At 58.5% G+C, this 57,671-nt stretch carries 52 protein-coding genes, 1 pseudogene and 1 other annotated feature (2 of these 54 cut by a window edge); of the genes and pseudogenes, 37 read left to right on the plus strand and 16 right to left on the minus strand.

What is annotated here, in order from left to right; all coding sequences use genetic code 11:
- From H8S34_RS12870 to H8S34_RS12935, 14 genes and pseudogenes are all read left to right on the plus strand, one after another.
- Positions 1 to 310 carry the end of a zinc ribbon domain-containing protein gene (locus H8S34_RS12870; RefSeq protein ID WP_186964191.1) on the plus strand. It extends 611 nt beyond the left edge of the window, so 310 of the gene's 921 nt are visible here — the last part of the coding sequence; its start codon lies beyond the left edge, outside the window; its stop codon occupies positions 308 to 310.
- A 3-nt stretch (positions 311 to 313) separates the two neighbouring features.
- Complete coding sequence (locus tag H8S34_RS12875; protein ID WP_186964192.1) at positions 314 to 1,552, plus strand: zinc ribbon domain-containing protein; 1,239 nt, start codon at positions 314 to 316, stop codon at positions 1,550 to 1,552.
- Between the two features lie 11 nt (positions 1,553 to 1,563).
- Complete coding sequence (locus H8S34_RS12880) at positions 1,564 to 2,826, plus strand: zinc ribbon domain-containing protein (protein WP_101692116.1); 1,263 nt, start codon at positions 1,564 to 1,566, stop codon at positions 2,824 to 2,826.
- 185 nt (positions 2,827 to 3,011) lie between these two features.
- Entirely contained in the window at positions 3,012 to 3,758 is a 747-nt protein-coding gene (locus tag H8S34_RS12885) for an ATP-binding cassette domain-containing protein (protein WP_186964193.1), read from the plus strand.
- Positions 3,755 to 4,711 carry an ABC transporter permease gene (locus tag H8S34_RS12890; protein WP_101692118.1) on the plus strand — a complete coding sequence of 319 codons (957 nt, stop codon included), beginning with the start codon at positions 3,755 to 3,757 and terminating at the stop codon, positions 4,709 to 4,711. The genes H8S34_RS12885 and H8S34_RS12890 overlap by 4 nt, the downstream gene beginning before the upstream one ends.
- A 61-nt stretch (positions 4,712 to 4,772) precedes the next feature.
- The gene (locus tag H8S34_RS12895; RefSeq protein WP_235964338.1) at positions 4,773 to 5,891 is read left to right on the plus strand and encodes a sugar ABC transporter substrate-binding protein; all 1,119 of its coding nucleotides are present in this window, start codon (positions 4,773 to 4,775) and stop codon (positions 5,889 to 5,891) included.
- Positions 5,891 to 6,676: a pseudouridine-5'-phosphate glycosidase gene (locus H8S34_RS12900; RefSeq protein ID WP_186964194.1), complete on the plus strand. Its 786-nt coding sequence runs from the start codon at positions 5,891 to 5,893 to the stop codon at positions 6,674 to 6,676. Before H8S34_RS12895 ends, H8S34_RS12900 begins: the two co-directional genes overlap by 1 nt.
- A gap of 238 nt (positions 6,677 to 6,914) precedes the next feature.
- Complete coding sequence (locus H8S34_RS15220) at positions 6,915 to 7,559, plus strand: Crp/Fnr family transcriptional regulator (RefSeq protein ID WP_243208024.1); 645 nt, start codon at positions 6,915 to 6,917, stop codon at positions 7,557 to 7,559.
- A gap of 185 nt (positions 7,560 to 7,744) precedes the next feature.
- On the plus strand, positions 7,745 to 8,317 hold the full coding sequence (locus H8S34_RS12910; RefSeq protein ID WP_186964195.1) for a putative ABC transporter permease: 573 nt from the start codon (positions 7,745 to 7,747) through the stop codon (positions 8,315 to 8,317).
- 18 nt (positions 8,318 to 8,335) lie between these two features.
- A complete protein-coding gene (locus H8S34_RS12915; protein WP_186964196.1) occupies positions 8,336 to 8,959 on the plus strand; it encodes an HdeD family acid-resistance protein in 624 nt (207 codons plus the stop codon).
- A 19-nt stretch (positions 8,960 to 8,978) separates the two neighbouring features.
- Positions 8,979 to 9,443: pseudogene (locus tag H8S34_RS12920) on the plus strand (TspO/MBR family protein).
- A 76-nt stretch (positions 9,444 to 9,519) separates the two neighbouring features.
- Positions 9,520 to 10,095, plus strand: coding sequence for a DUF308 domain-containing protein (locus tag H8S34_RS12925; protein WP_101692124.1), 576 nt, complete (start codon positions 9,520 to 9,522; stop codon positions 10,093 to 10,095).
- 17 nt (positions 10,096 to 10,112) lie between these two features.
- Complete coding sequence (locus H8S34_RS12930; protein ID WP_186964197.1) at positions 10,113 to 10,511, plus strand: desulfoferrodoxin family protein; 399 nt, start codon at positions 10,113 to 10,115, stop codon at positions 10,509 to 10,511.
- A gap of 76 nt (positions 10,512 to 10,587) precedes the next feature.
- Positions 10,588 to 11,541 (plus strand): alpha/beta hydrolase, encoded by a 954-nt coding sequence (locus tag H8S34_RS12935; protein WP_101692126.1) that lies wholly within the window; start codon positions 10,588 to 10,590, stop codon positions 11,539 to 11,541.
- Positions 11,542 to 11,683: 142 nt separating this feature from the next.
- On the opposite strand, the gene nifJ is transcribed toward H8S34_RS12935, so the two are convergent.
- The gene (gene nifJ, locus H8S34_RS12940; protein ID WP_186964198.1) at positions 11,684 to 15,190 is read right to left on the minus strand and encodes a pyruvate:ferredoxin (flavodoxin) oxidoreductase; all 3,507 of its coding nucleotides are present in this window, start codon (positions 15,188 to 15,190) and stop codon (positions 11,684 to 11,686) included.
- A 373-nt stretch (positions 15,191 to 15,563) separates the two neighbouring features.
- Between nifJ and H8S34_RS12945 the strand changes: the two genes are divergently transcribed.
- The 11 genes from H8S34_RS12945 to pdxA all read left to right on the plus strand — a co-directional run bounded on the left by H8S34_RS12945 (position 15,564) and on the right by pdxA (position 26,964).
- Entirely contained in the window at positions 15,564 to 15,998 is a 435-nt protein-coding gene (locus H8S34_RS12945) for a 3-hydroxyacyl-ACP dehydratase FabZ family protein (protein WP_243208025.1), read from the plus strand.
- Between the two features lie 356 nt (positions 15,999 to 16,354).
- Entirely contained in the window at positions 16,355 to 17,146 is a 792-nt protein-coding gene (locus tag H8S34_RS12950; RefSeq protein WP_101692128.1) for an IclR family transcriptional regulator, read from the plus strand.
- 233 nt (positions 17,147 to 17,379) lie between these two features.
- The gene (locus tag H8S34_RS12955; RefSeq protein ID WP_243208026.1) at positions 17,380 to 18,897 is read left to right on the plus strand and encodes a sugar ABC transporter ATP-binding protein; all 1,518 of its coding nucleotides are present in this window, start codon (positions 17,380 to 17,382) and stop codon (positions 18,895 to 18,897) included.
- 149 nt (positions 18,898 to 19,046) lie between these two features.
- Complete coding sequence (locus H8S34_RS12960) at positions 19,047 to 19,889, plus strand: ABC transporter permease (RefSeq protein ID WP_207654883.1); 843 nt, start codon at positions 19,047 to 19,049, stop codon at positions 19,887 to 19,889.
- A gap of 100 nt (positions 19,890 to 19,989) precedes the next feature.
- Complete coding sequence (locus H8S34_RS12965; protein ID WP_101692130.1) at positions 19,990 to 21,012, plus strand: substrate-binding domain-containing protein; 1,023 nt, start codon at positions 19,990 to 19,992, stop codon at positions 21,010 to 21,012.
- A gap of 43 nt (positions 21,013 to 21,055) precedes the next feature.
- On the plus strand, positions 21,056 to 21,721 hold the full coding sequence (locus H8S34_RS12970; protein ID WP_101692131.1) for a cyclase family protein: 666 nt from the start codon (positions 21,056 to 21,058) through the stop codon (positions 21,719 to 21,721).
- Between the two features lie 173 nt (positions 21,722 to 21,894).
- Positions 21,895 to 23,136 carry a four-carbon acid sugar kinase family protein gene (locus H8S34_RS12975; RefSeq protein WP_186964200.1) on the plus strand — a complete coding sequence of 414 codons (1,242 nt, stop codon included), beginning with the start codon at positions 21,895 to 21,897 and terminating at the stop codon, positions 23,134 to 23,136.
- Entirely contained in the window at positions 23,137 to 24,411 is a 1,275-nt protein-coding gene (locus H8S34_RS12980) for a nickel pincer cofactor-dependent isomerase, group 22 (protein ID WP_101692133.1), read from the plus strand. It begins immediately after the preceding gene.
- Between the two features lie 12 nt (positions 24,412 to 24,423).
- Positions 24,424 to 24,711: a UxaA family hydrolase gene (locus H8S34_RS12985; RefSeq protein WP_186964201.1), complete on the plus strand. Its 288-nt coding sequence runs from the start codon at positions 24,424 to 24,426 to the stop codon at positions 24,709 to 24,711.
- Entirely contained in the window at positions 24,708 to 25,868 is a 1,161-nt protein-coding gene (locus H8S34_RS12990; RefSeq protein WP_101692135.1) for a UxaA family hydrolase, read from the plus strand. The genes H8S34_RS12985 and H8S34_RS12990 overlap by 4 nt, the downstream gene beginning before the upstream one ends.
- A gap of 55 nt (positions 25,869 to 25,923) precedes the next feature.
- Positions 25,924 to 26,964, plus strand: coding sequence for a 4-hydroxythreonine-4-phosphate dehydrogenase PdxA (pdxA, locus tag H8S34_RS12995; protein ID WP_101692136.1), 1,041 nt, complete (start codon positions 25,924 to 25,926; stop codon positions 26,962 to 26,964).
- A 93-nt stretch (positions 26,965 to 27,057) separates the two neighbouring features.
- On the opposite strand, the gene H8S34_RS13000 is transcribed toward pdxA, so the two are convergent.
- From H8S34_RS13000 to purF, 9 genes are all read right to left on the minus strand, one after another.
- Positions 27,058 to 27,849 (minus strand): creatininase family protein, encoded by a 792-nt coding sequence (locus H8S34_RS13000; protein ID WP_186964202.1) that lies wholly within the window; start codon positions 27,847 to 27,849, stop codon positions 27,058 to 27,060.
- A gap of 12 nt (positions 27,850 to 27,861) precedes the next feature.
- Positions 27,862 to 28,701, minus strand: coding sequence for an energy-coupling factor ABC transporter ATP-binding protein (locus H8S34_RS13005; RefSeq protein WP_186964203.1), 840 nt, complete (start codon positions 28,699 to 28,701; stop codon positions 27,862 to 27,864).
- Positions 28,698 to 29,567, minus strand: coding sequence for an ATP-binding cassette domain-containing protein (locus tag H8S34_RS13010; protein ID WP_101692139.1), 870 nt, complete (start codon positions 29,565 to 29,567; stop codon positions 28,698 to 28,700). Before H8S34_RS13010 ends, H8S34_RS13005 begins: the two co-directional genes overlap by 4 nt.
- A 12-nt stretch (positions 29,568 to 29,579) precedes the next feature.
- On the minus strand, positions 29,580 to 30,374 hold the full coding sequence (locus H8S34_RS13015) for an energy-coupling factor transporter transmembrane component T family protein (RefSeq protein WP_186964204.1): 795 nt from the start codon (positions 30,372 to 30,374) through the stop codon (positions 29,580 to 29,582).
- Positions 30,371 to 31,213, minus strand: coding sequence for an ECF transporter S component family protein (locus H8S34_RS13020; protein ID WP_101692141.1), 843 nt, complete (start codon positions 31,211 to 31,213; stop codon positions 30,371 to 30,373). Before H8S34_RS13020 ends, H8S34_RS13015 begins: the two co-directional genes overlap by 4 nt.
- Positions 31,214 to 31,243: 30 nt before the next feature.
- Positions 31,244 to 32,035, minus strand: a complete 792-nt coding sequence (locus tag H8S34_RS13025; protein ID WP_366485964.1) for a GntR family transcriptional regulator — start codon at positions 32,033 to 32,035, stop codon at positions 31,244 to 31,246.
- Positions 32,036 to 32,370: 335 nt separating this feature from the next.
- The gene (gene pyrG, locus H8S34_RS13030) at positions 32,371 to 34,002 is read right to left on the minus strand and encodes a CTP synthase (protein WP_186964205.1); all 1,632 of its coding nucleotides are present in this window, start codon (positions 34,000 to 34,002) and stop codon (positions 32,371 to 32,373) included.
- Between the two features lie 33 nt (positions 34,003 to 34,035).
- Positions 34,036 to 35,616, minus strand: coding sequence for an asparagine synthase B (gene asnB / locus H8S34_RS13035; protein WP_186964206.1), 1,581 nt, complete (start codon positions 35,614 to 35,616; stop codon positions 34,036 to 34,038).
- A gap of 41 nt (positions 35,617 to 35,657) precedes the next feature.
- Positions 35,658 to 35,899, minus strand: a binding site (T-box leader).
- 159 nt (positions 35,900 to 36,058) lie between these two features.
- Positions 36,059 to 37,441 carry an amidophosphoribosyltransferase gene (gene purF / locus H8S34_RS13040; RefSeq protein WP_101692145.1) on the minus strand — a complete coding sequence of 461 codons (1,383 nt, stop codon included), beginning with the start codon at positions 37,439 to 37,441 and terminating at the stop codon, positions 36,059 to 36,061.
- A 326-nt stretch (positions 37,442 to 37,767) separates the two neighbouring features.
- Here purF and glnA point away from each other — a divergent pair, with 326 nt between their 5' ends.
- From glnA to gltB, 3 genes are all read left to right on the plus strand, one after another.
- Positions 37,768 to 39,099, plus strand: coding sequence for a type I glutamate--ammonia ligase (gene glnA / locus H8S34_RS13045; RefSeq protein WP_186964207.1), 1,332 nt, complete (start codon positions 37,768 to 37,770; stop codon positions 39,097 to 39,099).
- 34 nt (positions 39,100 to 39,133) lie between these two features.
- On the plus strand, positions 39,134 to 39,676 hold the full coding sequence (locus tag H8S34_RS13050) for an ANTAR domain-containing response regulator (protein ID WP_186964208.1): 543 nt from the start codon (positions 39,134 to 39,136) through the stop codon (positions 39,674 to 39,676).
- Positions 39,677 to 39,761: 85 nt separating this feature from the next.
- Positions 39,762 to 44,285 carry a glutamate synthase large subunit gene (gltB, locus tag H8S34_RS13055; protein ID WP_186964209.1) on the plus strand — a complete coding sequence of 1,508 codons (4,524 nt, stop codon included), beginning with the start codon at positions 39,762 to 39,764 and terminating at the stop codon, positions 44,283 to 44,285.
- A 93-nt stretch (positions 44,286 to 44,378) separates the two neighbouring features.
- Here the strand turns inward: gltB and H8S34_RS13060 are convergent, their stop codons facing one another.
- The 5 genes from H8S34_RS13060 to H8S34_RS13080 all read right to left on the minus strand — a co-directional run bounded on the left by H8S34_RS13060 (position 44,379) and on the right by H8S34_RS13080 (position 47,653).
- The gene (locus H8S34_RS13060; RefSeq protein ID WP_186964210.1) at positions 44,379 to 45,131 is read right to left on the minus strand and encodes a flavodoxin family protein; all 753 of its coding nucleotides are present in this window, start codon (positions 45,129 to 45,131) and stop codon (positions 44,379 to 44,381) included.
- Between the two features lie 120 nt (positions 45,132 to 45,251).
- Complete coding sequence (locus tag H8S34_RS13065) at positions 45,252 to 45,692, minus strand: arsenate reductase ArsC (protein WP_186964226.1); 441 nt, start codon at positions 45,690 to 45,692, stop codon at positions 45,252 to 45,254.
- A gap of 20 nt (positions 45,693 to 45,712) precedes the next feature.
- The gene (locus H8S34_RS13070; protein ID WP_101692149.1) at positions 45,713 to 46,171 is read right to left on the minus strand and encodes a C-GCAxxG-C-C family (seleno)protein; all 459 of its coding nucleotides are present in this window, start codon (positions 46,169 to 46,171) and stop codon (positions 45,713 to 45,715) included.
- 72 nt (positions 46,172 to 46,243) lie between these two features.
- Positions 46,244 to 47,257: a permease gene (locus H8S34_RS13075; protein ID WP_186964211.1), complete on the minus strand. Its 1,014-nt coding sequence runs from the start codon at positions 47,255 to 47,257 to the stop codon at positions 46,244 to 46,246.
- A gap of 84 nt (positions 47,258 to 47,341) precedes the next feature.
- Entirely contained in the window at positions 47,342 to 47,653 is a 312-nt protein-coding gene (locus tag H8S34_RS13080) for an ArsR/SmtB family transcription factor (RefSeq protein ID WP_101692151.1), read from the minus strand.
- Positions 47,654 to 47,816: 163 nt separating this feature from the next.
- Between H8S34_RS13080 and H8S34_RS13085 the strand changes: the two genes are divergently transcribed.
- The 9 genes from H8S34_RS13085 (at position 47,817) to H8S34_RS13125 (ending at position 57,102) form a co-directional block, all read left to right on the plus strand.
- The gene (locus H8S34_RS13085; protein ID WP_186964212.1) at positions 47,817 to 48,746 is read left to right on the plus strand and encodes a sugar-binding transcriptional regulator; all 930 of its coding nucleotides are present in this window, start codon (positions 47,817 to 47,819) and stop codon (positions 48,744 to 48,746) included.
- Positions 48,747 to 48,988: 242 nt separating this feature from the next.
- A complete protein-coding gene (locus H8S34_RS13090; protein ID WP_186964213.1) occupies positions 48,989 to 49,597 on the plus strand; it encodes a DAK2 domain-containing protein in 609 nt (202 codons plus the stop codon).
- Positions 49,598 to 49,632: 35 nt separating this feature from the next.
- On the plus strand, positions 49,633 to 50,631 hold the full coding sequence (locus tag H8S34_RS13095) for a dihydroxyacetone kinase subunit DhaK (protein WP_101692154.1): 999 nt from the start codon (positions 49,633 to 49,635) through the stop codon (positions 50,629 to 50,631).
- 3 nt (positions 50,632 to 50,634) lie between these two features.
- Positions 50,635 to 51,522 carry a 3-hydroxy-5-phosphonooxypentane-2,4-dione thiolase gene (lsrF, locus tag H8S34_RS13100; protein WP_186964214.1) on the plus strand — a complete coding sequence of 296 codons (888 nt, stop codon included), beginning with the start codon at positions 50,635 to 50,637 and terminating at the stop codon, positions 51,520 to 51,522.
- Between the two features lie 26 nt (positions 51,523 to 51,548).
- A complete protein-coding gene (locus H8S34_RS13105; protein ID WP_101692156.1) occupies positions 51,549 to 51,869 on the plus strand; it encodes a hypothetical protein in 321 nt (106 codons plus the stop codon).
- Positions 51,870 to 52,298: 429 nt separating this feature from the next.
- Positions 52,299 to 53,828: a sugar ABC transporter ATP-binding protein gene (locus H8S34_RS13110; protein ID WP_186964215.1), complete on the plus strand. Its 1,530-nt coding sequence runs from the start codon at positions 52,299 to 52,301 to the stop codon at positions 53,826 to 53,828.
- Entirely contained in the window at positions 53,825 to 54,868 is a 1,044-nt protein-coding gene (locus H8S34_RS13115; RefSeq protein WP_186964216.1) for an ABC transporter permease subunit, read from the plus strand. The genes H8S34_RS13110 and H8S34_RS13115 overlap by 4 nt, the downstream gene beginning before the upstream one ends.
- A complete protein-coding gene (locus H8S34_RS13120) occupies positions 54,849 to 55,904 on the plus strand; it encodes an ABC transporter permease subunit (RefSeq protein WP_186964217.1) in 1,056 nt (351 codons plus the stop codon). Before H8S34_RS13115 ends, H8S34_RS13120 begins: the two co-directional genes overlap by 20 nt.
- 34 nt (positions 55,905 to 55,938) lie before the next feature.
- Entirely contained in the window at positions 55,939 to 57,102 is a 1,164-nt protein-coding gene (locus H8S34_RS13125; protein ID WP_101692160.1) for a DUF3798 domain-containing protein, read from the plus strand.
- Positions 57,103 to 57,192: 90 nt separating this feature from the next.
- On the opposite strand, the gene H8S34_RS13130 is transcribed toward H8S34_RS13125, so the two are convergent.
- Positions 57,193 to 57,671, minus strand: the 3' end of a protein-coding gene (locus H8S34_RS13130) for an S-layer homology domain-containing protein (protein ID WP_207724986.1). 2,095 nt of this gene lie beyond the right edge of the window; only the last 479 of its 2,574 coding nucleotides appear in the window; the start codon falls outside the window, past its right edge; its stop codon occupies positions 57,193 to 57,195.

Genomic DNA, 57,671 nt, shown 5'->3' on the forward strand with positions numbered 1-57,671 from the left:
CTTTGAGGGCAACTGGGAAGATGATTTCTCCACTTACATCTCTCCGGAGGAGATTCCCTCCTCCGGGGCGGTGTGGTTCTTAAACGGCTACAATACTGGCCAGGGCCCGGTGCTGCGGAAGGACGATGCCCAGATCTACTCCCTGTGGCACACCCTCCACAGCCCGGAGCTGGAGCGCCAGTGCCAGGAGATGGAGCGGCTGGAGGAGTTTCTCCCCAAGGAGGGCCGTTGGCGGTGCTACCTGCTGCTGGACCAGGACTACAACCTGCTGGGCTACACCATGCTGGATCATCAGGGGAACGGGGGATAAGTCATGGAGTACAAATGTCCCCACTGCGGCGCGGACCTGCCGGAAAATGCCGTTTTCTGCCCCCATTGTGCGAAGGACATCCATGCCCGTAAAGCGGTAAAAAAGCCGGTCCCCCTGCTGAAAAAGCTGCTGCTGGCCCTGCTGGCTCTGGCGGTGCTGGCCGCCGTCGGGTTCGGGCTGTGGGCAGTCTTCGCCCCCAGGACCTACGACGGCTATGGGGAGGTCCGCTACGGGGACTATCAGCTCCTGCTCACCCAGAGCGTAGACCGCTACACCCCCGTACCGGAGCTGACCATTCCCGGGGAGCCGGAGGGCCAATACCGGGTGCCCTCCCGGCTGTTTGTCAACGACACCCATAACGGCGTGGACGCCTCGGAGGCCTTCCTGGCGGAGGTGGTGGAGGTAACGGCGGCCTTTACCGGCCAGGAGGACAGCCCCTCCCCCTTCGTATGCTCCCAGCCCGCCTACAACGAGGGCGCGCCCGAGTGTCCCCTCATCTCCCTCATCGACTTCACCGGGCAGAGCGCCCCGGCGGAGCTGGTGTGGACCTTCCACATGAAAAATGGAGACACCATTTCTCTCCGGCAGATCTATGAAGTAGTTCCCATCCCGGTGTATGACTACTACCCGGAGGACTACCCCATGGACACGGCAGAGGAGCTCCAGGCCCTCATCGACGCCATCCCGGACCAGGTGACGGATCCTGTGGCGGTCATCAACCTCCACCTGCCCCCGGTGACCTATGCGGACGGAATCACGATCCAGAGCCGGAGCATGAACCTGTACGGCTCTGCCGACGAAGCCGGGAGGCGTACCACCTTCACAGGCCCCGTTCAGGTGGTGGCACCTAACAGCGAGATCGCCTATCTCCAAGACATTGACTTTGTGGGGTGCGGCAGCGGCACCGGTCTCTCCGGCTCTGCCCCCTTCCGGGCCACAAACTGTACCTTCACCGGCTGGGACACCGGTGTACTGGCCTACAGCACCAGCTGGGCCAATGTCATCGGCTGCACCTTCCGGAATAACGGCATCGGCTTCCAATTCGACAGCACGGGAGAGTACGCCAACCACTCCATGTACAACGACAACCTCTTTGAGGGCAATGATGTGGCGGTGCAGCTGGATAACGTCCCCACCGACGTGGTCCTCAACTTCCAGGGTTCCGTCTTCCGGGCCAACGCCCAGAGCATCCTCAACTCCTGCGACCAGCCCCTGGACCTGTCCCAGGTCACCTTTGAGTAAAGGAGAATCCCATGATGGAACACAAATGCCCCCACTGCGGCGCGGACCTGCCGGAAAACGCCGCCTTCTGTCCCCACTGCGCCAAGGACGTCCACGCCCGGAAAAAGGTGAGAAAGCCTATCCCTCTGCTCAAAAAGCTTCTGCTGGGCCTGCTGGCCCTGGCAGTAATCGCCGCCATCGGTGGGGCTGTCTGGTACTGTAATCGCCCCTATGTGCCCCAGCGGTATGACGAGCTGGGTGTGGTGTACTACGAGAGCGGAGATAAGACCTATCAGCTGCTGGTGGCCTGGCCCAACGACCGCTGTGCCCCCGCCCCCGACATCTACCAGCAGGGCTCCCCTGACGAGGCGTATCGCTGGCCCTCCCGGTGGTATGTCAACGACGCCGCTACCGGCGCCGATGCCTGGGCGGAGTTTGAGCCTCTGGTGGGGAAAGTCACCGTGGAGGTGGTTCAGGACGAGAACGCCGCCGATCCTCTCACTGCCGGAGAGCCCAGTCACGACGAGGAGTACTCCCCCGATGCCGCCATGATCTGCTCCCTGGATTTTACCGGCGATTCCGGAGAGCCGCAGATCGTCTGGACCATCCAGATGAAGAACGGAGACGAGATCCGCATCCGCCAGAACATCCATGTTACCCCCATCATCACCCACGAGTACCACTGGCAGGACTACCCTATGAACACCGTGGAGGAGCTGCAAGCCCTGCTGGACCAGACCGTCCGGGAGGTTGCCCCCTCCGATCTGATCCACATCTACCTGCCCCCCGTGACCTATGAAGGGGATCTGAAGCTGGCCCGGGCCTATGAGTTCTACGGCTGTACCGACGAGGGGGCGGGGCGCACTGTTCTCAAGGGCTCGGTAACTATCGGCAGCGGCAATTACCAGTTCATCTCTTATTTCTATGACATGGACTTTGTTGGAGACGGCACCGACATCGGCATCATTGCTCCCGTCAAGACCTGGGCCATCGGCTGCTCCTTTACCGGCTACAAGACCGGTTTCCAGTCCCAGGGGAGCGCCTGGGTGAATGTGACCGAGTGTACCTTTACCGACAATGAGGTGGGCTTCCACTTCAACTCCACCGGACAGTCCGCCTCCGACAGCCGCTATCACGATAATCACTTTGTGAACAATGGCACCGCCGTGCTGCTGGAAAACGTGCCCACCGATCTGACCCTCAGCTTCGATGGCTCAGAATTTTCCGGAAACGGCACGGATATCGGCAATCCCTCCGGCCACAGCATCGATACCTCCAAGGCGCTGTTCCAGTAATCTTCCCCGATCCGCCAAGCGGCGCGTCATAAAGACGCGCCGCTTTTCTGTTCCTCGCTTCTATCGATTTTCTCTATATCACTTTATCTATTTATTTTATTTGTCAATTTGAACTTCCTTCGGCACACTGCTATGATAGAAAACGGTAACATTGCTTTTCGTCAATCAGTGTAGCGGATGTGAATATGAAACAGAGTATCCTTTCCATTAACCAGGTTTTTAAGTCTTTTGGGCAGATCCAGGTTCTTCACGGCGTCTCCCTGGAGGTACAGCAAGGGGCTATCACCGCTATCGTGGGGGATAACGGCTCCGGTAAGTCCACCCTGATCAAAATCCTCTCCGGCAACCTCCGGCCCGACCGGGGGGAGATCCAAATCGGTGGATGCAGTTATCGTGGTCTCACCATCCCCCAGGCCATGGACCTTGGAATCCGCACCGTGTATCAGGACCTGGCACTGGATAATTTTAAAAACAGCGTGGAGAACATTTTTCTGGGCAGTGAGCGCATGCGCGGTCCCTTTCTGGACCGGCGCGCCATGGCAGAGGAGGCCAGGCAGCTTCTGGAGGACATCCATGTACAGATCCCCGACCTGACCCAGCCCGTGAGCTATCTCTCCGGCGGACAGCGTCAGGGGGTGGCCATTGCCCGTGCCCTGCGCCGCCCGGGCTCGGTCCTGTTGTTGGACGAGCCCACTGCCGCCATGGGCATTCAGGAGAGCCACAGCACGCTCCAAATGCTCTCCCGCCTCCGGGAGCGCGGTATGACCCAGCTCATCATCAGCCACAATCTTCACCAGGTCTTTGCCCTGGCCGATTTCATCTATGTACTGCGCTCCGGACATATCATCGCAGGAGCTGCCACGGCGGATACCACCATCGACGCCCTTCAGGACCTGATCCTGCGCCGGGAAAGTGAGGTGGAGGAAGTATGATTGCTCTGAAACGCTGGTGCTCCAGGCAGTCCACCTCCCTGCTGCTCCTGGTGGTATGCCTGGCCATGATGGTCTTTCTGTCCATACAGACCCAGTCCTTCTTTTCCCTGAAAAACGTGGTCAATATCCTGGAGGCCAACTCCTACCGGCTGCTCCTGGCCTGTGGGATGATGTGCATCATCTCCTCCGGCGCCATTGACCTCTCGGTGGGATCCATCCTCTCGTTCAGCGCCATCTGCACTGCTATGGCACTGAAGGGCGGACTGTCGGTTGGACTCTCCATCCCCCTCGCCCTGGCTCTGGGCGGAATCATGGGGGCTATCAATGGCCTGCTCATCCACTTTACCCGCATCAACGCCTTTATCATTACCCTGGCCACCGCCTTTCTGTACCGGGGCCTCTCCCTCATTGCCACCCAGGGTATTCCCATCACCAAATTGCCCCAGGGTTTCCGCTCCTTTGGCTGCGGCGATCTCTTTGGTATGGAGTCGGGCGTCACCATGGCTCTTCTGGTCATTGTCTTGCTCATCCCTCTCTTTTACCACATGCGCTGGGGCACCTATGTGACCTCCCTGGGCGGCAACCCGGAGGCGCTCAAGCGCAGCGGCGTGCCCATTGGACGCTACCGGGTCTCGGTCTTTGTGCTGATGGGTGTTCTGTCCGCGCTGGCCGGCATCATTGTCACCGCCCGGCTCAACTCGGCCGAGGCCAACGCCGGCCTCAATATGGAGATGGATGCCATCTGTGCCGTCATCATGGGAGGAACCGCACTGCACGGCGGCCGGGGTAATCTGCCCGGTACCGTGATTGCAGTGTTTCTCATGGGACTCATCCGCAATGGCCTGACCATTCTGAGCGTCTCCTCCTACTACCAGCAGTTCATTACCGGCGCCATGCTGTTGTGCGCGGTCGTCATTGCGGAGTTCCGGGAGCGCAAAAGCCGTATCGGCTGATCCAACTGGTATAAAGGAAAGAGCTTCCTTTATCATAATCTGTCTTACAGGAGGATATAAGATGATGAAAAAATGGTATTCCCTTCTGCTGGCGGCTGCAATGCTCTTCAGCCTGGCCGCCTGCGGCTCTTCCGCCAATGTGGAAGGCACCCCCGCCCCTCAGGAGAGCACTCCCGTGGTCAGCGCCACCCCCGCCCCGGAGGGTGAAGGTGCGGACAGCGGCCTCTCCCCCACCGTGCAGCAGCTCTATCAGGAGTTTGACGCCGCCATGGAGGCCCAGATCGGCACCATGCCCGAGCAGTTTGGCGACATCAAGGTGGGCGCTGTGGTAATCTCTCTCACCAACCCCTTCTGGGTCAACATGAAGAACTACTACGAGGCCGCCGGTGAGGAGATGGGCATCGACATCGATGTGCAGACCGGCACCACCGAGGGCGACACCGCCTCCCAGCTGGACGTGCTGATGACCATGGCCGACATGGACTATGACGTCATCATTGTCTCCCCCATCGACGGCACCAACCTGATCCCCGGCATCGTCAAGTGCAACGAGAACGGTGTCAAGGTCATCAACCTGGGTCCCGGCGTGGATGTGGATGCGCTGGAAGAGGCCGGCGGTCATCTGGATGCCACCATCACTGTGGCCTTTACCGAGCAGGGTGAGACCGTGGCCAACGACATGATCTCCCGTCTGCCCGACGGCGGACAGGTCGCCATCCTGGCCGGTCTGGCCGGTGCCGGCCAGAGCGAGGGCCGCACCTCCGGCGCCAAGTCTGTCTTTGAGGCCACCGACAACATCGATCTGGTAGCGGTGCAGAACTGCGACTGGGACGCCACGCTGGCCTATGACGCCACCAAGGCCCTGATCACCGAGTACCCCGACCTCAAGGGCATCTTCTGCTGCAACGACACCATGGCGCTGGCCGCCGTAGAGGCACTCACCGCGGAGGGTAAGGAGGGCGTCCTGGTCTACGGTGTGGACTTCACCGACGACGCCCGTGCCGCCATCAGCGCAGGCACCATGACCGGTTCCATGTCCTACTCCAGTGAGCGGTACACCAAGGCCGCGCTTCAGATGGCGGTGATGCTCAACGAGGGCGAGACCTTTGAGAACAACATCTACCTGCCCCTGACCCTGGTCACCGTGGACAACGTCAACGACCTGGAAGGCTGGAAGTAATGCATTCGTTTCTGATTGAATCGGCACTGCTCACCCATGGGTTGGTGTCCATCTCCAACGAGGAGATGCTGCGCCGCTGGCCTCAGGAACTGGACAACATTGCCTGGGTGGATGCCGGACAGGTGGTGATCGGCTCCATGGCGGAGTTTCTCCCCTTCCGGGACCGCGCTTCGGAGCTGTGCCGTATCAGCTATGACCGGCTGCCCACCGCACTGGAGGAAGGACTCTCCGGCGCGCTGACTGCCTCGGGAACCATGGCCGTCTGCCAGCAGATGGGACTTCCACTGGCCGTGACCTGCGGCATGGGCGGCATCGGTGAGATCCACAGCGAGGCCCTCTGCCCCGACCTTCCGGCTCTCCGGGATATTCCAGTGGCGCTGCTCTCCACCTCCCCCAAGGACATGCTGGATATTCCGGCCACCATTCAGTGGCTGACCGACTCCGGCGTGCGGGTCCTGGGAATCGGAGGGGATCGCTGCACCGGCTATCTCTTCCAGAGCGCCGACGTGCCGCTCTCCGGCACCTGGAGCAGTGAAACGCTCCCTCGGGAGCACGGCCGGCTGCTCCTGCTCCACCCCATTCCCGCTCACAAGCGAGTCGGGGACCTCTCCCTGCTGGCAGAGGGCATTGCCGCCGGAAAGCAGGCCGAGGCCGAGGGGCGGGAGTATCATCCCGCTGCCAACGCCGCCTTTGATCGTCTGACCGACGGATACTCTTCCCAGATCCAATTTGAGTCCATCTGCGCCAACGCGCTTCTGGCCGCCCAACTGACTGGGGAGAGGTAAAATAACCATCGTTTATAAGGATGTGTCACAGAGACTCCGTGGCACATCCTTATTTTTATAAATAGCTGTAAAATACCCGTTGCCTTTCCCCCTCCTTTTCCTTTATGATTAGAGATAAGAGCTGGGCAAAACACGGCCCGACCGTCTCAATGTGTCATTGGGGGCGATGTGTTTTATGATCGAGCAATCCTCCGTTTTATCTTATCTGGATGCGAGCCTTCTGTTTCGCAGTTTCACTTTGGAAGAGCGTCTGGAACTTTTGGACACCCTGAATGCGCGGCAATCCCACCTTCCCAAGGGGACCACCGCCCTGCAGGATGGGGAAGAATGCTCCGAGGTCGGCGTGATCCTTACAGGACGTCTGCACCTGTTCCACACAGATATCCACGGCAACAAAAATCTGATGGACACCCTTGGCAGGGGGGAGTCCATCGGCCTCATCAATGCCGTGGGGCACTACCGCCTGCACATCTCCGCCATCGCCATGGAGGATACCGATCTTCTCCGCTTCCCCGTGGACATGCTTCTGCGAGACCATACTTTGACCTCTCCGGTGCAGATCCGTTTTCTGCAAAATCTTACCCTGGCGCTGGCCCAGGCCGCCCAGCGGCTGACCCGAAAGCTGGAGGACAGCATCCGCCGCTCCATCCGGGAGCGGCTGCTGGACTATCTCTCCGCCCAGGCCCACCAGGCTGGAAGCCGTGTTTTTCCCATCCCGCTCAACCGGCAGGATCTGGCGGACTATCTCTTTGTGGACCGCAGCGCCATGTCCAACGAGCTGTGCAAAATGCGGGATGAGGGCCTGCTCCGCTTTGACCGCAACGCCTTTGAACTACTGGACGCCCTCTCTCTCACCCCGGAAGAATCCGACCCAAATGTCTGAATATTGTTTTCTTCCCCGGTAACCGCATGGTTATCCGGGGGAATTTTTTGCGTATTTTTCTCTTTTTTCCCCGTTTTTTCTCCCCCGTTGTCTACACAACCGTTTTTCTGCCTCATTTATGACATGATAGATACAACCCCAGTGGCAAAGGCCCCATGATTTCGAAAGGATTGGATGTGCCGCCTATGAAAACAGCTTCTGTCCTATTCCTCTTCTTCCTCTGCTCCTTTGCCGGCTGGATCTGGGAGTCCTGCTATGTCTCCCTGCATACACGCCGCTGGACCAACCGCGGTTTCCTCCGCGGCCCATTCCTTCCCATCTACGGCTTTGGGGCCCTTCTGATCACAGCCCTCTTCACCCCCTTTGCCGCTCATCCCCTGCTTCTCTTCCTGGCCGGCATGGCCAGTGCCACCGTGCTGGAATATGGGACCGGTGTTTCCCTGGAGCGTATGTTTCATCAGCGATATTGGGATTACAGTCGGTTTCCTTTTCAGCTCCACGGCTACATCTCCCTGTATTCCTCCCTCTGGTGGGGCTTCTCCTCTCTGCTTCTGGTCCGCTTTCTTCACCCCCTGGCCACTTCCTGGGTACGGACCCTCCCCGCAGGAACCGTGATTCTTTTCACCAGCCTGCTCCTCGTACTGGAAAGCATCGACTTGCTTCACTCCCTGCATCGGACCCTTCCCGCTCACCCTTCCGCCGCTGACACACCGGCCGATCCATTTCTCTCCACCTGCTTCAGACCTCTCCCATTTTAAAGAAAGGCGGTTCTGTCTATGAATCCTTCCTCCCGTCCTCCCTATGACATCCACGATGCGGATTACGAGCAGATCCTCGATGATCTGCCCGCCGCTCCCATCAACCGGAAAAGCGGACTTCTCTCCGGCCTGCTTCTGGGCGGCCTCGGGCTCTTCCTGCTGCTCTCCCCCATCGTGGCAGGCGTCGCGATCGCCTATCTGATCACCGCTGGACTGCTGCTCTACGGAATCTCTCAGACCCTCGCTTTTTTCCGGGTTCCCAAGGGAGAGCGCAGCGGCTGGAGTCTTCTCAATGGGATTCTGCTCATGCTCTTTGCTGGGCTTTCCATGTGGATCGCGCTCTCCGGCCCAGCCGGTCTCTTTCCCCTGATTGAATCGCTCTCCTATGCCGCAGGCTTCCTCACCGCCTCTGCCGGCGTCATCCAGATCTCCGCCTTTTATGCCCTGTACAAAGCAAAGCTCTCCGGGGCAGGCTGGGGCCTGGCCGGCGGTATCCTGAATCTGCTTCTGAGCGTGGTCATTCTCCTCAACCCGATCGTGAGCTGGTTTTCCCTGACCGCACTGTGGGGCGTCTATCTGTTGGTCTCCGCCATTGCACTCTCGGCTGAATCCTGGTCCGGCCGCCGTGCCGTCCGCTTCTAAGCGTATCTGTGAGGTGTCTATGAAAAAACTCGCACTGCTTCTCTTTCCTCTCCTGGCGCTGGCCGCAGGGGCGTTCTCCTGGACCCTGTCCGGCAACGGCCTGGAGACCGTCTATCCGCTTCTGGCCCTCTCGCCTCTGACTCCGCCCGGCGCGGTATTTCCAGTGGTGTGGACCATCCTCTATCTGCTTATGGGATTGGGCTTGGCCCTCGTCGTCCGAAAAGGCGGTCCCGGTACCTAGCTCGCCGTGGTGATCTGGGTGTTACAGTTGGCCGTCAATGTGATCTGGAGCCCGCTCTTCTTTGGCCGCGGGGATTATCTCGCCGCCCTGCTCTGTCTCGGGGTCCTGTGGCTGCTGATCCTGCTGATGCTCTTTGCCTTCCACTCGGTCAGCCGGGCGGCGGCATGGCTGCAGATCCCCTATTTCCTGTGGGTCAGCTTTGCCGGGTATCTGAATTACACCGTCTGGGCCCTCAACCGCTGACCAGCTTTCCCCATCCTCTCCACTCAAACTGCAAGAGCTGCGGCAATCCGGCGCAGCAGAAAGGCAAGGTATTGCTATGATGTTTCAATTCTTCTGGACCCGAAGCGCTTCCATCTGGATCTCCATCCTCTATATGGCCCTGGGTCTGCCCCTGCTCCTCTTCCCTGGAATCAGCGGCACGATCTTTGTATGGGCCCTCTCCGCCGGAGCCGCCGTCTACGCCGCCAGTCATCTCTTCCGCTATCTTCAGAGCCGCAAGGCAGGGGAAGGCTCCGGAGGTGACCTCTTCCTCACCGTCCTCCCGCTGGCTTTTTCCCTCTTTGCCCTGTTCTGGCCCCAGGCCATCCTCTCCTTCCTCCCTCTGGTGCTGGGCGCTCTTCTGCTGATTGATGGAGTGGGCAAGGCCCCCCTATTCTTTTCCGCCCTCCATCTGCGGACCTCTACCCTCATTCCGCTGGCCCTCTCCTCCCTGATTCCCCTCATCCTGGGTATCCTGCTCATCGTCAATCCGTTCCATGCCGCCCGTATGACCATCATGGTTTTCGGTGCCGCTCTGATTGCAGACGGCGTGAGTGATCTGGCCACGGCACTGGCTTCCCGCAAACTTCCCACCGCTCCTCCCCCCGACTCTGTCCCTACCGACCCCACTTGATCAAAAGGAGATCTCTTATGAATCTTTATTTCTGTTCTCACTGCGGCAACGTAGTTACCAAACTCACCGATTCCGGCGTGCCGCTGATCTGCTGCGGCCAGCCCATGACCCTGCTGGAGCCCGGCTCCACGGACGGCGCCGTGGAAAAGCACATCCCCGTGGTACAGCAGGGCAACCGCTGGATCATCCTCAATATCGGCAGCAGCCCCCACCCCATGACCGAAGCACACTCCATCCTCTGGGTCCTGTTGGAGACCGAACACGGCTTCTACCTGCGCCATCTCTCCCCCGGCAGCGATCCACAGGCCGATTTTCTGCTTCCCTGCGGTGAGTCTCCCATCGCCGCCTACGCCTGCTGCAATCTCCACGGACTGTGGAAAACCACCGCCATTTCCCGCTCAGATACCCTCTGTTGAACCACGATCCCCGCTCCTCCGTCCACAGGAACAGCCCTCCATCCACTCCTCCACCATTAGAAAGGCGGAAGTTCCCATGTATAAAAACTCCCTCATCTCCAGCACACACAGTGAAAATACGGAAAAGGTCAACGCAAAAATGACCGAAGCCGTGATGGCCGCACTCAAGGCCATCCACAGCGCCGCCTCGCCCGACTCCATGGAGCCGGAGGACCTGAAGCGTCAACGCCTGGGACAGGAGGTCCTGGGTCGGCTGGTCTCCCCACCCATCGGCTTCAGCTGGGAGCCCTTTACCCTGGATGGCATGCCCATGGCCTGGGTCCGTCCGGAGCGGGGACACGACCGGCGCCGGGCTATCCTCTACTGTCACGGAGGCGGCTACACCAGCGGAAACCTGGGATATGCCCGGGTGCTGGCCGCCAAGATGGCGGGGGCGACCGGATGTGCGGTTCTGGTCTTCCAGTACCGGCTGGCACCCGAGCACCCCTATCCCGCTGCGCTGGAGGATGCACGTGCCGCCTGGGATTATCTGATGCGGCAGGGGTGGGGCGCCCGTGACATTCTGCTGGCCGGTGACTCCGCCGGCGGAAACCTGGCGCTGGAACTGGCGATGACCCTGCGGGACGAAGATCGCTTTCTCCCCGGCCGCCTGATCCTCTATTCGCCCTGGACCGACATGACCGCCTCCGGCGACTCCTATGAGAGCTGCAGGGATCTGGACCCCATGCTCTGCGCCGATTATATCCACGCCGTGCGCAGTGCCTATGCCCCCAACGCAGACTGGAGCCGCCCTGAGTTCTCCCCCCTGTTCGGGGATCTGCGGGGACTGCCCCCGACGCTCATCCAGGTGGGTGAGCGGGAGATTCTGCTCTCCGACTCCCTTCGGCTCCAGGAGAGGATGGCCCAGGCCGGCGTCCCCTGCGTGCTGGAGTGCTGGAAGGATCTGTGGCATGTATTCCAGATGTTCCCTCTGAAAAGCGCCAGCGAGGCAATGGAGCATGTCGAACATTTCCTCCATCAGATGGGCTGATTTTCCCCCAAGCGCATCAAAATACATCCGTATAATGCCCCCTGGAAAACTACTATGTGGGGATAAGAAAAGGCTTACCGTCCGCAAATTGCGGACGGTAAGCCTTTTTTGTGTGTCAATCAGGATCGCATCCCAAGTCGCATTAATCGCGGTTTGCCATGCGGAGATAGGACTCCAGACGTTCGGCGGCGTCCTTTTCCGCCTTGGCCAGGAGCTCGTCTGCCTGCTCCGGGAACTTCTTGTACAGCGAGGCATAACGTACTTCACTGAGCATAAAGTCCCGAATCGAAGCGGTAGGCACCTTGGAATCCATGGTAAACGGATTTTCTCCGGCCGCTTTCTTACGGGGGTCAAAGCGATAGAGGTGCCAGTATCCGCACTCCACCGCCCGCTTGGCCTGGTTCTGCGCCTCGCTCATACCGGCTTTGATGCCGTGGTTGATACAGGGGCTGTAAGCAATGACCACAGAGGGACCGGGATAGGACTCTGCCTCGCGGATGGCCTTCAGAGTCTGGGCCTTGTCGGCACCCATAGCCACCTGCGCCACGTAAATGTAGCCGTAGCTCATCAGCATCATGCCGAGGTCTTTCTTCTTCGTGCGCTTTCCGCTGGCCGCAAATTTAACGATTGCAGCCGTAGGCGTGGATTTCGAGGCCTGACCGCCCGTATTGGAGTAGACCTCCGTATCCATGACAATGACGTTGACATTCTCGCCGGAGGCCAGAACGTGATCCAGTCCGCCGTAATCAATGTCATAGGCCCAGCCGTCGCCGCCCACGATCCACTGAGAGGGACGAACGAGGAAGTCCCGCTTTTCGTACAGCTCTTCCAGCGCCGCATTTCCGCTGCGGTCGGCCGCTTCCAGCGCGTCGGACAACCGGTCGGCACGCTGACGTGTACCGGTGGGATCTTCACAGTTGGCAGACCAATCGGCCATGGCATCCTTCAGTTCTCCGTCGGGCAGATTGGCCAGCACTTCCTCCGCCAGGTCATGCAGACGGTTGCGCACCACCGATGCACCCAGCATCATGCCAAAGCCGTATTCGGCGGTATCCTCGAACAGGGAATCGCCCCATGCGGGCCCCTGGTTTTTGTGATTGACCGCCAGGGGGACTTCCGGAGATCCGCTCCACGCGTGGGAGCATCCGGCAGAGTTGGCCCACAGCATATGGTCGCCATACAGCTGTGTGATGAGCTTCAGATAGGGTGTCTCCCCACATCCGGCGCAGGCGCCGTTGAACTCCAGATAGGGCTTGAGGAACTGGCTGCCCTTAACGGTGAACTTCTTGCTCTCTTCAATTTCCTTCAGCTGGACATGCTCCGTGGTATAGGCCCAATCCTGGGTATTTTTCTCCCGTCTGGGCTCATAGGGCGTCATTTTCAGGCAATCGACCGGGCACGTTTTGACGCAAATACCGCAGCCGGTACAATCCATACCAGAAATGGCCAGATGATATTTTGTATCGGCAAAGCCGGTGGCGTCCTTCATTTCATACCCATCGGGGGCGGCAGCGGCTTCTTCCGCCGAGAGCAGCGTAGGACGAATCACGGCGTGGGGACAAACGAAGGAACACTGGTTGCACTGGATACACTTTTCCATCTCCCACTCGGGGACGTCGATCGCGATACCACGCTTCTCCCACTTGGAGATATTGGTATAGTAGGTGCCGTCCTCGCGTCCCAGGAAGGTGCTGACGGGAAGCTGGTCGCCCTCCTGGCGGCCCATGACACGGATCACATTCTTGACATAGTCGGGGGCATCCTCCTCGGCGGCATCGTCAACCGCATTGGCCCAGGAGTCCGGAATTGCGACCTGGTGGATCTTACTCAGGCCCAGATCAACCGCAGCCTTGTTCTTGTCCACAACGTCCTGGCCCTTATTGCCATAAGTCACTTCGATGGAGTGCTTCAATTCCCGGACCGCGGAATCCAGATCCATGATGCCGGAAATTTTGAAAAAGGCTGCCTGGGTGATCATGTTGATACGGTTACCCAGACCGAGATCATGGGCAATATCCACCGCATCGATGGTGTACAGGCGGGCCTTGCGGGCCCAGAGGGTACGGCGCATACTGGCAGGGAGCTTCGTGTTCAGTTCTTCGTCGGACCAATTGCAGTTCAGCAGAAAACTGCCGCCCTCTTTCAGATCCCGTGCCATGTCATATTTTTGCACATAGGCCTGGTTGTGGCAGGCGATGAAATCCGCGCTCTTGACCTGGTAGGAGCCCTCGATGAGCTTGGGGCCCATACGGAGGTGGGAGACGGTCAGGCCGCCGGATTTTTTAGAGTCATAGGCAAAATAGGCCTGCACATAATAGTCCGTGTTGTTGCCCACGATTTTGACGGCAGCCTTGTTCGCGCCGACGGTGCCGTCGGAGCCGAGTCCCCAGAATTTCAGGCTGAAGTTTTCCTTGGGCGTGGAATCGAATTCCACAGGATAAGCCGGCAGGGACAGATTGGTGACGTCATCCACGATACCCACTGTAAAGTGGTCCTTGGGCGTCTCACTTTCCAGGTTTGCATAGACCGCCATGACATCTGCGGGCGTAAAGTCCTTGGAGGACAGGCCAAACCGGCCGCCGATGACCATGGGCGGCTGTGCCATTGTGCTGACTGCGTTCTTCACATCCATGTAAAGCGGTTCGCCGATCGCGCCGGGCTCTTTCGTTCGGTCCAGCACAGCGATACGCCGCACCCCGGCAGGAAGCGCCTTGAGCAGGAATTCGATGGAGAAGGGACGGAACAGATGCACCTCGACCAGGCCGAGACGCTTGCCGCGGGCATTCCAGTACTCCAGCGTTTCGCGGATCACACCGCAGGCCGAGCCCATGGCGACGATCACATTTTCCGCCTCGGGGTCGCCGAAGTAATCAAAGGGATGGTAGTTCGTCCCGCAGCGCTGATTGATCATATCCATGTACTTTTCCACCGTGGCGGGAACCTGATCGAAGAAGCGGTTGGTGGACTCACGATACTGGAAGAAAATATCCGGATTCGTTACGACGCCCCGGGACACAGGATGGTTGGGATTGAGGGCGTTCCGGCGGAACGCCTTCACCGCGTCCCAGTCCAGCATCTCGGCCAGATCCTCATTGTCCAGGACTTCGATTTTCTGGTATTCGTGGGAGGTACGGAAACCGTCGAAGAAATGCAGGACCGGCACGCGGGAGCTGATTGCGGACAAATGGGCGGTCAGCGCCATGTGATAGGCCTGCTGCACACTGGAGGAGGCCAGCATCGTTACGCCGGTCTGACGGCAGCTCATGACATCCTGCTGATCACCGAAGATGGAGATAATGTTGGTGGCCAAAGAGCGGGCGCTGACATGGAACACGCCGGGCAGCAATTCGCCCACGACCTTGTACATATTGGGCAGCATCAGCATCAGGCCCTGGCTGGCAGTATAGGTCGTGGCCAGTGCGCCGCCCTGGAGGGCGCCGTGGAGGGCGCCGGACGCGCCGCCTTCGGACTGCATTTCACGCACGTCCACCGTCCGCCCAAACAGATTCTTTTTTCCCGCCGCGCTCCACTCATCAATGATCTCAGCCATGGTGGAGGAAGGTGTGATCGGGTAGATGGTAGCGATTTCCGTGAAGGGATACGATGCGTACGCTGTTGCTGTGTTGCCATCCACTGTAATTTTTGACAAACCCATAAACTTTTCCCCTGTCCTTTCCCATTTTTTGTGAAAACCGCTTGAAATTCCACAGGTCATATGCTAAAATATGCTATAATAACAAACGATGATTTATATTATAGCACTCTCTTGGCAATCATTATAGCATACAAAACAAAAAATGCAACGCATTTTTCCGTATGGCACATTTTGGGGATTCGCCAGACATTATCCTGTATAGACCAGAAAAATCCCTTAAAAGGGCGCTGTTCAAAGGCATATTTGTTGCAAACTGTAATGATTGTTCATTTGGGAAGCGCAGGTGATCGCACAACGAAAGATTCATTTTTTCTGAACTGCTGAACGGACACAAGATAAGACGGCTATACGAAAAGAGGATAGGATTATGTTGAAGTACGACCGCGAGCAAGTGATGCGTATTATCCCGCAGCGTGATCCAATTTTGCTGATTGATTCGGTAGAGGAGCTGGACCCGGGCAATTCGATCACAGCGACATTTTTCGTACGTCCCGATATGGCGATTTTTCAGGGACATTTTCCAGGAAACCCGATTTTGCCTGGCGTTTATACGGTAGAATCCGCTGCTCAGGCCACAAGTCTTTTGTTTTTGTCGCTGGATCGATACAGCGGAAAGCTGCCGCTTTTCTGCGGCATTGACAATGTCCGTTTCCTGCGGAAAATCAAGCCGGGTGATACGATTACCCTGAAGGGAAGCTTGCTCTCCGAGAATATGGAAAAGGCTATTGTAAAAAGCCATGTGGAGGTCTTCAACGGCGACGAAAAGGCTGCACTGGTGGATGTAACGCTGGCAATCCGTTGAATCTGCTTCACTTTTCTGGTGGAAGCGATCTGTGTATAAAGCGGAAGTCGGCCGACACACCGGTGTACCGCGAAATACCAGGGCAATGTCTTCCCGTCCATGTGGGAAGAACGCTCCGGGCATTGGGGAGCAGTTCCCTACCGCCATTGGGAATCGGCAAGCAAAGTCATTTTATGTTTGACAAAAGGTACAATAAGGTGCTATATTTTCAAACAAAGAATTGTCTATATTTTGCGTTTTCACATCCCCTGTTTGAAGCTGGCCAGATGACCCGTAAAAAGCTCTCTTTTCCTCGCTGCTCTGGCGGCCAACATGCGGATGAAGCAGATCAAATCAATTAGAAAGTGAATGAAAGTATGGAGAAACATAGCCGCAAGGCTCCGCAGATTCAGTCGGTCGTTCGGGCCGGTGAGATCCTGGAGGCGTTTACCGGATTCAAAGAGCTCGGACTCGCCGAAATTGCAAGACTGCTGGATCTGAATAAAAGTACGACGTTTGGACTGGTGAATACCCTGGCAGCTCTGGGATATCTGGAACAGGTTCAGCCCAGCAAGAAGTATCGCCTCGGTCTCCGTTTACTCGAACTAGGCAACCTCGTTCAGCGGCGGCTGGATGTGCGTGAAGAAGCCCGGCGAAATATGGTGGCCTTTTCGGAAAAGTACAACGCCCTCATGCATCTGGCGATCCACTCCAATGGATATGCCGTTTACATCGACAAGGTGGAAGTGGACGCACCCATCACCATGTATTCCCAGATCGGCCGGCGCGCCCCCATGTATTGCACCGCAGTTGGCAAGGCCATGCTGGCTTTTCTTCCGGAGGAATACGTGGAGGAAGTGATCGCCAGAGGGCTGGAACCCCACACCGCTAATACCATCGTTGACCGGGAAGCGCTCTGGAATGAACTCCGTCAGATCCGCAGCACCCAGATCGCCATGGACCGGCAGGAGCTGGAAGAAGGCCTGACCTGTGTCGCCACCCCTATTTTCGACCGGACGGGCAAGGTGTGTGCGGCGATGAGCATTTCCTTCCCCTACGGAAAAATCCGAGGCGTCAATCTGGAGGCCCTGGAAAAGGATCTTCGGAACAACGGCCGGGAGATTTCCATACGGATCGGTTTCAAGAGTACCGGAGAGACCGAATTGTAACCAATATGTGATTTTGCTGTATGGTGCAGAGATGCACCACCGTATTTGAATGTCCTTATTACAGAACGGCATTCGGCAATGTAGAACGAATTACTTGATCTGACCGCATGCCAGTGTTGAAAAAGCGGCGTATGGGAGGGGGCATCCCCTCACCACACGTGATGATAAGATTTTTTGATTGCTGGAGGTACTGGATGGAAAGTAGAGGGACCCTTCTACTGAAAGCGGAGGGGATGAGTAAGTTTTACGGTCCGGTCCACGCACTGGAGGATGTGAACTTCGATTTGTACCGCGGAGAAGTTCACGCTCTGATGGGTGAAAACGGCGCCGGAAAATCAACGCTTTCAAAACTGATCGCCGGAATCGAAACACCAACGGCCGGCAAGCTGGAGTTTGACGGTAAGCCTGTGGTCATCCCAACGCCGCAGGTGGCACTGAAGCTGGGGATCGCCATGGTTACACAGGAATTCAACTCGATCCCACATATGACGGTGGCCGAGAACATTTTCCTGGGCCACAGCGAGATGTACAAAAAGGGCATTTATTTTGACAAACACCGTGCAGAGAAGGAGACCAGAGAGCTTCTTAAGCTCTTTGACATGGACGAGAGCATAAATCCCGCAGCCAAACTCTCTACCCTCTCCGTCGCAGAACAGCAGATCGTAGAGATTGTCAAGGCCGTGTCCTACAACGCGCAGATGATCATTCTGGATGAGCCCACGGCCTCGCTGTCCAACATGGAGGCGCAGCGTCTGTTCCAGGTGATCCGGGACTTGAAAAAGAAGCAGGTCGGATTCATTCTGGTCACCCACCGTTTCAACGAAATTTTTGAGATTTCCGATCGAATCACGGTCCTGCGGGATGGCAAGCTGGTGCTTCCCGGCGCGCCCATGGAGGAGATGACGGAACAGTCCCTGGTGCGGGCGATGGTCGGCCGTGAAATGGTGAACTTTTACGGCGAAAAGGTGGAAAACACCGTCCAGCACGATGAGATATTGCGGGTGGAGCACCTCTGCGGTAGGGGCGGCTTCCTCAAGGACATCTCTTTCGTGGCCCGCAAGGGTGAGATCACCGGATTCGCTGGTCTGGTCGGTGCCGGACGTACAGAGCTGATGCGCGCGGTGTTTGGTGCGGACAGCTACGATTCGGGCGCGGTATATCTGGACGGCGTCTCGCTGAAAAAGGGCAGTCCCAGAACATCCATCAAGTACGGGCTGTCCATGGCCACAGAGGACCGGAAATCCGAAGGTCTGCTGCTGGATTTGAGCTTGATCATGAACACCTGCTACGCCAAAACGGTGCAGAAAAAGGGATGGATGCTGCCTCACAAAAGCGAAAAGGCGGACACGCTGAAAATGGCGGAGATGTTCCGCACGAAGATCGGTAGTATTCATGACAAGGGCAGTTCCCTGTCCGGCGGCAATCAGCAGAAGATCGTTCTTTCCAAGTGGCTCTTGACCAACCCGAAGGTCCTGATCGTGGATGAGCCGACCCGTGGTATCGATATCGCCGCAAAGGCCGATATCTATACGATCCTGAAGAACCTGGCGGCCTCCGGTATGTGCGTGATCGTAGTTTCTTCCGAATTGCCGGAGATCCTGGGCATCTGTGACCGGGTCATGGTAATGAAGGACGGCGAGATTGTCAAGCACATGGAGATCAGCGAGGCTTCGGAGGAGCGGATTATGGCCTATGCCTCTCTCGGACGCGCGGCCGAAAAAATAGACAGCGAGGAGACGATGAAAGCATGAAAGATACAGCGCTAAAAAGCGGAGCCCGGCATTCTGGACTGCAAATGGTCTTAACCAACTATCGGAGCGAGATCGGCGTTTTTGTCGCGTTGATTCTATATTGCGCTGTAATCTCTGTTCTGTCCCCGCATTTCCTGACCGGGAGAAATATGTTGAACCTGTTCAGCCAGCTCTCGGTTGTAGGCCTGCTGGCCATCGGTGAGCTCTTCGTCTTGCTGACCGGCGGCATCGACCTCTCCGTGGGCAACACGATGGGCCTGAGCTGTATGGCAGGCGGTATGGTCATGGCCAGCACCCAAAATATAGCCGCCGGTATCATCGTAGCACTCGCCATCGGCCTGCTCTGCGGCGTCGTAAACGGCTATCTGGTCGGCTATGTGGGCCTTCCCGCCTTCATCGTCACACTGGGTATGATGGGTATTACGCGAAACGCGGATTATTTGATGTGCGGTGGCATTGGAATCAACAATTTGCCGGAAGGCATAAAAATGCTCACCAAGGCAAAGGTGTTGGGCATCAATGTATACTACATTATCATCATCCTTCTCTTCATCCTCATGGGATGGATCCTGAGCAATACGAAGCTGGGCCGCAATACCTATGCGATCGGCAGCAATAAAAATGCCGCCCGGCTCAGTGGTGTGAATACAAAGCTGGCAACGCTGCTTCCCTATGCCATTTCCGGCCTGTTCGCCGGTATTGGCGCCGTGATCTTGATGAGCCGGTTTGCGGCTGTGGACCCCAACTACGGCTCTGGCAATGAGATGAACGCCATCGCGGCCTGCGTGGTGGGCGGCACCTCCCTGGCTGGAGGAAAGGGCAGCATGCTCGGTACATTCATCGGCGTGGTCCTGATGGCATGTATTTCCAACGGCCTGGATCTTCTGGGCGTTTCCCCCTATTGGCAGGGCGTGACGATCGGCTGCGTAATCATTGGCGTGCTGCTGATCGAGACCTATTCTGAAAAGGTGAGAGGCAAGAGCAAGAAGTAAGCACCTTATCTAAACGCGCGTATTTCTTTCGTTCCGGCATATCATTGCATTCGTATTTATCAGCGGAGCTGATAAAAATAAAAAAAGGGGAGAATCAACTATGAAAAGAATTCAGAAGATGCTTAGTCTCGCGCTGGCCCTGGCAATGATGATGTCCCTTGTAAGTTGTGGCAACAACGCCACGCCCGCTGGCAGTGCGGCACCTTCCGGTGACGCAGATGCTCCTGCCAAAACCGCTGATGCTCTGGAAGTCGCATATCTGCTGCCCTCCGCAGCCGTGCCCTTCTGGGTCTATCTGCAGAACGGTATTCAGGAAAAGTGTGATGAATACGGCTACAACCTGACCGTCTATGATTCCAACAACGAGGCCTCTACCCAGCTGAAAAACGCGCAGAACGCCATTACCACCGGTAAGGATCTGATCATTATCAGCCCCTGTGACAGCTCCTCCTGCCCCGCTGTTCTGGACGCCGCGGAGGAGGCTGGTATCCCCGTAATCGTGGCCGACGTGGGCACCGACTCCGGCACCTATGCCAGCTACATCTCCACCCCCAACTACGAAGGTTCCTATGAGGTCGGTCAGTACCTGGCCAACTACATGAAGGAAAATAGCGTCGACGGCACCATCGGTGAGATCACCATTCCTCTGGCCCGCAAAAATGGTCAGCTGCGCCAGGAAGGCTTCACCAAGGCCGTCACCGAGGCCGGTTTCCAGATGGGTACCAGCCTGTCCGTCAGCAACTCCACCTATGATGAGGCCGAGGGCTTCTGCCAGAACATCATCTCCGGCGATCCCAACTGCGTTGCCATCTGGTCCCACCAGGAAACTTCCACCGTTGGTATCATCACCGCTCTGGAGGGCATGAACGAGAAGGACATCCTGGTGGCCTGCTTCGACGGCTCCCCCATCATTGTTGACTACATCCGCGAGGGCAAGGTCCTCTGCTGCGGCGCTCAGCAGCCCGTTGAGATGGGCCGTCAGGCGCTGGAAGCCGGCAAGACCTATATTGAGACCGGCAGCTGCGAGCCCGAGATCGGCGTGCCCACCCTGCTGATCACCGCTGAAAACGTGGAAGAGCTGATGCCCGAGATCGAGGCGAATGTCTACACCCCCGGCGTGTAAGTCCTGACTCTGGCAGCAAAAAATTAGGAAAGGATATGTTCGTATGATTCCAAAGGTAAAGAAGATCATTGACCTGACGCAGCCGATTTTCCATGCCTGCCCCGGTTGGCCGACCTATAAGCTGACCAACGTGAATATGGAAGGCTTCTGGGCAAGAGACGGATTCAACGCTGAGCGGGTAGACATGAATACCCATACCGGCACCCATCTCGACGCGCCCTATCACTTCTTCCCGGATGGGACTACTGTCGAGAAGATGCCTCTGGAATCGTTCCAAGGTCGTGGCGTAGTCGTCGATCTGCGGAATATCGGCCGTATGCCGATCCTTGCCTCTGACCTGGAGCCCTATGCCGATAAGATCCAAAAAGATGATGTCGTGCTGCTCTATACCGGCTGGGCACAGAAGCGGAGCATGAGCAAAGAATACCTGTTCGAGTGGCCCTATATCACCAAAGAGGCGGCTGAATGGCTGGCCCAGAAGGAGATCCGCTGTGTCTGCATTGATGGTCTGTCTGCCGGTGGTTGGCCCGAGGGCACCGGTGCTCCTCCGCACATCGTTCTGCTGGGCGCAGGCATCGTGATCATTGAAGAGGTCTACATGGACGAGCGCCTCTTTGAAGAGGACGAGTGGTACATTACCGGCTATCCCCTGAAGCTGCAAGGCATGGGTGGTTCTCCCTGCCGCGTGGTCGCTACTGTGTTTGAATAACTGCAAAATAGAGGCCCACATCCCCGTTCCCCAGGGATAGCCGCCGAATCTCTCGCCTCCCTGCCTGCCGGAAATCTGACCGGGCAGGCAGGGAGGCGAAACAACAGGTACAGATATAGAGCGGGAGCCAGGAGATCCTCGGTGCTCCCAGCCGTGAGATGATGTGAGAGCTTATGATACAATTACTGATTTGCGCTGACGATCTGACCGGTGCCATGGACACCGGCGTACAATTTGCAAAAAAGGGGATCCGTACCGAGGTACTGGTGGGAAGACAGGTGGACTTCGACCGCATTGACCCGGCGGTTCAGGTCCTGGTGGTCGATACCGAGACGCGCCACACCTCTCCCGCCGAAGCAGAGGAGGCCATTTATCGCCTGGTCATCCGCGGCCTTGAAGCGGGCATCCGCTATTATTACAAAAAAACCGATTCTGCGCTGCGGGGAAACATCGGCGCGGAGTTGGGCGGCATGCTGCGCGCAGGCGGAAAACCACTTTTCTTCTTCCCCGCCTTCCCCAAAAACGGAAGGACGACAAGCAAGGGAATTCAGATGGTGAACGGTGTCCCAGTTGCGGAATCCGTTTTTGGAAAGGACCCGTTTGAACCGGTCCGCCATTCCCGGGTAGGGGATATCATCGGGGAACAGAGCCAGGCAAGGGTACGAGACTGCTTGCCCGGGGACGCTCTGGCCCCGACATGCGAAGATGATATCCTGGTGTGCTCCGCGGAGACGGACCAAGAGCTGGAGACCTGGAGCAGACAATTTCCCGAGAACGACTCTCTGTTTCTGGCCGGATGTGCCGGATTTGCGGAGTATTTACCCAACAGCATCTCTTTTGTCCGGGAGCAGCCGGAAAAGACGGTTGCCTCGGAAAAGCTGGTGGTGGTTTCCGGCAGCGTGAATGAGATCACACTTCTCCAGCTGCAAGAGAGCAAAGCACAGGCCGATCTCTGGATCGAACTGTCGGACCGGCAGAAGTTCGATCCAGCCTATACGCAAAGCGAAGAGTGGCAGGCACAGCTGCGCCGGATCCGTGAACCAGATTGCCGGCTGGCCGTACTGGGCGTGGGCAGGATCGACCTGGAGCATGAAGGCGAATTTGAACGGCAGACGCCGCAGTCCCAGCGTCGGGATGTGGTCAGCAGCAATTTGGGCAGCATAGCCCAAGACATCTTGCACAACATCAAAGATGTGACTCTGGCCGTCTTCGGCGGCGACACGTTGTATAAGCTGCTGAGTCTTGCAGATACCCGGATACGACCCTGCTGGGAGATTGAACCGGGTGTCGTGGCGGCGCAGCTGCAAATGGAGGGAGAAACCCGTTACCTCATCACAAAATCGGGCGGTTTCGGATCATCGGATATGATTGGCAAAATCCAAGCAGCAGTCAATCCATGTAAGGAGGAATTTTAGATGGGCGTTATTGCGGAATTGTTGAAATCTACCCCTCTCCCCAAAATGGTGAAGATCAAGGAAAAGTTTGACGATACCTGTATCCCGGTAGATCAGATCCACGATACGGTTTTCGAGCAGCTGGGCCAGAAAAAGCTGGAGGGCATGATCAAACCTGGCATGCGGATCGCAATCACCGTCGGCAGCCGCGGCATCTCCAACATACCGCTGATCGTCAGAAGTATTGCCGACTTCGTGAAATCCCAGGGCGGACAGCCCTTCGTGGTCCCGGCTATGGGCAGCCACGGCGGAGCCACGGCAGAGGGACAGCGTGCGGTAATCGAAGGCTATGGCGTTACGGAAGAGGCCATCGGCTGCCCCATCCTCTCTTCCATGGAGACTGTGGAAATCGGCCACACAGAGGAAGGCCAGCCCGTCCGGATGGACAAGAATGCCTATGAAGCGGATGGCATCATCGTCTGCGGCCGGATCAAGCCCCACACGGGCTTCCGTGGTCCCTATGAGAGCGGTCTGATGAAGATGATGGCCATTGGCCTGGGCAAGCAGGCCGGTGCTGAAATCATCCACCAGGACGGATTTGGCCACTTCAAAAAGAATATCCCCATGTTCGGCACTGTGATCCTGCGTAATTCCAAGGTGATCTGCGGTCTGGCACTGGTGGAGAACGCCTATGACCACACCAGAGAGATCGTGGGGCTTACCCCGGACGAGATCATTACGGAGGAGCCCGTAATTTTGCAGAGAGCCAAGAGCTACATGCCGAGAATCCTCTTCGATTCCTGCGATGTGCTGATCGTGGATGAGATTGGTAAGAACATCAGCGGCGACGGCATGGACCCCAATATTTCCGGACGGTTCCCCACGCCCTATGCCACCGGCGGAATCGATGCCCAGCGGGTCGTGGTGCTGGACCTGACCAAGGAGAGTCACGGAAATGCTTGCGGCATTGGCCTGGCAGATGTGACCTGTATGCGCCTGTTTGAGAAGTTCGACAAAGAGGCGACCTATCCCAACGCCATCACCAATACCGTCACCGGCGAGCTGAAGATCCCCATGATCATGTACAACGACAAGCAGGCCATTCAGCTTGGCATCAAGTCCTGCAACGAAATTGACCGGGCACATCCCCGTGTTATCCGCATCAAGAATACCATGCAGATCGAAACCATCGAAATTTCTGAGGGTATGCTGGAAGAGGCCGCACAGAACCCCGACATCGAGATCCTCACCCAGCCGGAGGAGATGCACTTTAACGAACAGGACAATCTTTGGTAAAGGAGCAAACCAGTGAAGTCGAATGCGTTGATCATTACGCCCAACGACGATGTCGTCGTGGCCATCACAGCGTTGAAAGCAGGGGACGAAGTCACCTACATGTGTCAGGACAAGCAGGAGAGTTTCTCCGCGGTAACGGATGTTCCTCGCTACCATAAGATCGCTGTTCACGACATCCCCTGCGGTAGTGTAGTGAAAAAATATAACCAGATCATCGGGGCCGCGACAAAAGACATTCGGAAAGGCGAGCACGTCCATGTACACAACCTGGACAGCTTGAATAAGGTGCAGGGAAAATGAAATTTTATGGTTATCGGCGGCCGGATGGCAGAGTCGGCGTGCGCAACAAGATCCTGATTCTGCCTGCCAGCATGTGTTCTTCCGATGTTTGCCGGATCGTGGCCTCCCGGGTAGAGGGTGCCGTATCCTTCAACAACCAGGTAGGCTGTGCCCAAGTGCCCAGCGATGCCAAGCTGGCCATGTCCATGATGAGCGGCATGGCGGCTAACCCCAACATCTATGGAACGATTCTGATCGGCCTGGGCTGTGAGACCTGTCAGGTGGCGGACATCGCAGCGATCATCCACCAGCGTACGAACAAACCCCTGCGCATGATGACCATCCAGGGCGAGGGCGGCACGCTTCGCACGGTGGAAAAGGCGGTCCGCTGGGCAAAGGAGATGGTGAAGGAATCCTCCATGCTTCAAAAGGAAGAATTCCCCATCAGCGAACTGGTGTTGGCCACAGAGTGCGGCGGTTCCGACCCCACCAGCGGCCTGGTCGCCAATCCGGTGATTGGCAACATGAGCGACAAGCTCGTAGGCATGGGCGGCACGTCCATTCTCTCCGAGACAACTGAGTTTGTGGGCGCAGAGCATATCCTGGCCGCCCGCGCCAAGGATGAGCGGGTCCATCAGCGGATACTGGATATCGTGGCTCGGTACGAGCGGCACTTTGTCGTCAATGGCGAAAATGTCCGGGACGGAAATCCCACCCCCGGCAATAAGGATGGCGGCCTGACCACGCTGGAGGAAAAGTCTCTGGGCTGCATTCACAAAGGCGGCGAGAGCATCATCCAGGAGGTATTCGATTACGGAGAGCAGGTCACTTGCAAGGGTCTGGTCATCATGGATACGCCGGGCAATGACAGCTCTTCCCTGGCCGGCATGGCTGCCGGCGGCGCTCAGGTAGCGGTGTTCAGCACCGGCCGTGGCACCGCCCTCGGCAATGCCATCATGCCCACGATCAAGATCACCGCGAACCGTGAGACATATCAGAACATGTCTGATGACATTGATTTTGATGCAAGCGGCGCCATTTTTGACGGGGTATCCATTGACCAGCTGGGAGATGATTTGCTAAAATTGGTGGTAGACACCGCCAGCGGCAGATTTACGAACGCGGAGATCTTGGGCTATAACGAGACCTCCACGATGCGTGCGTGCAATTTCGTGTAAAATTACCACATTCCGCGTAATGATCGGAAAGACAGAGTAAAGAGAGGTTTTAATCGTGGAATATAGACCCATTCTTGGAATTACCATGGGCGATCCGGCCGGCAACGGTCCCGAGATCACAATGAAGGCGCTGAGCAAAAAAGAAATCTATGAGACCTGCCGCCCTCTGGTGATCGGTGACGCAAAAATGCTGGAGCAGGCCGCCCGCATCATCAATCGGCCCGATTTGCGCATCAATCGTGTTGATGATCCCGCCCAAGGCCTGTATACCTTCGGAACAGTGGATGTATACCACATGGACTTGGTGGACATGGACAAGTTCGCCTTTGGCAAGGTATCTGCCATGTGCGGTGAGGCAGCCTTTCAATGCGTGAAGAAGGTCATTGAACTGGCTATGGACCGCAAAATCGACGGCACGGTGACCAATGCTCTGAACAAAGAGGCCATCAATCTGGCTGGCCACCATTATTCCGGCCACACGGAAATTTACGCGGAATTCACCCATACTCCCAAGTACACCATGATGCTGGCCCATCATGATTTGCGCGTGGTGCACGTGTCCACACATGTCTCTCTGCGCCAGGCCTGCGACTTGGTCAAGAAGCAGCGGGTACTCGATGTGATCCGCATTGCCCACGAGGGTTGTCGTGCCCTGGGGATCGAGCGTCCCAGAATCGGTGTTGCCGGACTGAATCCCCACGCCGGTGAGAACGGAATGTTTGGAACTGAGGAGATTGAGGAGATTATCCCCGCCATCCAGGAGGCCCAGGCGGAAGGGCTCTGTGTGGATGGCCCGGTCCCGCCGGACAGCCTCTACTCCAAGGCGCGGGGTGGCTGGTACGATATCGTCGTGGCCATGTACCACGATCAGGGGCACATTCCTCTGAAGGTGGTCGGCTTTGTCTACAACCGGGCCGAGCAGCATTGGGACGCCGTGGAGGGCGTAAATGTGACCCTGGGCCTGCCGATTATCCGCGCATCGGTGGACCACGGAACCGCATTCGGCCATGCGGGACAAGGCGTAGCCAACGAGCTGAGCCTGGTCAATGCCATCGAATACGCCAGAATGATGGCAGTGAACGGCAAAAAAGCGTGATCCGCTGAAAACCATAGCAGCAAACAGAAGAGATCCTTCCAGACAACTGCTAGATAAAGAGAGGCCCCCCGGCTAGGCCGGGGGGCCTCTCTTTTATGCCCGCGGGGTGACCGATGCGTCCCAGGCAGCAATTTCATGGAGGGCTGTACAGGCCTTCTCCACAATGTATGCCATCATCTTTTCTCCCTGCTCTTTTGTGGCAAAAGTCGGGTTCCCGCAATTGCCGGCCGCCGAGAGATCATTGGCCAGCCAGCCCATTCCCACAGGCCCCTCCAGCGTAAAGACCTGGTTGCCCAGGAATTTCTCCGGCCGCGTGGGAACGGCCCGCTCCATCCGCACCGCCTCCGGCCGCGACACCAGCACCAGCGCGCTCTCCAGCTCTCCTGCATGGGAGTCGCAGCCCGGATCGGTCCGCACTTCCACCGGCTTGTCCGGCTGTGCCAGCAAAATGGAGATATCAATGATAAATACACCCGCGCCCGTCTCCGAGCGTACGGTATAGGCCACGTTGTTCAGCGTGGCGGAGTTCCCGCCATGCCCGTTCAGGAAGACCAGCTTCCGGAAGCCATGCCGGACTAGGCAGTCACAGATCTCTTTCAGCATCCGGTAGTATGTATCCGGCTGGAAGGTTACCGTACCGGGATATGCCATATGCTCCACACTGAGTCCCACCGGAATCATGGGGAAGAGCAACAGCTTGAATTCCGGCTCCAACTGGGCAAGGATCCGCTCCGCCGCGCACTGTGCATCCAGCGTATCGGTCCCCAGCGGCAGATGGTGGCCATGCTGCTCGGTCGCCCCCACTGGAATCAGTATGATCGTCTTTTCCCGGTCCATCGCCTCAATATCCGGCCAGCACATGTCCTGGTAATCGCGTCCCATCATTTCCCCACTCCCTCACATTTGATTTGCCTGTACTCTGGCCGCAATACATCCGGAGAGCTCCTGTGTCGACAGGATCGTATGGTCTACCGGAAGGACGGCAGACATGGCCCGCGCCAGACGCGTCACCTGGGGCGGCAGCACGAAGGACTCTTTCAGCTTCTCCTCCTGGGCAAATACCTCCGCGGTGGGTCCGTCCAGAATCCGCCGTCCCTTGCACATGACGATGACCCGGTCGGCGTACTCCGCCACAAGGGACATGGCATGTGTCACAACGATCACCGTATGTCCGCGGCGCTGAAACTCTTTGGCAATGTCCATGATCTGGGCGCATCCCCGCCGGTCCTGGCCGGTGGTGGGCTCATCCAGAATGATGATCTCCGGCTGCATGGCGATCACCGAGGCGATGACCACCTTTGCCCGGTCACCGGCCGAGAGCGCCATGGGGAATTCCCGACGCAGTCTGGTCAGACCTGTCTGCTCCATGGCATGTTCTACCCGGGTGTCGATCTCCGCCTTGTCCAGCTTCAAATTTTGAGGGCCAAACCGGATCTCCTCCTCCACCGAGTCGGCGAAGAGCTGCCGGTCCGGGTTCTGGAGCACAAACCCCACCTTGGTGGACAGGCGGGCCACGCTGATCTCCCGGGTGTTGACGCCATCCACGATAATATTTCCCTGGGTCGGCTTATGCAGCCCCACCAGATTTTTCAGGAGGGTGGATTTTCCCGCGCCGTTCTGCCCAATGATCGCCACAAAGTCATTCTTCTCGATGGTAAAGCTGACATCGTGCAGCGCCTCAAAGCCATTGGGGTAGGTATAGGTCAGGTGGTCCACTTGAATGACAGGTTCCCTCATATCCTCGCCTCCGTTTCTTGCAGCAGGGCGGAAAAGACCTCTACGCCCTCTTCCAGCCGGACCGGAAAGGCGTCCAGCGGGATCCCGCTCTGTTCCAGCTCCACCGCTACCATGGAGACCTGCGGAACGGCCAGCCATGCCTTGTCCACAATCTCCTTATTCCGGAAAATACGCTGGGGCGTGTCCATGGCCAGCACCTCTCCCTCATGCAGCACCAGGACACGGTCTGCAAACTGGGCGATCTCTTCGCTCTTATGGGTGACCATGATGATAGTCATATTGTATTTTTCCTTCAGTTCCCGGACCACCTGGAACACCTCGATGGTGCCGATGGGGTCCAGCTGAGAGGTCGGCTCGTCCAGAATCAAAATCTCCGGCTGCATGGTCAGTGCAGAGGCGATCGCCACGCGCTGCTTCTGTCCTCCCGACAGGCGGGTGGGGTCTTTTTCCTCATATCCGGCCATCCGCACCACCTGGAGCGCCCAATCCGCGTTGCGCTGGATCTCATCGGTGGGGATCTCCAGATTTTCCGCACCAAAGGCCACCTCATCCAGCACCTCTGTGGTAAAAATCTGCGATTCAGGGTCATCCAGCACAATGCCGATATGCTGGCAGAGCTCGGGGAGGGTATGCTCCTTGCTGTTCAGGCCGCAGATGGTCACATCGCCGAAGTATACTCCCTCCTGGCTGTGGGGGATGATGCCGGAGAGCATCTTGCACAAAGTGGTCTTTCCCGCACCGTTCTCGCCCATGATGACCAGAAACTCGCCCTTCCGGACCTGAAAGTTGATGTGCTTCAGGCTGTACGCCGGCGCATTGGGATAGCGGAACGAGGCGTCAAACACATCCAGAATGATCTCATCCATGATACTCCCCCCTTACAGCATGATATTCAGTGTGAACATACCGGCGCAGAAGGCCAGGATAAAACAGAGGAAGGCCCAATCCGCCCCGTGCATCGCGATATCGTGCAGATAGGTCCGCTTGGGACGGCTCCCAAAGGAACGGACATCCATCGCGGTTCCGATCAGTGTGGATTTCTTCATACTGCCCATCACCAGCGGCACCACCAGGGCAGGATACGACTTCAGTTTCTGGAGGGTTCCGCCATCTTCAAAGGCGGTAAATGCCCGGAGCTTCTGCGCATCCGTAATGGTAGCGATCTGTTCCTGGAGCACCGGCACCTGATTGAGGGCCGTGGTGATCATAAACGCATACCGGTAGGGCAGCCCCAGCTTGACAAATCCAAGCGCCAGATCCCGTACTCGGGTGGTCATGATGATTAGCGGCATCAGGCACATAATGACCATCAGGCGGAATCCCAGGAGCAGGCCAAAGAGCACGCCTTCCACCGCAATGCTCCCCATCCCTCCAATCAGCGGGACAAAGTCCGGAATAATGGGGCTGATCAGAATGGTTTCTCCGCCCTGGAAGAGTGTCTGGATCAATACCACAAAGAGCACCAGGCCCACCAAGAGTTTCAGGTATCCGCCCAACTCACGGATCGATATGCCGGACACCTTCCAGCAGATCATAATCAGAAGAAAGACCAGCCCCAGAACGGGGAAATTGCGGGTGACAAACACCAGAATCGTCAGAATCAGGAGCATAATGATTTTGACACGCGGATCCAACTTATGGAGAAAGGACTCTCCAGCATGGTATTTGATCATGACCGAACCTCCTCCTGACAAAAGACCTTCTCTGCACATTCCTTCTGCATCGCGTCCCGTTTTCTCCGGTTCTCCTCATACTCCAGCCGCATCTGCCGGTCCAGCTCGGTCTCCTCCTCCAGATTGTCATAGGCGGGCCCCACAAAGACCCCGATCTTGGGAAGGCCCATCAGGAGGGGGATCCCAATGATCACCGCCGCAAAGGAAAAGACAAGCCGCTCTGCCGGCACGCTGAAGGCCAGCACCTTCAGAAGATCCGCCGGGAGATCCATCAGCATCATCACGAAAATGCAGTTGATTCCCTGGGCCACAATATAGCACGGATAGAGGATCAAAAAGAGGCCGATCGCCTTCCAAAGAAAGCGCTTCTTTTCAAAGAGGTATACGCCAAGGGTCCCTCCCACCAGCGCCATGACCAGACCGACACACCAGACCGTCACGCTGTAGATCCACGCCTCCCGTGCGGCCGGGTAGAGCAGCCAGCTGCCGATGCTCAGTACGATCAGCCCAAAGGCCGGCTTCCAGTTTCCACGGCTCAGATAGCCGGCGGCAAAGGCGTTGGATGCGCCCGTCAGGCAGGTAAAGATGCCCACGTTGGCGGTATGGGGCGCGATCAGCGTACCGATGAAATCTCCGATCAACGCGGCCAGTCCGCCCGGAATTGGTCCGAACATCACTCCCGCCAGGGGGGCCAGTGTATAGCTGATGCTGAAGTTTCCGCCGCCGCCCAAAATGGGGAACGAGGGCAGCATACTTGCCGCCGCCATCAGGGCGGCCCACACGGTGATCGTGGCAAAATGGGTCTTGCGTTTACGGGTCAGGTTTTGGCGCATGGTCATTCTTCCTCCTTCAACGCATGAGAGCGGTCGTCAGATTCGGTGCCGTACCAATTTGACCGGCAGAATGTCAGAGCGCAGATAGGCGTTGGCCCGGACAATGGCCTCTCCCTCCACGGTATATCCGGTATCCCGCATCAGAAGCAGGGGTGTCCCCTGGGATACCTCCAACTGCTGCGCAAGGGATGTGTCCGCCGGCACAATGTTCAATTCTGCCAGTGTAATATGGACCTGCTTGACACAGAAGGTCTCCAGAAACTCAAAGATCGACAGGTCCTGATAACCGTTCCACTTGCTGTAATCCAATCGGAAAATACTCTCTTTGATGTACACGCGGCTATAAATCAGCGGTATCCCACCTCCATAGAAACAGCGTTCCAGACGCAGAAGACGCTCCCCCGGCTCCGTCCGGAAGGTCTCATCCAAAACAGGTTCCTCCGGCGTCAAAATCCATGCGTCTGATAGATACTTACATTCCGGCTCCCGGCCTGTGGCACGGATCAGCTCCAGATAGTCCAGCTGCTCATCCACCCGCGGCTGTGCCATAAAAATGTGGGTATTGATCCGGGTCCCCACACCACGCTTGCGCGTTACGTATCCCCGGGACTCCAGTTCTCCCATGACATCCCGGATGACCATACGGCTCACGCCGAGCTGTTTTCCCAGATCTTCTTCCGACGGAAGACGCTCTACCCCCTGCCGGCTACAGGAAACCAGCATCCGAAGCAGTGCTACCTTTGTTTGCGCGTAGAGATCCATTGTCTCCCGTGCCGAAAATTTCGTCTCCATTCTGACCCATTCCTTTCTGATTCCACGGCATAGCATGAAACGCGCCAATTTGCTTCACAGCCTATCATAGCATATCACTTTATGCCGCTGCGCGCCTCCTTTCCTGGAACCAGCTTGATATAATATTATATTTCAAAATAAGTATTACTCTTTTATATTAGTATGATATACATATCCACCAAGAATGTCAAGTGCTCTTTTCCCTTTTTTGTCGATTCTGTTCCAGGATGGCACATCCGCTTTTCTGCACCTCACACAAATATCCCCAAAGAAACAGAGCGTCTGCCCTCTGTGACATCGCACAGAGGGCAGACGCTCCTTCTAATAAAGCCATGATTGCGCTGTGGGCACTCCGTCCGCCCCGCCACAGGTCATCTCGTCTCGGCCTCTTTTGCCCCACGCTTGGCCGCATACTCAACCGCTGCGGCCACAAAGTCCCGGAACAGCGGGTGGGCTTTGTTGGGACGGGACTTGAATTCCGGGTGGAATTGGACGCCCACAAACCAGGGATGCCCGGGCAGCTCCACCATCTCCACCAGACTGCCGTCCGGGGAGAGTCCGGAGAGGCACAGTCCCTTTTCCACAAGCAGTGTCCGGAAATCGTTGTTGAACTCGTAGCGATGGCGGTGCCGCTCCCAGATCTCCTCTGTGCCGTAGGCGTGAAAGGCCCTGGTGTCCCGGCTGGTGATATGGCAGGGATAGGCCCCCAGACGCATGGTCCCACCCTTGCTGACCACCTCCCGCTGCTCGGGCATCAGATCGATGACCGGGTGGGCAGTGGAAGCCAGCTCCGTGGAATGGGCGTCCGCCAGACCGGCTGCGTGGCGGGCAAATTCGATTACCGCCATCTGCATGCCCAGACAGATCCCAAAGTATGGGACACGGTTCTCTCTGGCCCAGCGGATGGCCGAAAGCATCCCGTCCACCCCGCGGGAACCAAAGCCGCCCGGGACAATGACTCCGGCGCATCCGCCCAGCATTTGCGCGGCATTGTCATCGTTCAGCTGTTCCGAGTCCACCCAACGGATGGCCACCTGAACACTGTTCTCGATCCCACCGTGGGCCAGGGCCTCCGCGACGGAGAGATAGGCGTCGTGCAGCGCCACATACTTTCCCACCAGCGCGATCTCCACCCGTCCGTGCGGGTGTTTCGCCCGTTCCACCATGGTACACCACTGGTTCAGATCCGCATCCACTCCGCCCAGCTTCAATCTTTGGCAGACCACTCTGGCCAACCCCTCCCGCTCCAGCATGAGCGGGACTTCATACAGAATGGGCGCCGTCTGATTGGCAATCACCTGTTCCGGCGGGATATTGCAGAAGAGGGAAATTTTATCCCGGATGTCCTGGGGGATCTCCGCGTCGGAGCGACAGAGAATCACATCCGGCTGGATCCCCAGGCCCAGCAGCTCCTTGACCGAGTGCTGGGTGGGCTTACTCTTGAGCTCCCCGGTCCCCGGGATGGAGACAATGAGAGAGACGTGGATATAGAGCACATTCTGCCGTCCCACCTCCACCGCCACCTGGCGGATGGCCTCCAGGAAGGGCTGGGACTCGATATCGCCCACCGTGCCGCCGATCTCCGTGATGACCACATCGATGCCCGGACGCCGTCCCACCCGGTAGACCCGCTCCTTGATCTCGTTGGTGATGTGGGGGATGACCTGGACGGTACCGCCCAGAAAAGCCCCCTCCCGCTCCCGGTTGAGCACCGACCAGTATATCTTGCCCGAGGTGACCGAGGAGTCCACCGTCAAATCCTCGTCGGTGAAGCGCTCATAGTGTCCCAGATCCAAATCGGTCTCGGCGCCGTCCTCCGTGACAAACACCTCGCCGTGCTGGTAGGGACTCATGGTACCCGGGTCCACATTGAGATAGGGATCAAATTTCTGAAGGGCCACCTTGAGTCCCCGTGCCTTCAGCAGGCGTCCCAGGGATGCCGCCGCGATCCCTTTTCCCAATCCGGATACCACGCCTCCGGTCACAAAAATATACTTTGTCATGTGCTGTTCCCTCTTTTTTCATGGATTTTATACTCAAAAACCGCTGGCGCCGTAGTTCCCCAGCACCCGGGCGGACGGGTCATCCACATCGCAGCCCTCCCATTCCCGGTTGGGCATCCAGAAATCGCGGATCATTTTGGCCTGACCCGGGTAGTACTTCTCGAAGAGATCCCGGTAGAGCAGGCTCTCCTTGGTAAAGGGAGGCCGGAAAGGATACCTGGCGCACCCACTCAAAAAGGCCCCGTCCGTGTACTGCCCGGCGGCGTATTCCTTCAGATCATCCACCATGGAGTGGCCCACCGCGTCGGAAAAGGCCGCCTTCTCCCGCCAGAGGATCTGTTCGGGCAGCAGGCCGTCCTCCGCAAAAGCCCGGCGCAGCAGATACTTTCCCTTGCCATAGGTGTTCATCTTGAGGGTCGGGTCCACCGACATGACGTACCGGGCAAAATCCAGGTCACCAAAGGGCACCCGTGCCTCCATGGAGTGGACACTGATACAGCGGTCGGCCCGGAGCACATCGTACAGATGGAGCTCCTCGATCCGCTTGCGGGACTCCTGCTGGAAGGCCTCCGGTGTGGGGGCAAAGTCGGTGTACTTGTAGCCGAAGAGCTCATCGGAGATCTCTCCGGTAAGGAGCACCCGGACATTGGTCCGCTCCCGGATGGCCCGGCAACACAGGTACATGCCGATGCTGGCCCGGATGGTGGTGATGTCCCAGGTTCCCAGTGCGGCCACCACCTCAGGGAGTGCCCGGAGCACATCTTCCCGGGTCATGATGATCTCGGTGTGCTCCGCGCCGATAAAGTCGGCTACGGTCCGGGCATACTTGAGGTCGATGGCGTCCGTGTCCATGCCGATGGCAAAGGTACGGATGGGCCTGCCCAGGAGCTTGGCGGCAATGGCGCACACCAGGCTGGAATCCAGGCCGCCGGAGAGGAGAAATCCCAGGGGCGCGTCCGCATCCAGCCGCTTTTCCACCGCCGCGATCAGCTTGTCATGGATCTTGCGGCAGACCGTCTCCAGATCGTCGGTGCAGTCGCACGGCGTCTGCGCAATGTCCGCATACCGGATAAACTGTCCACGGTAATAGTAATGCCCCGGCGGGAAGGGAAAAATCTCTCCGCACAGCCCCACCAGGTTTTTTGCCTCACTGGCAAAGACGATGCCTCCGTCCCGGTCATAGCCGTAGAACAGCGGCCGGATGCCGATGGGGTCCCGGGCGGCAATGTAGGTGTCCTCCTGTCCATCGTAGAGGATGAGGGCAAATTCCGCGTCCAGCTTGGAGAACATCTCCACCCCATACTCCCGGTAGAGGGGCAGCAGGATCTCACAGTCGCTCTCACTGCGGAAGGAATACTTCCCCTTCAGGGCCTCCCGCCATTTTCTCCAGCCGTAGAGTTCCCCGTTGCACACCACCATATCCGCACCCAGGGAGAAGGGCTGCATCCCCCGCTCGTCCAGTCCCATGATGGAAAGGCGCCGGAAGCCCAGCCAGCCCGACGGCGTCTCTGTCACACGGGCCATGTCCGGCCCCCGGGAACGGGTCCGGTCCAGATAGTACCGCACCTCCTCCGCCGTCCTGGTCTTTTGGGTAAAACCGATGATCGAACACATAAAAAAGCACCTCCGGATCTCTTTGCGCAGCCTTCTCCTTTTCTTAGGACGAATGCTGCGCTCCGCGGTGCCACCTAACTTTGCCGCCTTCCGACGGCCCCTTTTCCAGCTCTGGACAAGCCGGTGCGATATAACGGTCGCGCCCGGTCCCCCTACTGGCCGTACCGGCGTTCAGGTTTCTGCTCCGGAGTGTTCTTCACGCAGCCTCTGGTGCGGGTTTTCCACTCTCACCCGTTCACTGTGACCGACCCTCTGCGCTACTTTTCTCCCTCATTGCCTCTGGTTTCTGATAAAAATAGACAAGGGCGCCGTGGCCCATGCCACAGCGCCCTTGCTGTTGTTAGGCATTATAGCCGGATGACGACGCTCTGTCAAGGGGGAGTCCCATTTTCAGCAAAGTGTCCCATTTTTTACACGGAACACCCCAACAGATTTTGTGCCTTTAAAAACGAATGGGATACGTACCGGTAAAGCACCCCTCACAGAAGCCGCAGGTGGCGTCCGGAACCATCTGATGCAGATCCTCCCGGCGGAGGAAGGCCAGACTGTCTGCCCCGATGAGGGTCTGGATCTCCTCCATGGAATAGCGGCAGGCGATCAGCTCGTCTCGGTCCGGAATATCCGTCCCGAAATGGCAGGGCGCCAGGAAGGGCGGGGAGGAAACCCGCATATGCACCTGTGCCGCTCCGGCCTCCCGCAGCAGGGAGACGATCTGGCGGGAGGTCGTTCCACGGACGATGGAGTCGTCGATCATGACCACCCGTTTGCCCTCCACGCAGCTTCTCAGGGCGCCCAGCTTGATGCGCACGGCCTGCTCCCGGCTCTGCTGTCCGGGCGTGATGAAGGTGCGCCCCACATAGCGGTTTTTTACCAGCCCGATCCCATAGGGAATGCCTGACTCCTCCGCATAGCCCATGGCGGCATCCAGCCCGGAGTCCGGAACGCCGATGACCACATCCGCCTCCGCCGGGCTGGACCGGGCCAGCAGGCGCCCCGCCTGCCGCCTGGCCATGTGGACCGATTGGCCGCAGAGGATGGAGTCCGGCCGGGCAAAGTAGATGTACTCAAAGATGCACATATGGCTGGAGGCGTTTACGCAGTTTTCCCGGATGGAGGTGATCTCTCCGTTCTCCACCACCACGATTTCCCCGGGTTCCACCTCCCGCACCAGTTCCGCCCCCACCGCACTCAGCGCACAGCTCTCCGAGGCAAACAGGATGGCCTCCCCACGCCGTCCCATGCACAGGGGTCGGAATCCCCAGGGGTCCCGGACGGCGATCAGCTTTTGAGGGGACATGACCAGCAGGGAGTAGGCCCCACGCAGGCCCTTTACCGCCTGGCAGACCGCATCCTCCACACAGCTGCAGCGCAGACGCTCCTGGGCAATGGCATAGGCGATCAGCTCAGAGTCGGTGGTGGTCTGAAAGATAGCCCCCCGGTACTCAAAGGCAGTGCGCAGCTCCTGGGTGTTTACCAGGTTTCCGTTGTGCGCCACCGCCAGCGTCCCCTTCACATACTTCAGCGTGAGGGGCTGTGCATTTTCCCGCCGGTTGCCGCCGGTGGTGGCATAGCGCACATGGCCCACTGCCATGGTCCCGTTGAGCTGATCCAGACGCCCGGCATCGAACACCTCGCCCACAAGTCCCACATCCTTGTGGAAGGAGAGCTCCCGGTCATTGATCGCGGCGATCCCGCAGGCCTCCTGCCCCCGGTGCTGAAGTGCGTAGAGGCCATAGTAAACGGTGCGGGCACAGTCTCCGGCCGGGTCCCAGATGCCAAAGATCCCGCATTCTTCATGGATGGACAATTCTGATTCCTCCTCCATCGTTCCATCTCCAAAAAGAGACAAGGGCGCTGCGGTTAAATTCCGCAGCGCCCTTGCTGTCCGACATGATTATATATACTTTCCCCTTCTCCTGTCAAGACCACAGCTGCACGCTCCAGCCTAAAATATGAATGTTATAAACTTATTAGTTTTATTTTGCAGGAATTTCTCTCAAAAAATCATTTTCAAAAAATATTAAAAAAACTATTGACATCTTCAAAAAACAGGACTATACTTTCGCCCATAGTTCAGAGCAAAGGCGTTCTGACCGAAAGGTCGGTTCGCCTTTGTTTTTGTTTTATGAAAGTCCGAAAGGGGAGTCTTGCATGTCGTACAGCAAAGAAGATATCATCCGCATGGTAAAGGATGAAGATGTGGAGTTTATCCGCCTCCAGTTCACCGACATTTTTGGTCAACTGAAAAATGTCGCCATCACCGCATCTCAGATTGAAAAAGCGGTCAACAATCAGATCATGTTCGACGGCTCCTCCATCGAAGGTTTTGTCCGCATCGATGAGTCGGACCAGTACCTCTACCCCGATCTGGACTCCTTTGTCATTTTCCCCTGGCGTCCCAGCCACGGCAAGGTGGCCCGTCTCATCTGCGACGTCTACAACCCGGACGGCACCCCCTTTGCAGGGGATCCCCGCGGTGTGCTCAAGCGGATCCTGAAGCGGGCCTCCGACATGGGATACGACGCCTTCAACGTAGGCCCCGAGGCCGAGTTTTTCCTCTTCCAGACCGACGACGAGGGCAAGCCCACCACCAAGACCAACGATGAGGCGGGTTACTTCGATCTGGGCCCTCTGGACCACGGTGAGGGCACCCGCCGGGAGATCTGCATGGCGCTGGAGCAGATGGGCTTTGAGATCGAGGCCAGCCACCATGAGGTGGCTCAGGGACAGCACGAGATCGACTTCAAATACGCCGATGCCCTGCGGGCGGCCGACAACATCATGACCTTCAAGCTGGCGGTCAAGACTCTGGCCCAGCGCAACGGGCTCCACGCCACCTTCATGCCCAAGCCCATCTTCGGGATCAACGGCTCCGGCATGCACACCAACATGTCCCTCTTCCGCAACGGGAAGAACGTCTTCTACGACCCCGACGGGGAGAAGGGCCTCTCCAAGGAGGCGTACAGCTTCATCGCCGGTCTGCTCCACCATGTCAAGGGCATGGCGGCCGTGACCAACCCCCTGGTCAACTCCTACAAGCGGCTGGTGCCCGGCTACGAGGCCCCCTGCTACCTGGCCTGGTCGGCCTCCAACCGTTCCGCCCTCATCCGCATTCCCGCCGCCCGCGGCCAGTCCACCCGGGTGGAGCTGCGCTCTCCTGACCCCGCCTGCAACCCCTATCTGGAGCTGGCGGTCTGCCTGGCCGCCGGACTGGACGGCATCGAGCAGGGCATGACGCCCCCCGCCGAGGTGACTGAGAACATCTTCGTCATGGACCAGACTACCCGGGAGGCCCACGGCATCGAGAGCCTGCCCGGCTCGCTGGAGGAGGCCATCCGTGCCATGCAGGCCGATCCTCTGATCCTGGAAACTCTGGGTGAGCACGTGTCGGAAAACTACATCGCCGGAAAAGTCAAGGAGTGGGATGAATACCGCACCCGCGTCAGCTCCTGGGAGTGCGACAAATACATGATCAACTACTGACCGGCACGCCCGGCCCCTGGAGGGAGAGGAATCTATGGAGCAGATCATTCTGGCTTTTGAGCAGGAAAAGACCGCCCGGCGGATCAAAGAGCTTCTGGAGAGCTCCGGCACCGCCGCCTGTCTCCTCTGTACCTCTGCCGACCAGGTGCGCCGGATGGTGTGCAAGCGCCGCATCACCACGGTGGTGTGCGGATACAAGCTGCGGGACCAGTCCGCCCAGCTGCTGGCCGAGGATCTGCCCCCGTTCTGCTCCGTTCTGGTCCTGGCCCCACAGAATCTGTTGGAACTGCTGGAAAATGTGGAGCTCTTTCGTCTCCCCACCCCCGTCACCCGGCGGGACCTCCTCACCACGGTGGAGATGCTTCTGCGGATGGGGCACCGTCTGGAACGGATCCTCGCCCCCCGGCGTCCCACCGAGGAACAGCAGCTGGTGGACCGGGCCAAGCACCTGCTCATGGACCGCAACGGCATGACCGAGGAGCAGGCCCATCGGTTCCTGCAAAAAAACAGTATGGACCACGGCGTGCGGATGAGCCAGACCGCCCAGCTGGTCCTGGACAGTGAAGATCTGGAATAAGACAGAGACAAGGCGGTCTCGTGGCGGCAGTCCGGGAACGCGGCTGCCGCCTTTTTCTATCCCTTACGTGAAAGGAGCGCTATATATGGAGAGAACCGGCTGCCCGCCCCGAGGCCTGTACACCCCCTCCTTCGAGCATGACGCCTGCGGGATCGGCGCGGTGGTGGAGATCAACGGCCAACCCAGCCGCAGAACGGTGGACGACGCCCTGAAGATCGTGGAAAAGCTGGAACACCGGGCCGGAAAGGATGCCACGGGAGAGACCGGCGACGGAGTGGGCATCCTGCTTCAGATCTCCCACCGGTTTTTTGCCGCTGCCGCCCGGGATGCCGGCATCTCTCTCCCCGGCCCGCGCGAGTATGGTGTGGGAATGTTTTTCTTTCCCCAGGACGAGGCGGTCCGCCGCTGCGCCAAAGAGATGTTTGAGGTCCTTGCCCGGCGGGAGGGGCTCCCCTTCCTGGGCTGGCGGAAGGTACCGGTCTGCCCGGATATTCTGGGCCGCAAGGCGCGGGACAAAATTCCCTGTATCGAGCAGGCCTTTGTGGCCAAGCCCGAGTCCCTCCCCACAGGCCTCCCCTTTGACCGGAAGCTCTATCTCCTCCGGCGGGTCTTTGAGCACTCCAACCGGGAGACCTACGTGGTCTCCCTCTCCAGCCGCACCATCGTCTACAAGGGGATGTTCCTGGTGGACCAGCTCCGCCGGTTCTATCCCGATCTCCAGAGCGCCGACTATGAGTCGGCCATTGCCCTGGTCCACTCCCGCTTCTCCACCAACACGAATCCCTCCTGGGAGCGGGCCCACCCCAACCGCCTCATGGCCCACAACGGCGAGATCAACACCATTCGGGGCAACGCCGACCGGATGATGGCCCGGGAGGAGACCATGTCCACCCCCCTGCTGGCCGGAGACATGGACAAGGTCCTGCCGGTGGTCGATCCCTCCGGCTCCGACTCCGCCATGCTGGATAACACGCTGGAATTTCTGATGATGGCGGGCATGGATCTGCCGCTGGCCGTCATGGCCTGTATCCCGGAGCCCTGGCGGGAGGACCGGAACATCTCCCGGGCCAGACGGGATCTGTACCACTACTATTCCACCCTGATGGAGCCCTGGGACGGCCCGGCCGCCATTCTCTTCTCGGATGGCGACCTGGTGGGCGCGGTGCTGGACCGGAACGGTCTGCGTCCCGCCCGCTACTACATCACTGCCGACCACCGGCTCATCCTCTCCTCTGAGGTGGGGGTGCTGGATCTGCCCAGCGGGGAGATCGTCCGCAAGGGCAGGCTCCAGCCCGGGCGGATGTTGCTGGTGGACACCGTACAGGGACGCATCCGCTCCGACCAGGAGGTAAAAGAGGCCTATGCCGCCCGTCAGCCCTACGGCGAGTGGCTGGACCGGAATCTGCTCCGCCTGCGGGATCTCCCCATCCCCAACCGCCGGGTGGAGCGGCACAGCCGGGAGGAACTGCTCCGCCTGCGCACGGCCTTTGGCTATACCGAGCAGGAGATCACCGACACCATCCTCCCCATGGCGAAAACCGGCGCGGAGCCCACCGCCGCCATGGGCGCCGATGTTCCGCTGGCCGTGCTGGACCCCAAGGATCAGCCGCTCTTCCACTATTTCAAGCAGCTCTTTGCCCAGGTGACCAATCCCCCCATTGACGCCATTCGGGAGGAAGTGGTCACCGACACCACCATCTATGTGGGCGACGACGGCAATCTCCTCCAGGAGTGCGCCGAGAACTGCCGGGTGCTCCAGATCCACAATCCCATCCTCACCTCCACCGACATGATGAAGATCAAGGCCATGGACCAGCCCGGCTTCCGGGTGGAGACCGTGTCCATGCTCCACTATAAGAACACTCCGCTGGACCAGGCCCTGGACCAGTTGGCCCTCTCGGTGGACCGGGCCTGGCGTGCGGGAGCCAATGTGGTCATCCTGTCCGACCGGGGCGTGGATGAAAACCATGTGGCCATCCCCTCCCTGCTGGCCGTGTCCTCCATCGAGCAGCATCTCATCCGCAGCCGCAAGCGCACGGCCGTGTCCATCCTGCTGGAGACCGGCGAGCCCCGGGATGTTCACCACTTTGCCACCCTTCTGGGCTATGGTGCCCGGGCCGTAAATCCCTATCTGGTGGAGGAGACCATTGTAGACCTCATCGAGTCCGGACAGCTGGACAAGGATTTCCACACTGCCGTGACCGACTACAACACCGCCGTGCTCCACGGGATCGTAAAGATCGCCGCCAAAATGGGGATCTCCACCCTCCACTCCTACCAATCCGCCCAGATTTTCGAGGCGGTAGGCATCCGACAGGAGGTCATCGACCGCCACTTTACCAACACGGTCTCCCGGGTGGGCGGGATCGGCCTGGAGGAGATCGGCGCCATGGCTGAGCGCAATCACTCCCGGGCCTTCCAGACTCCGCCCGGTACGCCGCCCTCCCCCCAGGTCACCCGGGAGGACCGCCAGGACCACCTCTTCAACCCCCAGACCATCCGTCTCTTGCGGGAGGCCACCCACCAGGGCAGCTATGAGATTTTTCGGCAGTACACCGCCCTGGTAGATGACGAGACCAGGCCCCGCACCCTGCGCGGTCTGCTGGAATTCCGCTATGCCGCCCAGCCCATCCCGCTGGATGAGGTGGAGAGCGTGGACGCCATCGTCCGGCGCTTCCGGACCGGGGCCATGAGCTACGGTTCCATCTCCCCGGAGGCCCACGAGTGTTTGGCCCTGGCCATGAACCAGCTGGGCGGGCGGTCCAACTCGGGCGAGGGCGGCGAGGAGCCCGACCGCCTCCGCGACCCGGCCCGCAACTCAGCCATCAAGCAGGTAGCCTCCGGCCGCTTTGGGGTCACCAGCGAATATCTGGTCAGCGCGGAGGAGCTCCAGATCAAGCTGGCCCAGGGGGCCAAGCCCGGGGAGGGCGGCCATCTTCCGGCCGGGAAGGTCTATCCCTGGATCGCCCGGTGCCGCCACGCCACCCCCGGTGTCCCCCTCATCTCGCCGCCGCCCCATCATGATATCTACTCCATCGAGGATCTGGCCCAGCTCATCTATGATCTGAAATGCGCCAACCACAGGGCCTCCATCTCCGTCAAACTGGTCAGCGAGGCCGGTGTGGGGACGGTGGCCGCCGGAGCGGCCAAGGCAGGGGCCCAAGCCATCCTCATCTCCGGCTATGACGGCGGAACCGGAGCCGCGCCCCGCACCTCCATCTACAATGCCGGTCTGCCCTGGGAGTTGGGCCTTGCCGAGGCCCACCAGACCCTCATCCAGAACGATCTGCGTACCCGGGTCATGCTGGAGGTGGACGGTAAGCTCATGTCCGGCCGGGACGTGGCCATCGCCTGTATGCTGGGCGCCGAGACCTTCGGCTTTGCCACCGCCCCGCTGGTAGCTCTGGGCTGCGTGATGAAGCGGGTGTGCAACCTGGACACCTGCCCTGTGGGCGTAGCCACCCAGAATCCGGAGCTGCGCAAACGCTTCCGGGGCAAGGCGGAGTATGTGGTAAATTTCATGCGCTTCATCGCCCAGGAGCTGCGGGAATACATGGCGCAGCTGGGCGTACGCACCGTGGAGGAGCTGGTGGGGCGCACCGACCTGCTGGCTGTCCGCTCCCCTGCCGCCAATCCCCGCTCTGCCACGGTGGACCTGTCCCGCCTCCTCCAGAACCCCTGCACCGCGCAGGATGGGCAGCACTTTCAGCCAAGCGATGTCTACGACTTTCACCTGGAGAACACCGTGGACCGGAAGGTTCTGGAGCCCGCCCTGGGGAAGGATCTGGCCGCCGGACATCCCCGCACTCTCTCTATCTCCGTCTCCTCCACCGACCGGGCCGTGGGTACTCAGCTGGGCTCGGAGATCACCCGTCTCCACGGGAACGATCTGCCTGAGGACACCTTCCGCATCCACTGTACTGGCGGGGGCGGCCAGTCTTTCGGCGCGTTTCTGCCCCGGGGCCTGACCCTGGAGCTGGAAGGCGACGCCAACGACTATCTGGGCAAGGGGCTCTCCGGCGGTAAGCTGGTGGTCTACCCGCCCCGGGACAGTCGGTTTGATCCGGCCGAAAACATTCTGGTGGGCAATGTGGCCCTCTACGGCGCCACCAGCGGTACCGCCTTCCTCAACGGTGTGGCCGGGGAGCGCTTTTGCGTGCGCAACTCCGGTGCAACCGCTGTGGTCGAGGGGACGGGAGACCACGGCTGCGAGTACATGACCGGCGGCCGGGTGGTGATCCTGGGTCCTACCGGCAAAAACTTTGCCGCCGGCATGAGCGGCGGCATCGCCTATGTGCTGGATGAGCACCGGGACCTGTACCTGCGCATCAACAAGGAACTGGTGTCCATGGACCCGGTGAGCGACCCACAGGATGCCGCGGAGCTGCGTGCCCTCATCCAGGCACACGCCGAGGCCACCGGCTCCCCCAGAGCCAAAGCCATTCTGGCCGAGTTTGAAGGGTACCTGCCCCGGTTCAAGAAAATCCTCCCCCGGGATTATGACCGCATGCTCCATGCCATTGCAGCCTATGAGGCCCAGGGTATGGGCCGGGAAGAGGCTGAAATGGCGGCCTTCTATGCCTCCCAGACATCCCGCACACCAACCTGATTCCCTCTCTTCCATTCTCTCCTATAGAAGTGGAAGCCAGCGTCCTTTGGACGCTGGCTTCCACTCTGATACTCCCCTTACTCTTCTACTCTTTTAAGGATGCGTAGGGTCCTCCTTCCCTCCGCCCTTCATTTTGGACCGGATCAATCCGCCGATCCCCCGGCTGATGAGAGCATAGGGGCGGTGGATTCTGCAGGGGAAATAATAGGGCCGGTCTACCCATCCCTTCTCCTCCCAGTAGGCCCGATCCAGCTTTCCCAGGAAGAGGGCCATGGATTTCTGCACCTCAAAGTCGATCATCTGGCCCAGCGAGGGGGAGTAGCGCTCCGGCTGCTCCATCAGGCGCACGAATCGCTCCACCTCCCGCTCGGAGATCTTCCGGTCCTGATTGAAGATAGTCCGCCCCACCTTTCCTGCCGGCATGGCTCCCCACTGTACCGCAATGCTCTCCAGATAGGACAGGGTCTTTTTCAGTCCCGACCCCTTGGTGCTGGCTACCGCCAACATTGGCTTGCCCGTGAGGACCGGGCGGTGATACCACCGGCAGGTCCGGTCCAGAAAGGTCTTCAATTTTCCCGACACCTGCTGGAGATAGACCGGCGAGGCGAGGATCACGCCATCTGCCTCCGCGAGGCGTTCCATCAGCTCCTCCGCGCCATCCTTCCACACGCATTCCCCATTCAGAATGCAGCGGTCACAGCCCGCGCAGAATTGAATGTCATACCGGTAGAGCTCGATCACCTCCAGAGCGATCCCGTGCTTCGCCAAGATCTCCCCGATTTCCCCCAGCAGACGGAAGGTATTCTGTCTCCTCTGGGTGCCAAGCAACGCCACTGCCTTTTTCATTCCATGCTCCTCTCCAACCCGGTTTTCCTATGGCAGCCATCATCTGCCCCAACCTAAGGATATTCCGCAGTTTCTTCCACAAACCGCAAAAGGCTGCCGCCAAGGGGCGGCAGCCTTTGCTCACATCCGCAGCGTCTCCTTCAGGGCCAGGACACGCGCCTCGATCTTGGCAATGGTCTCTGCGAAAACCTCATCCCCCTTGCCGGTGGGGTCATCCAGTCCCCAGTTCTCGGCATACTGGAAGGGGAGATTGGGGCAGCTCACATTGCAGCCCATGAAGATCACCACATCCGGCTGAGGGATGTCAAAAATCAGCTTGTTGTACTGCGTCTCCTCCATATCGATGCCGTGGAGGGCCTTCATCATCCGCACTGCGTCCGGATTGATATAGTCCTTCAATTCGGTACCGGCGGAGTAGCTCTCAAACACGTCGCTGGCCAATTTCTTGCCCAGGGCCTCCGCCATCTGGCTGCGGCAGGAGTTATGGACGCAGACAAAGGCCACCTTGGGCTTGCCCTGGCATACGATCTGGGGCCGGGTGCGATCCGCGCCGCACTCCATGCCCGGATTCCAGCTTTCACTCATTGCTTCGCGCCCCGCTCTTCCTCCAGAATGATCTTCGCCGTCTCATAGGCCATCTCGCCCGTGAAGGCGATGCACTGCTCCATGTGCTCCTTGGAGCCCTTCTCCATCCCCTTGGTCAGCACTTTACAGCAGCTGACCTTGTGCCGCTGGCAGAAGATCTGATAGAGCTTCGCGCTCAAGGCCATAGCCCGGTCCACACTGGGGTCCTTTCCCTCGGTTCTGCCGTAGACCAGACCGATGGTCAGGATACCGCCCGTCAGCGCGCCGCAGGTACAGCCCATACCGCCCATGCCCACGGGAAAACCGGAGGCCATTTTGACCGCCTCCGCCGGTGCATCGATCTCCAGCTCCTCCACCACGGTCTTTACCACCGCCTCGGAGCAGTAGAATTCCCCCTTGCGGTAGTACTCCTCCGCCCGCGCCCGGATCTGATCCAGATCTGCCTCCAACCTCATAACTCAAACCTCCTGTATTTCTGGCTGATTTCTGTGCCTATTAAACCACACCAGTGTACGATTTGCAATGGATCAGACCAACAGGAACTGGATCGCATTGAAGAAATACCCTACCACCACGATTCCAATGATGCAGATGGCAATAAAGGTGCCCAGCAGTCTGGGTTTGACCGCCTTTTTCAGCATGATCATGGAGGGCAGGCTCAGGGTGGTGACCGCCATCATGAAGGAAAGGATGGTCCCCAGCCCAGCGCCCTTGAAGAGCAGGCTCTCTGCCACGGGGATGGTGCCGAAGATGTCAGCATACATGGGGACGCCCACCAGGGTGGCCAGAATCACGGCGAAGGGATTGTCCCCGCCCAGGACCCGCTCCACCCACGCCTGGGGCACCACATTGTGGATCAGTGCGCCGATCCCCACTCCGATCAGAATGTAGGGGGCCACCTTCCGAATCGTGCCCAAAAGCTGCTCTTTCGCATAGAGCACCCGGTCGCGGCGGGTAAGCTTTCTGCCCTCCACTTCAATGTGGGGAGCGTTTTTGATGAAGTCCTCCACGTAGCGGTCCATCTTCAGCTTTTCGATCACGGTTCCGCCGATGACCGCAATGACCAGCCCCAAAAGCACATAAACCACAGCCACTCTGGCCCCAAAGATGCTCATCAGCAGCACCAGGGACCCCAGGTCCACCATGGGGGAGGAGATCAGGAAGGAGAAGGTCACCCCCACCGGAAGGCCTGCGCTGGTAAACCCCATAAAAATGGGGATGGACGAACAGGAGCAGAAGGGAGTCACGGTCCCCAGCAGGGCCGCCACCGAATTGGCGCCGATCCCGTGGAATCGTCCCAGGATGCGCTTGGTGCGCTCCGGTGGAAAATAGCTCTGGATATAGGAGATCCCAAAAATCAGCACCGAGAGCAGCACAAAAATCTTAATGGTGTCGTAGATAAAAAATTGCAGGGCGCCCCCCAACATGGAATCGGTAGAAAGCCCGGCGGCGGTAAGCCCGTGGCCTACCAGCGCTTTGAGCCATTGCATGCCCAGGATCTGGTCCTGGAAAAACAGCCAGGCCGTGCGAAGTACTTCCATTTCTTTGTCCCCTTTCCTCGGAAAACAGTTCTAAAATTTTCGATTTTACTTTCTGAAGAAAAGCCATCGCGTATGGGATGGCTCTTATCCTTGGCAGGTACAGTTCGTTTCTGCACTGGTATTTACTTCCGTGAGGCATTGCAGCAGCTCTTTTGCATACCGGCTGCCCGCTTCACTGATCCCGTAGTGGGTCCACTTGCCCTCCACACGGCCCTCCACGATACCCGAATCACACAGGATCTTCATGTGATAGGACAGCGTGGACTGGCTGATGTTCAGGTCTTCCAGCAGGACGCAGGAGCATTTTTCCCCACTGCGGAGCAATTCCAGGATCTGCAGGCGGTTCACATCGCAGAAGGCTTTGAACACCTTTGCATCCGCCCCGTGGTCACGCATGGTATCCCTCCTTTCCAATCGATTCTATTCGAATTGATTCTCAGTATACCTTTCAAATCGAAAAAAGTCAATCTATTTCTTCGTCTTGTCCTCATTGCATTCGGAGGTATTCTGTACTATGATAGAGTTACAAATGTAACACACTCCATCGCAGGGGGTATTTATGGACCGCAATCAGGAAAAATTGCAAAAACTGGCCTATGTCGCCCAGCGCTACTATCTGGATGACTGGAAGCAGAGCGACATCGCCGCGGAACTGGGTGTATCCCGCCCCCTGGTCAGCCGGATGCTCCACGAGGCCCGCGCCCTCGGCGTGGTCAAGATCATCGTCTGTCCCCCCGCCTCCGACGCAAACTCACTGCTGAAACAGCTGCGGCTGTCCTCCTCCATCCGGGACGGCGTTCTGGTGGAGGACGGCAAAGACGACGACGCCACCAACCAGCTGCTCTCTCAGGGTGCGGTACAGCTTCTGTGGCAGCTCCGCTCCCGGCATCTGGGGATCGGCTGGGGCCATCTGATCGGACAGCTGGTCACCTGGCTGGAGGCACATCCCCAGCTGGGCAGTACCGTCACCGACATCTGCCCCCTGGTGGGCAATGCCAGCATCCCCGCCCGCAATTACCAATCTAACGAGAATGTCCGCCTCATCGCCCAGCAGCTGGGGGCCACCCCCCACTTTATCTATCTCCCCGCCCTGCCGGACAGCCTGGAGGAAAAGCATCTGCTCTGCTCCACTGAGATCTATCGGCAGATCCAGTTCCAGTGGAACAAGATGGACACCGCCCTGGTGAACATCGGAAACTATCCCTCCAGCCCGGACTTTGCCTCCCTGGTCCGCTATGGCAGCTTGCTCCAGGAGGAGCACACCTGCGGGCGGTTACTGGTCTACTATTTCAATGCCGACGGGAAGGTCATCCAGTCGGAGCAGGATTTCGCCATTCAGATTCCGCTGGATACGCTCAAGCGCTGTCCCAACATCGTGGGCGTCTGCTCTGCCAATACCAGCGCTAAGGCACTGCGCGGCGCGCTGAAGTCAGGACTTCTGACCCACCTGGTGGCCCGGGCCGATCTCGTCCGCGACGCATTGGACTAATTTTATTTCAAATGTAACTCTTTCCTTCGGAGTTTCTTCCGTCGGAAAGAGTTCTTTTTATTTATTGCACAATTTTAAAGGATATATTTTATAATTTATATAGAATTTGCGCACTATTAATTGACTTTTGTTACACACAGAGATAAGATGATTGCACATAAGTAACACCCAATGTGTCGTTCTCCTACCTGTACACACCGGAACGGTCTATCTTTGTCTGATCGGAAAGAAGGAATCGCACCATGAAAAAGACGGAACTTGCCGCACGGTTTCAGCATGCCTGCGCCTGTGTCACTGCAGCAGAGCAGATTTTGACGGAAATCGACTCCAAATTCGGCGACGCGGACCACGGTCTCACCATGAACAAAATTGCAGGCGCCATCGCACAGGCCATAGAGGAGTCCGAGGGCGGGATCCAGTCCATGCTGGATGACGCCGCTATGGCGGTCATGGTCCTCAACGGCGGCAGCGCAGTCCCCCTCTGGAACACCTGGCTGGACGGCATGCAGGAGGCCGCCCCCGCTGGTGACGAGATCGACGTTCCCGGCCTCCAGGCCATGTTTGCCCATGGATTTGAGGCTCTGGACGACATCTCCGGAGCCAAGGTTGGCGATAAGACCATGATGGACGCTCTGATCCCGGCCAGTCAGGCCATTGCCGCCTACACGGGACAGGACGAAAGCAAGCTCTTTACCCTGGCGGCCCTGGCGGCCCACGACGGTGCCGAGGCCACCAAACAGTTTACTGCAAAATTCGGCCGGGCCAAGAGCTACGGGGAGCAGACCATCGGCACCCCCGACGCCGGCGCCACATCAATGGCCCTCTTTTTCCAGGGCCTGGCCCAGAGCTGAATCAATCTGCTATTTCAACCGGGAGGTAATGTCACATGAAAATGAAAAAGTTTATCAATGCCCCTGAGACCATCACGGACGAGGAACTGATCGGACTGGGCATGGCCTATCCCGATATCCTGGACGTGGACGGCCATCTGGTCATCAGCAAAGACCTGGCAAACGCCGACCGCGTGACCATCGTCACCTACGGCGGCTCGGGCCATGAGCCCGCCCAGGCCGGTTTCGTGGGCAAGGGCATGCTGGATGTGCAGGCCGTGGGCGATATCTTCGCCGCCCCCAACGCCAAGCTGGTCTTTGACGCCATGAAGCTGGCCGACAAGGGCCACGGCGTGCTGCTCCTCACCCTGAACTACGCGGGCGACCAGCTGGCCGGCAAGCAGGCCATCAAGCTGGCCCAGAAGGCGGGCCTCAACTTCCGCCAGGTGGTCACCGGGGAAGAGGTCCAGTACGACCCCAACGGCGAAGACAACAAGCGCGGCCTGGCCGGTGCGGTGGCTCTCTACCACATCGCAGCCGCCGCTGCCCGGGAGGGCAAGAGCCTGGACGAGGTGGCCGAGATCGCCCAGCGCTATGCGGACAACATGGCCTCCATCACGGTCAAATCCACCGACGCCACCCATCCCCAGAACGGCATGTCCTTCGGCGACCTGGGTGAGACCGACATGATGGAGATCGGCGCGGGCCAGCACGGCGAGGGCGGCGGCGTCCGGGTTCCCATGATGTCCTCCAAGGACACAGTGGCCACAGTGGCCGAGGCCCTGAGCAAGAAGCTGGATCTGAAAGCGGGCGACAAGACCTTTGTGATGATCAACGGCTGCGGCGCCACCACCATGATGGAGATGCTGGTGCTCTTTAAAGACACGGTGGAGTTCCTGAAGGCCAAGGGCGTAGAGGTGGTCGCCAGCATGGTGGGCGAGATCCTCACGGTCCAGGAGGCCGGCGGCTTCCAGATGAACATCGCCAAGTGGGACGAGGAGTTCATCCGTCTGTGGAACACCCCCTGTCACACCCCCGCATACAGCAAGGAGTAAGTTATGGCAGATAACATTGGAAACAAGGCCGCCCACGATTACCACCTGGACACCCCCGTGGCCCTGGATGGCTTCTTCGTCAAGGGTGCGACCCACAGTGACTGGGGCATGCAGAACCGTCTGGCCCGGCTCTTCAACCCGAAATCCGGCAACACCGTCATGCTGGCCTTTGACCACGGCTATATCATGGGCCCCACCGCCGGTCTGGAGCGGATCGACCTGGTCATTCCGCCCCTCATCCCCTATGTGGACGTACTCATGGGCACTAAGGGAGTCATCCGCTCCTGCATCTCCCCCGCCGCCCGGGTAGCCAAGTGCGTGCGGGTCACCTACGACACCACCGTCCTCTTTGATGAGATGTCCAACGGCGGCGGCATCGCCTGCGACATCGAAAACGCCATCCGCATGAATGCCGACTGTATGGCCGTGCAGACCTTCCTGGGCGCCCCCGGCGAGTCCCGTTCCCTGGAGCTCCTCGCCCGCACCGCCGACGCCGGAACCAAATACGGCATCCCCACCCTGGGTGTGGTGGCCGTGGGCAAGCAGATGGAGCGCACCGAGAAGTTCTTCCAGCTGGCCACCCGTGTGCTGGCCGAAAACGGCGCCAATATCGTCAAGAGCTACTACTGCGAGGGCTTTGAGCGGGTGGCCGCCGCCTGCCCGGTGCCCATCGTCATTGCCGGCGGCAAGAAGCTGCCCGAACTGGAGGCTCTGGAGATGGCCTACCGCGCCATCCAGGAAGGAGCCCACGGCGTGGATATGGGCCGGAACATCTTCCAGTCCGACTGTCCCGCCGGTATGACCCAGGCCATCGGCGCAGTGGTCCACCAGGGCAGCACCCCCAAGGAGGCCTTCCAGGTCTATGAGGCCGTGAAAAACGGGGAAATTTGATTTCAAATCGTATAGGAGGCATTATTATGTCCGCTGAGTATATGCATATTGGTATCCCCGTCACCAACCGCAAGCCCAACATGACCTACAATGCAGAGGCCAAATTCTGGGTAAGCTGCGTGGATGACTATGACTACAAGATCGAATATCTGAAGTTTGAGGAGGGCACCCCCTTCCCCGAGGACATCCACCGCAACCCCCATGTGGCCTATAAGGTGGACAATCTGGAAAAGTACATCGCCGACGCCGACCGCGTCATCTGCGGCCCCATGCCCGCCGGGGAAAAGGACCGCCTGGCCTTTGTGTGGAAGGACGGTGCGATCATCGAGCTCTATGAGGCGAATTGAGACTCCGTGCAGTGTATTGCCAAACGCTTTGGAAGGAATGGTAACTGAGCAATTTGGTCCTTCTACTGCGGAGTAAAATAACGTTTTTTCTGGCACTTTTAAGGGCGCCGCCGCAACATTTTATGTTGCGGCGGCGCCCTTCCTTTTTGCAACGGGTCATTGCATCCCCATGCCGGACCGTGCGTTTCCCGCTCCAGCCGCATAGAGAAACCCTATATATTTCGTGCCATTATTACATCTAAAGATAAACCTTGACAAACGCCCCCCCTTCCAGTATCCTACCATAGGCATTGGCCTTTTTCCCAATGAAACCACACAGTCAGTTTTCTAAGCACGGTGCATGCTTCCACATCCCATCGCGTTTGGGGAACTGTTTTTTTATGTCTACTTGGAAGCACCATTCTGCTAAACCCATCTGCGGAGGGCATTATGCTGGAACTCAAACATCTGTCAAAGGCATTTGACGGACACACGGTACTCAACGACATCAACCTGACCATCCTCCCCGGAAAGGTCCACGGTCTCATCGGCGCCAACGGCTCGGGAAAGAGCACCCTCATGAACATCCTCAACGGCAACGAGACCATCGCCCGCTCGGGGGGCTACACCGGCCGGATCCTCCTGGACGGCCGAGACATTACCATTCAGAATCACAGCCAGTCTGTGGCCTGCGGCATCGCTATGGTACACCAGGAGCTGGCTCTGTTCTCCGGCATGACCGTGACGGAGAATATCAAGATCAACCGGGAGAAAACCCGGTTTTCCACCCCGCTCCTGCCCGAGCTCTCCCTGCTGGACCCGAATAAAAATATCCGCGACGCCCAGCACGCACTGGAGGCCATCGGCGCCCATATGGACCCGGGCCAGGTGATCGACGCCCTCTCCCTGAACCAGAAGCAGTTTGTGGAGCTGGCCCGGGAGCTGGACCAGCAAAACATCCGTCTGCTGATCCTGGACGAGCCCACCAGCTCTCTCAACATCACCGAGACCAAGGCACTTCTCTCCTGTATCCGGGAGATTGCGGACCGGGGCATCGCCGTCATCTTCATTTCCCATCGGCTGGAGGAGATCATGCAGGTCTGCGATACCGTCTCCGTACTCCGGGATGGCGCACTGATCTCCACCTATGAGAAGGCCGATTTTTCCATTGGAGCCTTTGCCGACGACATGGTCGGGCGGAAAATCGTCAAGACCCAGCGCGCGGCAAAGAAGCAGAAAGGCGACGTCCTGATGCAGCTCTCCCAGATCAACGGCACCGAGCTGGATATCCGGGAGGGGGAGGTGCTGGGGATCACCGGTCTGGCCGGTCAGGGGCAGGAACTGCTGGCAGAAGGCCTCTTCGGGCTCAAGCCGGCTAGCTTCCAGGCCCGTTTCAAGGGAGAGGAGCTCTCCCTGGGGGATAACAGCACCCTGACCGCCCGGGGGATCTATTACCTCTCGGACGACCGGGCAAAGACCAGCCTCTTCCGGGAGAGCCCGGTCTGGAAAAACATGATCTTCGGCACGGAGCTGCGGCACCGGGAATTTCTGCGCTGGAAGGCCTGTCCAGCCCTCTCCCTGCTGGACCGGAAAGCCATCCAGGCCCACGCCCAGGCCATGATCGAGCAGCTCAACATTGTCTGCCGCTCGCCCGACGCCCCGGTCCGGGAGCTCAGCGGCGGCAACCAGCAAAAGGTCTGTATCGCCCGGGCCCTCACCTTTGCGCCCGAGCTGCTCTTTGTCAACGAGCCCACCCGCGGCATTGACATCTATTCCAAAGAACTGATTCTGGACTGGCTCTTGAAGATGAACGAGCGGGACCACACCACCGTCGTCATTACCTCCGGCGAGCTGGAGGAGCTGGTCCGGGTCTGCGACCGGGTGGTGGTCATGTATCAGGGTCAGGTATTTCAGACCTTCGAGGGCGAGATGAACCTGGAAGAACTGACGCTGTCGTTGTACGGGAGGGGAAACGCATGAAGCTTCACGCCATCAATCCTCCGCGGTTCATCATGTCCCTCTACATGCTGGTGCTCCTGATCCTGGCCGTGCTGGTGGATATCAGCTTTGTCAGCCTTATCAACGACGCCCTCATCAAATGGGCCATGAACGGCATTCTGGTCCTTTCCCTGATCCCCATGATGAACGTGGGCGCCGGACGAAACTTCGGTATGTCCATCGGACTCTCCGCCGGTCTGCTGGGTATGGTATTCGCCCTCAATTACAAGATGACCGGCTGGCTGGGCTTCTTTGTATCCCTTCTGGTGGGGGCTGCCATCGCCGTTCTCTTCGGCTTTGGATACAGCAAGATCCTGAACCGGCTCAAGCTGAACGAGGAGATTGTGGGCACCTTTGCCGGGTACTCCTTCATCCCCATCATGAACATCTTCTATACCTTCGTCCCGGTGACCAACCGCCAGATGCTCTATCCCATCGGCGGACAGGGCCTGCGCCCCCGGGTCAACCTGGACATCTACTTCGGCGGCATTCTGGACCGGCTGTGGCAGATCAAGGTGGGGGAGATCGTCATTCCGATGGGCCTGCTCCTCTTTTTCTTTGTCATCGCGGCCCTGCTCTGGCTCTTCTCCAAGACCCGCACCGGCATCATCTTCTCCGCCATCGCGGAAAATGAGCGCTTCTCCAGCCTTGCCGGCCTGCGGGTGGACCGGTACCGGACCATCGGCATCATCCTCTCCATGGTCCTGGCCGCCGTGGGCGTGGTGGTCTACTCTCAGAGCTACGGCTTCCTGCACCTCTACGACGGGCCCTTTATGATGAGCTTCCCCGCCATTTCCGCCATTGTCATCGGCGGCGCCAGCCAGAAAAAGTCCACGGTGGCCAACGCGCTGATCGGAACCTTCCTGTATCAGACCACCTATCTCCTGTCCATTCCCGTGGCCAACGCCCTTCTGCTGCCGGAAATGGCCGAGATCCTCCGTACCATCGTCACCAGCGGCATTATTCTTTATGCGTTTATCTTCCAGAGAAAGGATGCGGGAAATGAAGTTCTTAAAAAATAACCTGGTCCCCATTGCCGTATTCCTGCTCTGCCTGCTGTCCTTTCACTACGCCGGGGTGAGCCTTTCCTATCTCTCCTCGGAGGTCTATACCCGCTTCATCCGCAACACTCTCTTTGTCCTGGCCCTGATCCTGCCGGTGACCTGCGGCATGGGCATCAACTTCGCCATTGTGGTGGGGGCCATCTGTGCCCAGACCGCCATCGTCCTGGCTATGGATCTGAATCTCTCCGGCCTCCCCATCCTGCTCTTTGTGGTGGGGGTCAGCATTGCGCTGTCGGTGCTCTTCGGCACCCTGGTGGCCATGCTGCTCAACCGGGCCCGGGGGACCGAGATGATCGTCTCCATCATGATCGGACAGCTCAGCTCCGTCCTCTACCAGTTTGTCTTTATGGTGGGTTACGGGACTATTTTCCACCCCGCCAATGAGGCGATCCTGCTGGATACCGGCGTGGGCGTACGCAACATGCTGGATGTGGCCCCCCTCAAGCAGGTATTCACCAGCGTCCTGCCCTTTACGCTGGACGGAAAAGTCTACTCCCTGCTCCCGCTCCTCATCATCGGCACCTTTACCCTGATCCTGATCTACCTGCAAAAGTCCAAGCTGGGGGTCCTGGCCAAGGCGGTGGGCAGCGATCTGCACAATGCCAATCTGCTGGGCGTTAACAGCAACCGCATCCGCACCATCTGCATTGTGATCTCCACCATCTTTGCCGCCATGAGCCAGATCATCACCGTGAGCGACTTTGGCACCGCCATGGTCTATACCGGGCACCTGGGGATCGAGACCTATGCGGCCGCAGCCATTTTAGTGGGCGGTGCCACCATCCGGGAGGCCAAACTGCGCAACTGCTTCCTGGGCGTGGTGCTCTTCCACACCCTCTTCATCACCTCCCCCATGGCGGGCCAGAATCTCTTCAACAACCCCTCCGTAGGCGAATACTTCCGGTCCTTCCTGGCCTACGGCGTGATCGTGATCGCTATTATCATGAATCTCAAGAAGGAAAAGGATCTGAAACTTCAGAATTTTAAAGCGTAAGCTTTAAAAAATAGAATCAGGAGGAATACACACCATGAAGAAACTCGTTTCCCTGCTGCTGTCCGTGCTGATGGTCGTATCCATGGCCGCCGGATGCAGCACCACCGGGAGCAATCCCCAGGGCACCCCGGCTGCCAATCCTTCCGCCAGCGCCGCCGCCGAGGACTCCTACAAGATCGGCATCGTGACCCCCACCCTGACCGTCTCTGAGGACGAGTTCCGCGGCGCCCAGGAGATGGTGGAGAAGTACCCCGACATCGTGGTGCACAAGACCCTGCCCGAGGATTTTGCCACCAACGTGGAGGGCTGCATCTCCGTAGTCACCAGCCTGGCCGATGACCCCGAGATGAAGTACATCCTCTTCAACAACGGCATGGAGGGCATTGTCCCCGCCTTCCAGACCATCAAGGAGAAGCGCCCCGACATCACCACCATCGTCACCAGCAACGACGATCCCCAGCTTCTCAACGACTATGTGGATCTGGCCATCAACACCGACTGGGTCCGCCGCGGCGTGACCATCCCCACCAAGGCCTATGAGATGGGCGCCCGGACCTTTATCCACTACTCCTTCCCCACTCACATGGCCTCTGAGTCCAAGGTCCAGAGACGGGACATGATGAAGGCCACCTGTGAGGAGCTGGGCATGGAGTTTGTGGAGGTCATGACCCCCGATCCTCAGACCGGCAACGGCAAGGCCGCCATGCTCCAGTTCCTCCGGGAGGACCTGCCCCGCCAGATCGAGAAGTACGGCCCCAACACCAACATCTTCGGCACCAACTGCCCCATGTACGACGTGATCCTGGACGAGGCCTTCAAGCAGGGCTTCATCGTGGCCGAGCAGTGCTGCCCCACCCCCACCCAGGCCTACCCCACCGTTCTCAACCTGGAGATCACCGAGGATGATCTGGGCGACTATGACAAAATCAACAGCATGATCACCGAGAAGGCCGCCGAGGCCGGTATGACCGGTAAGCTGTCCGGATGGGCCATGCCCTCCTCCGTCTACGTACCCCAGTTCCAGGTGGAGCTGGCCGTCTACATGCACGACAATGGCCTGACAATCGACGACGTCCTGAGCAAGGAGTTCCTGGACAACTTCTCCAAGGAGCATATGCCCGTGGCCGCCGACTTTGCCATGGCCGGCGAGGGTCTGGACCACTACTGGATGCTGATCCTGGAGGATATCTACTATTAATCTCTGATCCCCCACACAGAGCAATCCCCCTGCCGGAAAGATTCCGGCAGGGGGATTTTTCATATTCCAGCCCGCTTGGTTCGATCGATCCTAGGAAAGAATCGCATTCCAGAATTCAAGGCCATCTCTTTTCTCATACCCGTGTCCGTTGGCCGCTTCACAGATGTCAAAATAGGCCCAGTGGGACTTTGAAACATCCCGGAATTCCCGCAGCCCATGGTCTTCGGCAAGGAAGGCCCGATCTGCGCTGCGTCCTAACATCCGGTTCAGGATGGCGGCTGCCTGGGCGCGGGTCATGGGCTGTTCCGGTCCAAAGGTGCCGTCCGGATACCCGGAAATCCAGCCGTACCAGACAGCACTCTGAACCGCCTCATAAAACCAGTCATCCCCCTGGACATCCGGAAAGGTCATACCTCCCGCTTCCACAGGATGTGCAAACTGCCCGGCCATTGCAACGAATTCTGCGCGGGTGATAGGCGCTTCCGGCCGGAATTTTTCACCGCCTACCCCTGCAACCACTCCCATGGATGCCAGCGTGTTGACTGCCCTGGCATACCACGCATCCTCCG

Source organism: Pseudoflavonifractor hominis (assembly GCF_014288125.1).
GTDB classification, from domain to species: domain Bacteria; phylum Bacillota; class Clostridia; order Oscillospirales; family Oscillospiraceae; genus Pseudoflavonifractor_A; species Pseudoflavonifractor_A gallinarum.

Bases quoted from the DNA above. Each gene is read 5' to 3' on its own strand.
- H8S34_RS13005 (WP_186964203.1), bottom strand. From the start codon at position 28,701: ATGAGGGAACCTGTCATTCAAGTGGACCACCTGACCTATACCTACCCC.
- H8S34_RS13115 (WP_186964216.1), top strand. From the start codon at position 53,825: ATGAAGCTTCACGCCATCAATCCTCCGCGGTTCATCATGTCCCTCTAC.
- H8S34_RS13125 (WP_101692160.1), top strand. From the start codon at position 55,939: ATGAAGAAACTCGTTTCCCTGCTGCTGTCCGTGCTGATGGTCGTATCC.
- H8S34_RS13050 (WP_186964208.1), top strand. From the start codon at position 39,134: ATGGAGCAGATCATTCTGGCTTTTGAGCAGGAAAAGACCGCCCGGCGG.
- H8S34_RS13120 (WP_186964217.1), top strand. From the start codon at position 54,849: ATGAAGTTCTTAAAAAATAACCTGGTCCCCATTGCCGTATTCCTGCTC.
- H8S34_RS13025 (WP_366485964.1), bottom strand. From the start codon at position 32,035: ATGCTATGCCGTGGAATCAGAAAGGAATGGGTCAGAATGGAGACGAAA.
- H8S34_RS13015 (WP_186964204.1), bottom strand. From the start codon at position 30,374: ATGATCAAATACCATGCTGGAGAGTCCTTTCTCCATAAGTTGGATCCG.
- H8S34_RS13105 (WP_101692156.1), top strand. From the start codon at position 51,549: ATGTCCGCTGAGTATATGCATATTGGTATCCCCGTCACCAACCGCAAG.
- H8S34_RS13080 (WP_101692151.1), bottom strand. From the start codon at position 47,653: ATGCGTGACCACGGGGCGGATGCAAAGGTGTTCAAAGCCTTCTGCGAT.
- H8S34_RS12935 (WP_101692126.1), top strand. From the start codon at position 10,588: ATGTATAAAAACTCCCTCATCTCCAGCACACACAGTGAAAATACGGAA.
- H8S34_RS13070 (WP_101692149.1), bottom strand. From the start codon at position 46,171: ATGAGGTTGGAGGCAGATCTGGATCAGATCCGGGCGCGGGCGGAGGAG.
- H8S34_RS13060 (WP_186964210.1), bottom strand. From the start codon at position 45,131: ATGAAAAAGGCAGTGGCGTTGCTTGGCACCCAGAGGAGACAGAATACC.
- H8S34_RS13090 (WP_186964213.1), top strand. From the start codon at position 48,989: ATGAAAAAGACGGAACTTGCCGCACGGTTTCAGCATGCCTGCGCCTGT.
- H8S34_RS13085 (WP_186964212.1), top strand. From the start codon at position 47,817: ATGGACCGCAATCAGGAAAAATTGCAAAAACTGGCCTATGTCGCCCAG.
- H8S34_RS12930 (WP_186964197.1), top strand. From the start codon at position 10,113: ATGAATCTTTATTTCTGTTCTCACTGCGGCAACGTAGTTACCAAACTC.
- H8S34_RS13095 (WP_101692154.1), top strand. From the start codon at position 49,633: ATGAAAATGAAAAAGTTTATCAATGCCCCTGAGACCATCACGGACGAG.
- H8S34_RS12950 (WP_101692128.1), top strand. From the start codon at position 16,355: ATGGAGAAACATAGCCGCAAGGCTCCGCAGATTCAGTCGGTCGTTCGG.
- H8S34_RS12945 (WP_243208025.1), top strand. From the start codon at position 15,564: ATGTTGAAGTACGACCGCGAGCAAGTGATGCGTATTATCCCGCAGCGT.
- H8S34_RS12880 (WP_101692116.1), top strand. From the start codon at position 1,564: ATGATGGAACACAAATGCCCCCACTGCGGCGCGGACCTGCCGGAAAAC.
- H8S34_RS13000 (WP_186964202.1), bottom strand. From the start codon at position 27,849: ATGATGGGACGCGATTACCAGGACATGTGCTGGCCGGATATTGAGGCG.
- H8S34_RS12965 (WP_101692130.1), top strand. From the start codon at position 19,990: ATGAAAAGAATTCAGAAGATGCTTAGTCTCGCGCTGGCCCTGGCAATG.
- H8S34_RS12890 (WP_101692118.1), top strand. From the start codon at position 3,755: ATGATTGCTCTGAAACGCTGGTGCTCCAGGCAGTCCACCTCCCTGCTG.
- glnA (WP_186964207.1), top strand. From the start codon at position 37,768: ATGTCGTACAGCAAAGAAGATATCATCCGCATGGTAAAGGATGAAGAT.
- H8S34_RS12875 (WP_186964192.1), top strand. From the start codon at position 314: ATGGAGTACAAATGTCCCCACTGCGGCGCGGACCTGCCGGAAAATGCC.
- H8S34_RS13110 (WP_186964215.1), top strand. From the start codon at position 52,299: ATGCTGGAACTCAAACATCTGTCAAAGGCATTTGACGGACACACGGTA.
- purF (WP_101692145.1), bottom strand. From the start codon at position 37,441: ATGGAGGAGGAATCAGAATTGTCCATCCATGAAGAATGCGGGATCTTT.
- H8S34_RS12975 (WP_186964200.1), top strand. From the start codon at position 21,895: ATGATACAATTACTGATTTGCGCTGACGATCTGACCGGTGCCATGGAC.
- H8S34_RS13020 (WP_101692141.1), bottom strand. From the start codon at position 31,213: ATGACCATGCGCCAAAACCTGACCCGTAAACGCAAGACCCATTTTGCC.
- H8S34_RS12980 (WP_101692133.1), top strand. From the start codon at position 23,137: ATGGGCGTTATTGCGGAATTGTTGAAATCTACCCCTCTCCCCAAAATG.
- H8S34_RS12960 (WP_207654883.1), top strand. From the start codon at position 19,047: ATGTTGAACCTGTTCAGCCAGCTCTCGGTTGTAGGCCTGCTGGCCATC.
- H8S34_RS12885 (WP_186964193.1), top strand. From the start codon at position 3,012: ATGAAACAGAGTATCCTTTCCATTAACCAGGTTTTTAAGTCTTTTGGG.
- asnB (WP_186964206.1), bottom strand. From the start codon at position 35,616: ATGTGTTCGATCATCGGTTTTACCCAAAAGACCAGGACGGCGGAGGAG.
- H8S34_RS13075 (WP_186964211.1), bottom strand. From the start codon at position 47,257: ATGGAAGTACTTCGCACGGCCTGGCTGTTTTTCCAGGACCAGATCCTG.
- H8S34_RS12915 (WP_186964196.1), top strand. From the start codon at position 8,336: ATGAATCCTTCCTCCCGTCCTCCCTATGACATCCACGATGCGGATTAC.
- gltB (WP_186964209.1), top strand. From the start codon at position 39,762: ATGGAGAGAACCGGCTGCCCGCCCCGAGGCCTGTACACCCCCTCCTTC.
- H8S34_RS13010 (WP_101692139.1), bottom strand. From the start codon at position 29,567: ATGGATGAGATCATTCTGGATGTGTTTGACGCCTCGTTCCGCTATCCC.
- H8S34_RS12910 (WP_186964195.1), top strand. From the start codon at position 7,745: ATGAAAACAGCTTCTGTCCTATTCCTCTTCTTCCTCTGCTCCTTTGCC.
- lsrF (WP_186964214.1), top strand. From the start codon at position 50,635: ATGGCAGATAACATTGGAAACAAGGCCGCCCACGATTACCACCTGGAC.
- H8S34_RS13065 (WP_186964226.1), bottom strand. From the start codon at position 45,692: ATGGAGTGCGGCGCGGATCGCACCCGGCCCCAGATCGTATGCCAGGGC.
- H8S34_RS12895 (WP_235964338.1), top strand. From the start codon at position 4,773: ATGATGAAAAAATGGTATTCCCTTCTGCTGGCGGCTGCAATGCTCTTC.
- H8S34_RS12900 (WP_186964194.1), top strand. From the start codon at position 5,891: ATGCATTCGTTTCTGATTGAATCGGCACTGCTCACCCATGGGTTGGTG.
- H8S34_RS12955 (WP_243208026.1), top strand. From the start codon at position 17,380: ATGAGTAAGTTTTACGGTCCGGTCCACGCACTGGAGGATGTGAACTTC.
- H8S34_RS12925 (WP_101692124.1), top strand. From the start codon at position 9,520: ATGATGTTTCAATTCTTCTGGACCCGAAGCGCTTCCATCTGGATCTCC.
- H8S34_RS12990 (WP_101692135.1), top strand. From the start codon at position 24,708: ATGAAATTTTATGGTTATCGGCGGCCGGATGGCAGAGTCGGCGTGCGC.
- pyrG (WP_186964205.1), bottom strand. From the start codon at position 34,002: ATGACAAAGTATATTTTTGTGACCGGAGGCGTGGTATCCGGATTGGGA.
- H8S34_RS12970 (WP_101692131.1), top strand. From the start codon at position 21,056: ATGATTCCAAAGGTAAAGAAGATCATTGACCTGACGCAGCCGATTTTC.